The 56,821-nt window shown below is 69.1% G+C and carries 49 protein-coding genes and 3 pseudogenes (1 of these 52 cut by a window edge); 32 read left to right on the top strand and 20 right to left on the bottom strand.

Annotation, left to right across the window (positions count from 1 at the left end; genetic code table 11):
- Together E2F49_RS08745 and E2F49_RS08740 are read left to right on the top strand one after the other, a co-directional pair.
- Positions 1–219, top strand: partial view of a hypothetical protein gene (locus E2F49_RS08745; RefSeq protein WP_133393555.1) — the 3' portion only. 36 nt of this gene lie to the left of the window's left edge; the window shows 219 of its 255 coding nt (coding positions 37–255); its start codon lies off the left edge, out of view; its stop codon occupies positions 217–219.
- An 81-nt stretch (positions 220–300) separates the two neighbouring features.
- Positions 301–540, top strand: a complete 240-nt coding sequence (locus tag E2F49_RS08740; protein ID WP_055251794.1) for a hypothetical protein — start codon at positions 301–303, stop codon at positions 538–540.
- Positions 541–551: 11 nt separating this feature from the next.
- Here E2F49_RS08740 and E2F49_RS08735 read toward each other — a convergent pair whose 3' ends face one another.
- The gene (locus E2F49_RS08735) at positions 552–752 is read right to left on the bottom strand and encodes a hypothetical protein (protein ID WP_055251796.1); all 201 of its coding nucleotides are present in this window, start codon (positions 750–752) and stop codon (positions 552–554) included.
- A 145-nt stretch (positions 753–897) separates the two neighbouring features.
- Here E2F49_RS08735 and E2F49_RS08730 point away from each other — a divergent pair, with 145 nt between their 5' ends.
- Together E2F49_RS08730 and E2F49_RS08725 are read left to right on the top strand one after the other, a co-directional pair.
- Complete coding sequence (locus E2F49_RS08730; RefSeq protein ID WP_133393554.1) at positions 898–1,605, top strand: SOS response-associated peptidase; 708 nt, start codon at positions 898–900, stop codon at positions 1,603–1,605.
- 57 nt (positions 1,606–1,662) lie between these two features.
- Entirely contained in the window at positions 1,663–2,118 is a 456-nt protein-coding gene (locus E2F49_RS08725) for a hypothetical protein (RefSeq protein ID WP_055251799.1), read from the top strand.
- Between the two features lie 4 nt (positions 2,119–2,122).
- Here E2F49_RS08725 and E2F49_RS08720 read toward each other — a convergent pair whose 3' ends face one another.
- Positions 2,123–2,602 (bottom strand): cupin, encoded by a 480-nt coding sequence (locus E2F49_RS08720; RefSeq protein WP_133393553.1) that lies wholly within the window; start codon positions 2,600–2,602, stop codon positions 2,123–2,125.
- A 73-nt stretch (positions 2,603–2,675) separates the two neighbouring features.
- Positions 2,676–3,194: an adenine phosphoribosyltransferase gene (locus E2F49_RS08715; RefSeq protein WP_133393552.1), complete on the bottom strand. Its 519-nt coding sequence runs from the start codon at positions 3,192–3,194 to the stop codon at positions 2,676–2,678.
- Between the two features lie 103 nt (positions 3,195–3,297).
- Here E2F49_RS08715 and E2F49_RS08710 point away from each other — a divergent pair, with 103 nt between their 5' ends.
- Positions 3,298–4,095 carry a lytic transglycosylase domain-containing protein gene (locus E2F49_RS08710; protein ID WP_133393551.1) on the top strand — a complete coding sequence of 266 codons (798 nt, stop codon included), beginning with the start codon at positions 3,298–3,300 and terminating at the stop codon, positions 4,093–4,095.
- A 269-nt stretch (positions 4,096–4,364) separates the two neighbouring features.
- On the opposite strand, the gene E2F49_RS08705 is transcribed toward E2F49_RS08710, so the two are convergent.
- Complete coding sequence (locus E2F49_RS08705; RefSeq protein ID WP_133393550.1) at positions 4,365–5,561, bottom strand: PQQ-dependent sugar dehydrogenase; 1,197 nt, start codon at positions 5,559–5,561, stop codon at positions 4,365–4,367.
- Positions 5,562–5,942: 381 nt separating this feature from the next.
- On the opposite strand from E2F49_RS08705, the gene E2F49_RS08700 reads away from it, so the two are divergent.
- The 4 genes from E2F49_RS08700 (at position 5,943) to E2F49_RS08685 (ending at position 8,273) form a co-directional block, all read left to right on the top strand.
- Positions 5,943–6,311: an EF-hand domain-containing protein gene (locus E2F49_RS08700; protein ID WP_133393549.1), complete on the top strand. Its 369-nt coding sequence runs from the start codon at positions 5,943–5,945 to the stop codon at positions 6,309–6,311.
- Positions 6,312–6,434: 123 nt separating this feature from the next.
- Positions 6,435–7,160, top strand: a complete 726-nt coding sequence (locus tag E2F49_RS08695; protein WP_133393548.1) for an HAD family hydrolase — start codon at positions 6,435–6,437, stop codon at positions 7,158–7,160.
- Positions 7,161–7,338: 178 nt separating this feature from the next.
- Positions 7,339–7,758: a hypothetical protein gene (locus E2F49_RS08690; protein ID WP_133393547.1), complete on the top strand. Its 420-nt coding sequence runs from the start codon at positions 7,339–7,341 to the stop codon at positions 7,756–7,758.
- A gap of 155 nt (positions 7,759–7,913) precedes the next feature.
- Entirely contained in the window at positions 7,914–8,273 is a 360-nt protein-coding gene (locus E2F49_RS08685; RefSeq protein ID WP_133393546.1) for a hypothetical protein, read from the top strand.
- 41 nt (positions 8,274–8,314) lie between these two features.
- On the opposite strand, the gene E2F49_RS08680 is transcribed toward E2F49_RS08685, so the two are convergent.
- Positions 8,315–8,506, bottom strand: a complete 192-nt coding sequence (locus E2F49_RS08680) for a hypothetical protein (protein WP_133393545.1) — start codon at positions 8,504–8,506, stop codon at positions 8,315–8,317.
- Positions 8,507–8,636: 130 nt separating this feature from the next.
- Between E2F49_RS08680 and E2F49_RS08675 the strand changes: the two genes are divergently transcribed.
- Entirely contained in the window at positions 8,637–9,167 is a 531-nt protein-coding gene (locus E2F49_RS08675; RefSeq protein WP_133393544.1) for a hypothetical protein, read from the top strand.
- A gap of 44 nt (positions 9,168–9,211) precedes the next feature.
- Here the strand turns inward: E2F49_RS08675 and accC are convergent, their stop codons facing one another.
- The 7 genes from accC to cutA form a co-directional block, all read right to left on the bottom strand.
- Complete coding sequence (gene accC, locus E2F49_RS08670; protein ID WP_133393543.1) at positions 9,212–10,579, bottom strand: acetyl-CoA carboxylase biotin carboxylase subunit; 1,368 nt, start codon at positions 10,577–10,579, stop codon at positions 9,212–9,214.
- Complete coding sequence (locus E2F49_RS08665; RefSeq protein WP_133393542.1) at positions 10,572–11,015, bottom strand: four helix bundle protein; 444 nt, start codon at positions 11,013–11,015, stop codon at positions 10,572–10,574. Before E2F49_RS08665 ends, accC begins: the two co-directional genes overlap by 8 nt.
- Positions 11,016–11,039: 24 nt before the next feature.
- Positions 11,040–11,516: an acetyl-CoA carboxylase biotin carboxyl carrier protein gene (gene accB, locus E2F49_RS08660; RefSeq protein ID WP_055251820.1), complete on the bottom strand. Its 477-nt coding sequence runs from the start codon at positions 11,514–11,516 to the stop codon at positions 11,040–11,042.
- 72 nt (positions 11,517–11,588) lie between these two features.
- A complete protein-coding gene (gene aroQ / locus E2F49_RS08655) occupies positions 11,589–12,032 on the bottom strand; it encodes a type II 3-dehydroquinate dehydratase (RefSeq protein ID WP_133393541.1) in 444 nt (147 codons plus the stop codon).
- Positions 12,033–12,135: 103 nt separating this feature from the next.
- A complete protein-coding gene (locus E2F49_RS08650; protein ID WP_243713547.1) occupies positions 12,136–12,735 on the bottom strand; it encodes a TlpA disulfide reductase family protein in 600 nt (199 codons plus the stop codon).
- On the bottom strand, positions 12,732–15,134 hold the full coding sequence (locus E2F49_RS08645; RefSeq protein WP_243713546.1) for a protein-disulfide reductase DsbD family protein: 2,403 nt from the start codon (positions 15,132–15,134) through the stop codon (positions 12,732–12,734). Before E2F49_RS08645 ends, E2F49_RS08650 begins: the two co-directional genes overlap by 4 nt.
- Positions 15,135–15,178: 44 nt before the next feature.
- A complete protein-coding gene (gene cutA / locus E2F49_RS08640; protein WP_133393540.1) occupies positions 15,179–15,502 on the bottom strand; it encodes a divalent-cation tolerance protein CutA in 324 nt (107 codons plus the stop codon).
- Between the two features lie 184 nt (positions 15,503–15,686).
- On the opposite strand from cutA, the gene E2F49_RS08635 reads away from it, so the two are divergent.
- From E2F49_RS08635 to E2F49_RS08605, 7 genes are all read left to right on the top strand, one after another.
- Positions 15,687–16,172, top strand: a complete 486-nt coding sequence (locus E2F49_RS08635) for an acyloxyacyl hydrolase (RefSeq protein WP_165971168.1) — start codon at positions 15,687–15,689, stop codon at positions 16,170–16,172.
- Positions 16,173–16,359: 187 nt separating this feature from the next.
- Positions 16,360–16,650 carry a co-chaperone GroES gene (locus E2F49_RS08630; protein ID WP_055251830.1) on the top strand — a complete coding sequence of 97 codons (291 nt, stop codon included), beginning with the start codon at positions 16,360–16,362 and terminating at the stop codon, positions 16,648–16,650.
- A 93-nt stretch (positions 16,651–16,743) separates the two neighbouring features.
- Positions 16,744–18,384 (top strand): chaperonin GroEL, encoded by a 1,641-nt coding sequence (groL, locus tag E2F49_RS08625; RefSeq protein ID WP_133393538.1) that lies wholly within the window; start codon positions 16,744–16,746, stop codon positions 18,382–18,384.
- A gap of 222 nt (positions 18,385–18,606) precedes the next feature.
- Complete coding sequence (locus E2F49_RS08620) at positions 18,607–18,807, top strand: hypothetical protein (protein ID WP_133393537.1); 201 nt, start codon at positions 18,607–18,609, stop codon at positions 18,805–18,807.
- A 68-nt stretch (positions 18,808–18,875) separates the two neighbouring features.
- Entirely contained in the window at positions 18,876–19,487 is a 612-nt protein-coding gene (locus E2F49_RS08615) for a DUF6445 family protein (RefSeq protein ID WP_133393536.1), read from the top strand.
- A gap of 48 nt (positions 19,488–19,535) precedes the next feature.
- On the top strand, positions 19,536–21,725 hold the full coding sequence (locus tag E2F49_RS08610) for an AsmA family protein (protein WP_133393535.1): 2,190 nt from the start codon (positions 19,536–19,538) through the stop codon (positions 21,723–21,725).
- A 232-nt stretch (positions 21,726–21,957) separates the two neighbouring features.
- Complete coding sequence (locus E2F49_RS08605; protein ID WP_133393534.1) at positions 21,958–23,031, top strand: 3-deoxy-7-phosphoheptulonate synthase; 1,074 nt, start codon at positions 21,958–21,960, stop codon at positions 23,029–23,031.
- Positions 23,032–23,059: 28 nt separating this feature from the next.
- Here the strand turns inward: E2F49_RS08605 and E2F49_RS08600 are convergent, their stop codons facing one another.
- Entirely contained in the window at positions 23,060–24,277 is a 1,218-nt protein-coding gene (locus E2F49_RS08600) for a BaiN/RdsA family NAD(P)/FAD-dependent oxidoreductase (protein WP_133393533.1), read from the bottom strand.
- Positions 24,278–24,402: 125 nt separating this feature from the next.
- Between E2F49_RS08600 and E2F49_RS08595 the strand changes: the two genes are divergently transcribed.
- From E2F49_RS08595 to rpoH, 8 genes and pseudogenes are all read left to right on the top strand, one after another.
- Complete coding sequence (locus tag E2F49_RS08595; protein ID WP_133393532.1) at positions 24,403–25,617, top strand: NAD(P)/FAD-dependent oxidoreductase; 1,215 nt, start codon at positions 24,403–24,405, stop codon at positions 25,615–25,617.
- A gap of 31 nt (positions 25,618–25,648) precedes the next feature.
- Positions 25,649–25,930: pseudogene (locus E2F49_RS16555) on the top strand (GIY-YIG nuclease family protein); the annotation flags it as partial.
- Positions 25,931–25,987: 57 nt separating this feature from the next.
- Positions 25,988–26,380, top strand: a complete 393-nt coding sequence (locus tag E2F49_RS08590; protein WP_425481363.1) for a GNAT family N-acetyltransferase — start codon at positions 25,988–25,990, stop codon at positions 26,378–26,380.
- Between the two features lie 76 nt (positions 26,381–26,456).
- Complete coding sequence (locus E2F49_RS08585; protein ID WP_133393530.1) at positions 26,457–27,575, top strand: UDP-N-acetylglucosamine--N-acetylmuramyl-(pentapeptide) pyrophosphoryl-undecaprenol N-acetylglucosamine transferase; 1,119 nt, start codon at positions 26,457–26,459, stop codon at positions 27,573–27,575.
- Positions 27,572–29,200: a phytoene desaturase family protein gene (locus tag E2F49_RS08580; protein WP_133393529.1), complete on the top strand. Its 1,629-nt coding sequence runs from the start codon at positions 27,572–27,574 to the stop codon at positions 29,198–29,200. Before E2F49_RS08585 ends, E2F49_RS08580 begins: the two co-directional genes overlap by 4 nt.
- A gap of 212 nt (positions 29,201–29,412) precedes the next feature.
- Positions 29,413–32,187 carry a bifunctional [glutamate--ammonia ligase]-adenylyl-L-tyrosine phosphorylase/[glutamate--ammonia-ligase] adenylyltransferase gene (glnE, locus tag E2F49_RS08575; RefSeq protein ID WP_133393528.1) on the top strand — a complete coding sequence of 925 codons (2,775 nt, stop codon included), beginning with the start codon at positions 29,413–29,415 and terminating at the stop codon, positions 32,185–32,187.
- Between the two features lie 167 nt (positions 32,188–32,354).
- Positions 32,355–35,753, top strand: a complete 3,399-nt coding sequence (locus E2F49_RS08570; protein WP_133393527.1) for a GH92 family glycosyl hydrolase — start codon at positions 32,355–32,357, stop codon at positions 35,751–35,753.
- A gap of 227 nt (positions 35,754–35,980) precedes the next feature.
- Positions 35,981–36,859 carry an RNA polymerase sigma factor RpoH gene (gene rpoH / locus E2F49_RS08565; protein WP_055251852.1) on the top strand — a complete coding sequence of 293 codons (879 nt, stop codon included), beginning with the start codon at positions 35,981–35,983 and terminating at the stop codon, positions 36,857–36,859.
- A gap of 87 nt (positions 36,860–36,946) precedes the next feature.
- Here rpoH and E2F49_RS08560 read toward each other — a convergent pair whose 3' ends face one another.
- The 6 genes from E2F49_RS08560 to E2F49_RS08535 form a co-directional block, all read right to left on the bottom strand.
- Complete coding sequence (locus E2F49_RS08560) at positions 36,947–38,017, bottom strand: serine hydrolase domain-containing protein (protein WP_133393526.1); 1,071 nt, start codon at positions 38,015–38,017, stop codon at positions 36,947–36,949.
- A gap of 25 nt (positions 38,018–38,042) precedes the next feature.
- Positions 38,043–38,852, bottom strand: a complete 810-nt coding sequence (zupT, locus tag E2F49_RS08555) for a zinc transporter ZupT (protein ID WP_133393525.1) — start codon at positions 38,850–38,852, stop codon at positions 38,043–38,045.
- Between the two features lie 80 nt (positions 38,853–38,932).
- On the bottom strand, positions 38,933–40,246 hold the full coding sequence (locus E2F49_RS08550) for an NAD(P)/FAD-dependent oxidoreductase (RefSeq protein WP_133393524.1): 1,314 nt from the start codon (positions 40,244–40,246) through the stop codon (positions 38,933–38,935).
- An 83-nt stretch (positions 40,247–40,329) separates the two neighbouring features.
- The gene (locus tag E2F49_RS08545; RefSeq protein ID WP_133393523.1) at positions 40,330–43,269 is read right to left on the bottom strand and encodes a valine--tRNA ligase; all 2,940 of its coding nucleotides are present in this window, start codon (positions 43,267–43,269) and stop codon (positions 40,330–40,332) included.
- 111 nt (positions 43,270–43,380) lie between these two features.
- Entirely contained in the window at positions 43,381–43,806 is a 426-nt protein-coding gene (locus E2F49_RS08540) for a DNA polymerase III subunit chi (RefSeq protein WP_133393522.1), read from the bottom strand.
- Between the two features lie 67 nt (positions 43,807–43,873).
- Entirely contained in the window at positions 43,874–45,352 is a 1,479-nt protein-coding gene (locus tag E2F49_RS08535; protein WP_133393521.1) for a leucyl aminopeptidase, read from the bottom strand.
- A 135-nt stretch (positions 45,353–45,487) separates the two neighbouring features.
- Between E2F49_RS08535 and lptF the strand changes: the two genes are divergently transcribed.
- Both lptF and lptG read left to right on the top strand, forming a co-directional pair.
- Positions 45,488–46,573, top strand: a complete 1,086-nt coding sequence (gene lptF, locus E2F49_RS08530; RefSeq protein WP_133393520.1) for an LPS export ABC transporter permease LptF — start codon at positions 45,488–45,490, stop codon at positions 46,571–46,573.
- The gene (lptG, locus tag E2F49_RS08525) at positions 46,516–47,679 is read left to right on the top strand and encodes an LPS export ABC transporter permease LptG (protein WP_425481362.1); all 1,164 of its coding nucleotides are present in this window, start codon (positions 46,516–46,518) and stop codon (positions 47,677–47,679) included. The genes lptF and lptG overlap by 58 nt, the downstream gene beginning before the upstream one ends.
- 241 nt (positions 47,680–47,920) lie before the next feature.
- Here the strand turns inward: lptG and E2F49_RS08520 are convergent, their stop codons facing one another.
- Entirely contained in the window at positions 47,921–48,412 is a 492-nt protein-coding gene (locus E2F49_RS08520; protein ID WP_133393518.1) for an RDD family protein, read from the bottom strand.
- A 44-nt stretch (positions 48,413–48,456) separates the two neighbouring features.
- On the opposite strand from E2F49_RS08520, the gene xerD reads away from it, so the two are divergent.
- From xerD to E2F49_RS08500, 5 genes and pseudogenes are all read left to right on the top strand, one after another.
- Positions 48,457–49,431 (top strand): site-specific tyrosine recombinase XerD, encoded by a 975-nt coding sequence (xerD, locus tag E2F49_RS08515; protein ID WP_133393517.1) that lies wholly within the window; start codon positions 48,457–48,459, stop codon positions 49,429–49,431.
- Between the two features lie 122 nt (positions 49,432–49,553).
- The gene (locus tag E2F49_RS08510; RefSeq protein ID WP_133393628.1) at positions 49,554–50,366 is read left to right on the top strand and encodes a DsbC family protein; all 813 of its coding nucleotides are present in this window, start codon (positions 49,554–49,556) and stop codon (positions 50,364–50,366) included.
- A gap of 94 nt (positions 50,367–50,460) precedes the next feature.
- The gene (gene purL / locus E2F49_RS08505) at positions 50,461–54,363 is read left to right on the top strand and encodes a phosphoribosylformylglycinamidine synthase (protein WP_133393516.1); all 3,903 of its coding nucleotides are present in this window, start codon (positions 50,461–50,463) and stop codon (positions 54,361–54,363) included.
- Positions 54,364–54,773: 410 nt separating this feature from the next.
- Positions 54,774–54,905, top strand: a pseudogene (locus E2F49_RS16795) (ESPR domain-containing protein); the annotation flags it as partial.
- 87 nt (positions 54,906–54,992) lie between these two features.
- A pseudogene (locus E2F49_RS08500) lies at positions 54,993–56,821 on the top strand (ESPR-type extended signal peptide-containing protein); the annotation flags it as partial.

Below are 56,821 nucleotides of genomic sequence, written 5' to 3'. Positions count from 1 at the left end.
GCGACCTTCGACTGGGAACTCGCCGATGCGGGCGCCGGCGGCGCGCACTCGCGCCACGTCAGCCGGTCTTCGGCACTCGATATGCTGGCCGCGGATCCGCAGATCCTGCTGCGCGGCGCAACGGTGCGCGTCTTCGGTGCCGACGGCGGCTACGAACGCGAACGGACGTACGTGCCGTCGCCTGCGACGGACCCCGCGCCGGCGAGCATCGAGGCCTGAGGCCCGCAGCCCGGTTTTCACAGGGGTTTAATACCGCCTGCTCGAACGTCGGCGGTCCGGAGGAGAGGACGGACCGCTGCGATGACGACGTCACGTCATGAAGTGCTGATCGGCGCCATGGTGCGCCTGTGCCGGGACAAGTACCCGGACCTCGAATGGAGTGATGTAGAACCGGTCATGCGCCGCATCTGGACAGCGGCCGGCTATGCGCCGCGCTGGGACCGGGTGCGCGATCTCGCATGCCGGCTCTGGTGTCGCGCTGCGTGCGGATCCCGCGGCCAGCCGGTCGTGACCGCACCGCTGTCGCTCGCGGTGCACTGAATCACTGCAACTCAGTACGTTTGAGGCGGATCCTGCGGCGCGTTCGGCGGCGGCGGATCCTGGCTCGGCTGCGGATCGCGCTCGGGGTCGCCCGGCGTCGGCAACGGCGGATCGACCGGCTGATCCGGCATCGGGTCGTGCATCGGATGGGGAATGCTGCCCGGCACGTCTTCGGAGGGTGTCGGCGGGCGCGTGGGATTCGGCATCTGCATGACGGTCTTCCGGCGTTGGGAGAGTGCCCAAGGTGGGCGTGCGAACGGTACGTGGGTGTGAATTCCGCAGACGCTTCACGCCGCGCGCCGCAGGCTGGTGCCATGCCGGCGTCCGCACACGCAGTTCTTCGTTGCCGCACCTGCAATGCGTAGGTTCGTGCAGGCCATCGCCGATGAATCGGTGCCGGATGTCCTGTCACGGGATGTCGCGACCGCGCTGGCGGATGCGCCCCCGCGCTACAACATCGCATCCGATGGCGATGCGCTGGTGTTGCGGATGCAGGACGGCGAAGTGGTCGTCGACACGCTGCGCTGGGGGCTGGTGCCGCGCTGGTCGAAACTGCCGGAAACCGCGTACAGCACCATCACCGCGCGCCTCAAGCGCGCACCGACCAGCCGCATCTATGCGCGGCCCTGGGCGTCGCATAGATGCGTCGTGCCCATGAACGGGTATTACAAATGGGACCGCAGCGGCGACCGGCCGGTGCCGCATTTCATCCAGGCGCGCAGCGGCGGTCTGCTGTTCGCGGCAGGCCTTTGGGATCTGTGGGAACGCGAGCTGCCACCGCTGGCGTCGTTCGCGATGCTCACCATGGAGAACCCGGCGATCCCGGCGCCGCTGTCGCCGGACGGCCCGCTGTTCCTGGCCGCGGACGCGCTGCTCGACTGGATGGCCGGTCCCGCGCCCGATGCGCGTCGGCTGGCGCGCCTGCCACAACCCGCACTGGAAACCTGGCCGGTCTCCCGGCGGATCCGCAGCCGCGTGGTCGACGACTACACCCTGCTCGAGCCTGCCGAAGCCGGGGCCGAGGACACATCGCTGGACGACGAAGTACTGGATGAGGACGACTGACGGAAATCTCACACGGCTCCGATAGGGTGGCGCCGACCCCATCGTCCCGGAGCCCCCATGTCGATCCTCCGCACCGCCTGCATCGCGCTGTCCCTCGCCGCCGTTGGCACACCCGCATTCGCGCAGGACGCGCCGATCACCGATGCGCAGGCCGCCTACATGGGCGCCCATGTCTTCGACCGCCAGGTCGCGATCTTCCGCGAGTTCTGCGCAACGGACGCCGCTGGCGCGCAGGCGCTCGACACCGGCGTCGCGCAGTTCCGCATCAACAATCCCGACTACGTCGCCGCCAGCGCCGCCGAACCGGACACGCCGGCATTCGCCGCGGCGGTGAAGGCCTTCGACAGCCAGTTCGACCAGGTCGCCGGCACCATGCGCACGCAATTGCAGGGCCGCCCGGTGGGTCCGCAATGCACGCAGCTGGGCGACCAGCTGCGCCAGGCGCGCTTTGCCACGCTGCTGGAACAGGCCAAGCGTCGCTCGGCACCGGCAGCGGCACCGACAACGCCCTGACGCGTCAGAAGGCGGTGCCGTCGACGGGATCCCGCGGCGGCACCGGCAACCCGAGGATGCGCGCGCGTGTCGCCGCATCCGGCGCTTCGCGCAGCACGTCCCATTCCTGCCCGGTCGGGTAGGCGCCGACCACGCGGAAGGCGGAGTCGGCCTCGAGCCGGCAGTGACCGGTTCCGGCCGGCAGCATCAGCGCGTCGCCGGCCTCGACGCGAACCGCCTCTCCGCCCGGACCACCCAGCAGCAGTCGCGCGCTGCCCGCGTATACGCCCAGCACCTCGTGCGCGCTCGAGTGGTAGTGGTGGTAGTCGTAGACGCTGCCGCGCCAGTCCGGTGGCCAGCCATTCGCATCGAACATCGCCTCGAACGCGGTGGCGTCCGGCACGCTGCCATCGGCCAGACGCAGGCCGCGATAGACGCGGACGGGGATCGTCGGATTGTTCGGCACCCAGTCGCGGGGCGCCAGCAGCAGGCGTTCGATGTGCATCACGGTTGTCCGCAGGACGACTCCCGCCAGCCTGCGTCACATCGCGTCGGTGCGGCGGCAATGTCCGGTTGCGTCAGCCCTGGAGCGCGACGTGCAGCGGCGCGGCGACATCCCACAGCGCGCGTCCGCGCAGCGCAGGCAGCTCGACCAGTACGGCGGCGCCGGTCACGGTCGCCCCTTGCCGCTGCGCCAGCGACAGCGCAGCCCGCAGGGTGCCGCCGGTCGCCAGCACGTCATCCACCAGCACCACCCGCGCGCCGGGCCGCAGGGCATCGGCGTGCATCTCCAGGCGGTCGCGGCCGTATTCGAGCGCGTAGTCGTGCGCGATCACCTGCGCCGGCAGCTTGCCCGGCTTGCGCACCGGCACGAAGCCGGTCCCCAGGGCCTGCGCCAGCGCGGCGGCGAAGATGAAGCCGCGCGACTCGATGCCGATGAAGGCGTCGGGCACCGCGTCGCGCCATGGTGCCGCCATCGCATCGATCGCACCGGCGAACCCGCGCGCATCGGCGAGCACCGGCGTGATGTCCTTGAACACGATGCCGGGTTTGGGGAAGTCGGGGACTTCGCGGATCAGCGACGACCAGTGCGGCATCGGGGCGGGGCTCGTTCCGGGGGCGACGATGATGGCCGCACACCGGTTCGGACACAATGCGCGCCTGCGCGACGCCGTGTCGCGCGCTGCCGCCGGTGCCGCCATGCCCACAGTCCGTCGAGTGCCGTACCGGCCGCTGGCCATCGCGCTGCTGGCGTGCTGCGCGCTGGCGGCCGCATCCACGGTGCAGGCGCGCACGATCTGGCGCTGCGTCAAGGACGGCACGGTCAGCCTGTCGACCGCGCCCGAGCCCGGCTCGAAATGCGAGGCGCGCGAGATTCCCGACGATGCGGTGCAGACGCCGAATCTGTGGGGGGCGATGGGCGTCTTCAGCGGCGTGCTGTACGAGCGCGAGCAGGATGGCGTGCTGGTCTACGGCACGCGACGGTTGCCGGGCGCACGCGAGTACCTGCGCTTCACCGTGCAGACGCCGCCCGGCGAGCCGGCGCACGAGGGACTGGGCAACGTCGGCACGCCGCAGCTCGCGCCGCATTCGGTGCTGTTCACGGCGAACGCGAAGACCTATGGACTCGACGAAGCCTGGCTGCGCGCGATCGCGCATGCAGAAAGCGGCTTCGATGCCGATGCGGTGTCGTCGAAGGGCGCGCGCGGCGTCATGCAGTTGATGCCCGACGTGATCGCCGACTACGGCGTGAAGGATGCGGATGCGCCGGCCGAGTCCATCCGCGCGGGCGCGCAGCACCTGCGCGGCCTGCTGCGGCGCTACAAGGGCGACCGCACGCTGGCGCTGGCGGCCTACAACGCGGGCATCGGCACGGTGGACCGCTTCGACGGTGTGCCGCCCTATGCCGAGACGCGCGCCTACATCGCCAAGGTGCAGGCCCTGTACGTGCGCTACCGGGCGGCGATGGGCAATCCGGTCGAGCGCCCGGCCCTCTGAGAACCTGTTCAAACTCCTGCCGCGCTTGCCAGTTGGCGCGAGTGCGGTGCTCGAAGGTGTCGCCGCGAGGCGGCGCCTGGCAGCGTTTGTTGCTGGCCCAAAGGGTGGCCGCATGCGGCCACAAATACTCACGTATTCGCACATACGCTGCGCTTTCCGCGCTCCGCCACGCGCCATCCGACTGCACTCGCGACGGACTTTGAACAGGTTCTGAGTCGGCCATAAGAAAGGCCGCGGTCGCCCGCGGCCTTCGATTCCTGCGTGGGCGATCAGCCCTCGCGCGGTGCCAGCCGGATCAGGCGGCCGTCCTTGCCGTCCTCGATCACGTACAGCGCGCCGTCCGGTCCCTGCTGCACGTCACGGATGCGGCCGCCCATCGGGAAGCGCTCGGCTTCGCGTGCCGACTCGCCGTCGATTTCCACGCGCACCAGCGTCTGGCCCGAGAGGCCGCCGATGAAGGCGTTGCCGGTCCATTCGGGGAACAGCGTGCCGCTGTAGAACATCAGGCTCGACGGCGAGATGACCGGTGTCCAGGTGATCGCCGGCTTCTCGAATTCCGGGCGCGTGTCGTGGTCGGGGATCGGCTTGCCGTCGTAATGGTCGCCGTTGGAGACGATCGGATAGCCGTAGTTCGCGCCGCGCTTGACGAGGTTGAGTTCGTCGCCACCGGCCGGGCCCATCTCGCTGTTCCACAGGCGGCCCTGGGAATCGAAGGCGATGCCGAGCGGATTGCGGTGACCCAGCGACCAGACCTGCGAGGCGATCTCGCCCTTGCCGGCGAAGGGATTGTCGTCCGGCACGCTGCCGTCGTCGTTAAGGCGAACCATCTTGCCCATGTTCGACTGCATGTCCTGCGACGGGTCGAACTTCTGGCGTTCGCCCGACGAGATCCACAGCTTGCCGTCGCCGTCGAAAGCGATGCGATGACCGTAGTGGCCGTTGCCGCTGACCTTGGGCACCTGGCGCCAGACCACCGACACGTCCTGCAGCGTGCCCGCGTCGAGATCGAGGCGGCCACGCGCGACGGCCGCGCCGCGGCCGCCTTCGCCATCCTCGGCGTAGCTCAGATAGACGATGCCGTTCTGCGCGAACTGCGGATGCGGCTTGACGTCACCCAGGCCGCCCTGGCCCGCATAGGCAACGGTCGGCACGCCGGAAATCTCGCGGGTCTCGCCGCCGGGCATCGCCACATGCTTGAGCACGCCGTTCTTCTCGGTGACCAGCACGCTGCCGTCGGGCAGGAACCCGATCGCCCACGGCTCGTTGAACGTCGCGATGGCGCTGCTCGCGAACGGCAGGCCTTCGATCGCATCGCCGACGGGCACCGCGGCTTGCGCGGGCGCGTCGGCCTGCGCCTGCGGCGCAGCGGTCTGCGTGGCACCGTTGGCGGCATTGCCGTCGCAGCCCGACAGCCAGAGCAGCGAGGCGGCGAGTGTGGTGAGGACGAGCGGGCGGGCGTGCTTCATGCGTGGCTCCGTGGCGCAATCGGGGAAAACCCGAGTGTCGCACACGGACCCGGACAGACCGGTGTTTCGTGCGAAGGTCTCCACCCTGTAAACGTTGTGTTCGGTTCAGTCGTTCGGACGTGGATCGTCGCGATCACCGCGACACAACGTGAGCACGCGCATCGCCGCCATGGCGCGTTTCGCGCGCGCGTGCTCACGCCGGCTGAATCTTCGTCTATGCGCTTGCGCAGCTGATGTGGTTAAGCCCTCGTAAGTCGCCGGTTCCTTGGCCCGTGCGTCGTTCATTCGGGCGACTGCAAGCTGGGGCCGTGCGGTGATCCACGACGAGGATGCATCACCACCCCGCGCAAAACCCAAGTTTGGAAACTGGAGAAGACGCTCATGAAGAACGCACGCAAGCCGCTGATCGCCACCATCGCCCTGGGTGTTGCCATGGCCATGCCGTTGGCCTTTGCGCAGGACCCGACGTCCTCCACGCAGGACGCCACCCAGCCGCCGCCGACCACCACGCAGGATTATGCGCAGGACGCCACGGCAGAAGCGCCGCAGGCGCAGCAGGGTCAGGTGACGTGGGCCGACCTCGACACCGACGGTGACGGCAAGCTGAGCCAGGCCGAGGCGGCAGGCCTCGAGGGACTGGCGCAGGTCTTCAGTGAGGTCGACGCCGACGGCGATGGCTTCATCACCCCGGAAGAGTATCGCGACTACGTGAACCGTCAGGCCGCAGGTGCCGGCGCCGCGGAAGAGTGATTTGCGTGATCGCGTAAACCGACGCGATGTTCGAGAGGGCGGCCTTCGGGCCGCCCTTTTTCATGGAGGTCGCGAGATATGGCAAGCATGAGGATGCGGCGCCCCTGAAGGCATAATCCACGCATGACGCAGATCCGACTGGTCGGCTTCGACGCCGACGACACCCTCTGGCGCAGCCAGGATTATTTCGACGAGGCGCAGGCCGAGTTCGAACGCATCGTGGGCCATTACGTGGACCTCGCCGACGTGCGCGTGCTCGACGCGCTGTACGCGGTGGAGACGGCGAACATTGCCGTGTTCGGTTACGGCGTCAAAGGCATGACGCTGTCGATGATCGAGTCGGCCACCCAGATCACCGGCGGTCGCATCGCAGCGCTCGATCTGCATCGCATCGTCGAAATGGCCAAGGGGCTGCTGCGCCACCCGGTCGAACTGTTGCCGGGGATCCGTCGGGCGGTCGAGGCGGTCGCCTCGGAGTTCGAAGTAGTGCTGATCACCAAAGGCGATCTGTTCCATCAGGAAGCGAAGGTGCGCGATTCCGGCCTGTCGGATCTGTTCCGGCGCATCGAGATCGTCAGCGAGAAGGATGCGCCGACCTATGCGCGCGTGCTGGCGGAGTTCGATGCCGGCGCCGGCGAATTCCTGATGATCGGCAATTCCCTGCGTTCCGACATCGCGCCGGTCCTCGCGCTCGGCGGTTGGGGCGTGCACATGCCGTATCGCACGACCTGGGCGCACGAGACCGAAGCGGAAATCGTGTCGGGCGAAGAGCGCATGTGCGTCGTGGCCGAACCTGCCGAACTGCCGGCGGCGGTGGCGATGCTCGCCGCGCGTGCGGATGTGCGCTGATCGTCGTCCCACGGGCTGCAAACGCTTGCATCGCCGGTAAACGTTTACAGTTTGAACCGTTTATTTACGCGACCGGCTCGAAGCGGCTGCAGGCGCTGAAATTGCACACCTGTTCATCGCCGGAGCGCCATGTTCGATCCATCGGGCCGCCGCGGTGGCGGCCACTGGAGAGAACGCCATGACGACACATGCCCTGACCCGTTGGCTCGCCCCCGGTCTCCTTGCGGCAGGCCTGAGCGCCGCCGCGTTCGCGCCGGCCCCGGCGCATGCGCAGTCGAACGACGATCTGGTGCAGGTCATCGTCGACGTCGCGGACGTGGTGCTGCGCGGCAATCAGCCGTACTACCGCGGCAACTACGACGACCGTCTGCGTGTGTCCTACGACCATCGCGGTCGTCCGACCTACTACCGCATGGCGCCGCGTTACGACAACCGCTACAACGCGCGCCACTACCGCAACGGGCCGCCGCGTCACGCACCGGCGCACGGCTGGCGCGAGAAGCAGGTCCGCCGCGAGACCTGCGACCGCCGCGGCCGTTGCACGGTGCAGTACTACGACCCGCGCCAGGACCGGTCGCGCGATCGCCGCTGGCGCTGATCGACGCTCCATAGCTTGCGGATCCACCGGCGCGCCGCAGTCACTTGGCTGCGGCGCGTTTCTGTTAGCGTGGCCGCATGGATCGCCTGTCGCCTCGCCGCTTGCGCGTTCGTCTGCCCCGCGTCTGGGCGGGCGCCTTGCTGGTCGCGACATGCATGCTTGCGGTCGCCGCCGAGCCGATGACCTGCGAACTGAGCTTCACCGCCGGCAACTGGTCGGTGCAGCACCGGGCCGCGCGCGGCAGCGGCGAGTTGCGCTGTACCGACGGGCGCAGTCTGCCGGTGCGCGTCAGCGTCAAGGCGCGCGGCGGCGACGCGCTGCGGATCGACGCGGGCGCCGCGAGTTTCAGCAACGTCGAAGATCCGCGTGACGTGATCGGCGCCTACGTCGCCAGCGGCCGCGTCGGCGAGGATCTGGCGATGCGCAAGGGCGCGATCGCCTTGCGTGTGACCGGCACCGGCGACTGGTGGCAGCAGGGCGGGCGTCCGGGCACGCTGGTGATCGCCGCCCGCTGAGTCCGGGCAGTTGACCGCGACGTTGGAGCAACCGCGGATGCTCAGTCGCTGCGATGGTGGGTATCGGCCGCACGCGGCAAGGGCCGCAGCGTGTTTTCCGCGTCCAGTCCGACTTGCGTCGCGACGTGATCGAGCGCCATCCACCACGCGCCGAGCAGGGCCGCGACGATGGCCAGGCCGATGCCCCAGCGCCACAGGCGTGGCGATCGACGGCGTTCGTGTGGCGTGTGCATGGCGGCTGTTCCCCCGTGGTGGCGTTGCGATATGGTCGTGCGCCGCGTGTCGCGGGCGCGTCATCCCGCAAGGGCCTTCGCTGCATGCAACGCGCGCGGGTTCGTCATCCGGCCAGCCGAGGAACCTGCCATGACCGTCGTCCGATCCGTCGCCATCGTCCTGCTGCTGGCCGTGCCGGTCGGCGCTGCGAGCGCGCAGGCACAGGCGCCACAGGCCGACGCCACGACGCCCGAGGTCACGGCGCCGCCTGCAGTGTGGTCGGCCGACACCGGCGACGTCTGGCTCGACACCTGGCTGGCCGACACCAATACCTATGCCGCGCGCTATCGCGGTGCGTTCGTCGACGAGCTGGTGCGCTACCAGGGCGCGCCGCGGTCGTTCGTCGTCGAGCTGCTGGATGCGGGTGCGCGCCCGGCCGATGTCTATCTGGCCTGTGCCACGGCGCAGGCATTGGGCCGCACCTGCCGCGAAATCGTCGGGCAATGGCGCCTCGATCCCGCGGGCGGCTGGCGCGAAGTGCTCGCAGGGCTGGGTGCGGACGCCGGCAGCGAGCCGCTCACGCGGGTACGCCGGGGACTGGTGTCGAGCTTCGACCGCTGGGCGCGGCCGATCCGTCTGGACGCGGCCTTGCGCCGCGCATTTCCCGACCGGGAAGGTTGAGCGATCCGGATGCCGCATCGCGCGGCATCCGGACGACAGTGCGATCAGCCGATCGCCAGCGTCTTGTTCTTGCGTTCGGCCAGTCGCTTCTCGAGATAGTGGATGTTTTGTCCACCGGCCGCGAAGCCCTGGTCGCGCATGATCCGCTGCTGCAGCGGGATATTGGTCTTGATGCCGTCGACGACCATCTCGCTCAGCGCCACGCGCATGCGCGCGATCGCAGTCTCGCGATCCGGGCCGTGCACGATCAGCTTGCCGATCATCGAGTCGTAGTTCGGCGGGACCGCATAGCCTTCGTAGACGTGCGTATCGACGCGCACGCCCGGGCCGCCCGGTGCGTGGAAGTGACGGATCGCGCCGGGCGAGGGCAGGAAGGTTTCCGGATCCTCGGCGTTGATGCGGCATTCGATCGCGTGGCCGTTCAACACGACGTCTTCCTGCCTGATCGAGAGCTTGTGGCCCGAGGCGATCATCAGCTGCTCGCGGATCAGGTCGATGCCGGTCACCAGCTCGGTCACCGGATGCTCCACCTGGATGCGGGTGTTCATCTCGATGAAGTAGAAGCGGCCGTTCTCGTAGAGGAACTCGAACGTGCCCGCGCCGCGGTAGCCGATGCGGATGCAGGCATCCACGCAGACCTTGCCGATCTCCGCGCGCGCCTCGGGCGTGATGCCCGGGGCCGGCGCTTCCTCGACGACCTTCTGGTGGCGACGCTGCATCGAACAGTCGCGCTCGCCCAGATGGATCGCGTTGCCCTGGCCGTCGGCGAGGACCTGGATCTCCACATGGCGCGGGTTCTCGAGGAACTTCTCCATGTAGACCATGTCGTTGGAGAACGCGGCCTTGGCTTCCTGCTTGGTCGTGGCGATCGCGTTGACCAGCGCGGCCTCGGTATGGACCACGCGCATGCCGCGTCCGCCGCCGCCACCGGCCGCCTTGACGATGACCGGGTAGCCGATCTCGCGGGCGATCTTGACGTTGGTCGCCGCGTCGTCGCCGAGCGGACCGCCCGAGCCGGGCACGCAGGGCACGCCGGCGTCCTTCATCGCGCGGATCGCCTCGACCTTGTCGCCCATCAGGCGGATCGTCTCGGCCTTGGGCCCGATGAAGATGAAACCGGACTGCTCGACGCGCTCGGCAAAGTCGGCGTTCTCGCTCAGGAAGCCGTAGCCCGGATGGATCGCCTGGGCGTCGGTGACCTCGGCCGCGGCGATGATCGCCGGCATGTCGAGATAGCTCTGGCCCGACGGCGGCGGGCCGATGCACACCGACTCGTCGGCCATCGCCACGTGCTTGAGGTTGCGGTCGACGGTGGAATGCACCGCGACCGTGCGGATGCCGAGGGTGTGACACGCGCGCAGAATGCGCAGCGCGATCTCACCGCGGTTGGCGATGACGACTTTTTCAAGCATGGGATTGGGGCCGTGATTCGTGATTGGTGATTGGTGATTCGTAGAAAGCGGCATCTTCGCGGACGGAAGGCGCCGACTCCTTCGATCGGATCAAGGCATTGAGCCTGGCGAATGTACGGTCGAGCAGTTGCATCAGGCCGGGATCATGCCCAGCGAATCCGAGGCGATCCGCCAGCAGGATCTGGGTGTCCAACTCCGCAAGGGAGCCGCGGGCGATCGAGAGGAAATGGATCAGTTCGGCATTGGATCGGCGTGCGGCGCCCTCGGCGATGTTCGATGGCACGCTGACCGCGGCGCGTCGCATCTGTGCCGAAAGGCCGTAACGCTCTTCGGCGGGGAAGACCGAGGTGAGGCGATAGACGAGCGCGACCAGCTCCATCGCATCGCGCCAGACATCCAGGCGCTGATGGGGTCGTTCCTTCGAATCACCAATCACGAATCACCAATCCCGGCACTTCGCTCAGCCGATCACGAACAGCGGCTGGTCGAATTCGACCGGCTGGCCGCTCTCGACCAGGATCGCGACCACCGTGCCCGAGGTCTCGGCCTCGATCGGGTTGAACATCTTCATCGCCTCGATGATGCCGAGCGTCTCGCCGGCCTTGACCGACTGGCCGACCGACACGAAAGCCGGCTTGTCCGGTGCCGGCGAGGCGTAGAAGGTGCCGACCATCGGCGACTTGGTGACCTGGCCGGGCGGCAGTTCGTCGCCACCCTTGGCGCTGCCGCCGGTGGCGGCATCGACCGGCGAGCTCATCGGCATCACCGGCTCGGCGGCGCGCGGCGCGGCCATCGCGACCGGTGCGGGCGCGTAGGCGACCGGGGCGCCGGAGTTGCGCGACAGGCGGACGGATTCTTCGCCTTCCTTGATCTCGATCTCGGTCAGGTTGGACTCTTCGAGCAGGTCGATGAGCTTCTTGATCTTGCGCAGGTCCATACGGGCCTCTCTGTCTGCGTGGGTCGCGCGGGTGCGCGAATACGGAAAAATGGGAACGGACGGGTGTCGGGCTCAGCCGGCGTGCAGCCGGGCGATCGCGGCGTCGAGCGCGTAGCGGTAGCTGTCGGCGCCGAAACCGCAGACCACGCCGGTGGCGAGGTCGCTGAAATAGCTGTGGTGACGGAACGGCTCGCGGCGGTGCGGGTTCGACAGGTGGATCTCGTAGAACGGCAGGGCGACCGCGGCCAGCGCGTCGCGCAGGGCCACCGAAGTGTGGGTGAACGCGGCCGGGTTGATCAGGATCACCGCGGTGCCGTCGCCGCGCGCGGCCTGTACCCGGTCGACCAGGACGTGTTCGGCATTCGACTGCAGGCTCTCGAGCACGTGGCCGGCAGCCTGCGCCGTGGCCTGCAACGAAGCGTCAATGTCGGCCAGCGTCGCGTGCCCGTAGACCTCCGGCTCGCGCGTGCCGAGCAGGTTGAGGTTGGGACCATGCAGGACGAGGATCGAAGCCATCGGGGACGCAGGGCGGCGGGTGCGCGAAGTCTGCGGGATGTCCCCGATGGTGTCCAGTTCGCCGACGTTCGCTGATTTTAAACGAGCGTTTGATTTTTCGTGGTCAGTCCGCGACCCACCCGTCGATCTCGCCATGGGCGAAGGGGCCGATGCGCTGCTTCAGCAGCCGGCCGTCCGGCGACAGCAGCACGGTGTAGGGCAGCACGCCGCGCGGATTGCCGAGGCGCACGCCGGCGTCGGCCGGGCCGGGCGCGTCGAGGGCGATTGCGTAATCGACCGGAATGCGTTGCAGGAAGTCGCGCACCGCGGCGGCATCGTCGAGCGCGATCCCCAGCACCTGCACACCGTTGGCGCCCTGTTCGCCGGCGAAGCGGTCGAGCTCGGGCATTTCCTCGATGCAGGGGCCGCACCAGCTCGCCCAGATGTTCACCAGCACCCGCTGGCCGGCATGGGCGGTTGGCACCCGGATCGCATCGCCGTCGAGTCCGGCGACCTCGAACGGCGCGATGACGTCGCCACGCTTCGCGACCGACACGCCTTCGGGCGGAGCGGGCGCGGTGGCGCTGAGCGTGTCGGCGTACATACGCTGGCCGGCCTCGGTGCCCAGCAGCGGGCCGGGTCCGCCGACGAAGAGGCTGGCGACCACGCCGAGGCCGCCGGCGACGAGCGCGATCGCGACCACTGTCAGCGGACCGACCTTCAAGGCGCTGCGCCGCCGAGCGCGTCGACGACCACGGCGTCGCTCAACACAGCCGGCAGCACGCGACCTTCGCCACCGCCGGCCGGATAGACCACGTACAGCGGTACGCCGACGGCGCCGTGGGTTTCGAGGAAGGCGCTGATCTCGGGATCCACGTTGGTCCAGTCGCCGACCATGTAGGTCGCGCCGGCCTCGGCCAGTGCGCCCTTGAACACGTCGCCCGACAGGACGCGGCGCTCGTTGGCCTTGCAGGTCACGCACCAGTCGGCGGTCATGTTGACGAACACCGGCGTGCCGGCGGCGCGCAATGCTGCGAGACGCTCGGCCGAATAGGCGACATACGCGCCGCCTTCGGCCACGGCCGCACCTGCAGGCGCCGGCGCGGCCAGGCGTCCGACCGCGAGCACCGGCGCCAGTGCGACCAGCACCAGCATCAGCGCGAGCACGCGATGCAGCGCGTGACCGGTCCAGCGACGCCGCTCGAACCACCACAGGGCCAGCGCCAGCACGGTCATGCCGGCGACGAGCAACGCCATCGCATCGACGCCGCGCTGCTTGCCCAGCACCCACGCCAGCCACAGCGCGGTCAGGTACATGGGGAACGCCAGCACCTGCTTGAACGTCTCCATCCACGCGCCGGGCTTCGGCAGCCGGTCGGCCAGCGCCGGCACCAGCCCGATCAGCAGAAACGGCAGCGCCAGGCCCAGGCCCAGCATCAGGAACACCGCCAGCGCCATCGGCGTGGAGGCGATGAACGCGTAGGCCAGCGCGCCGCCCATGAAGGGCGCGATGCAGGGGCTGGCGACCACGCAGGCGAGCACGCCGGTGAAGAAATCGCCGACCGGTCCGGTGCGCCCGGCCAGCGCCTGGCCGACGTTGCCGATGCGCCCGCCGATGGTGAACACACCCGAAAGACTCAGGCCCACCGCGAACATCAGGTAAGCCAGTGCGGCCACGAACCACGGCTGCTGCAACTGGAAGCCCCAGCCCAGCGCCTGGCCGGCGGCGCGCAGCGCGATCACCAGCAATCCGACTGCGGCGAACGCGACCAGCACGCCGGCCGTGTACCAGAGCGCGTGCGATCGCGCCGCCGCACGGCTGCCACCGCTCTTCGCGATGCCCAGCACCTTCAGCGACAGGATCGGCAGCACGCAGGGCATCAGGTTGAGCAGCAGGCCGCCGAGCAGGGCGAGGCCGAGTGCGGCGAACAGGCCGATCGACGCGGTGCCCGGTGGGCGGGTGCGTTCGGCATTGTCGGCGCTGGCGTCCGGCCTGCCGGCGGTGGTCGCGTCAACGTCGTCACCATCGACTGCCGGTGCATCGGCCGCCATCGCGGGATCCGCGGATGCAGGCGTCGAAGTTGCTTCGGGCGCCGTCGGCGGCGCGGCACCCGCCAACGCCGCGGCCGCCTCGGCCACGCTCTGCACGCGGCCGGCCGGTAGCGACACGCGCACCGTGCGCGTCATCGGCGGGTAGCAGATGCCTTCGTCCTGGCAGCCCTGGAAGGTCGCGACGACGTCGATATCGGCCGCATCGGCGGTCGTGCGCACCAGCGGCAGCGGCACGTCGACCTGGTCGAAATAGACAGTGACATCCCCGAAGTGCGCATCGTGATGCGCCTGGCCCTTCGGCCAGCGCGGCGCGCCGGCGCGGATGCCGGCATGGCCGCGGACCTCGAAGCGGTTGCGGTCGCGATAGAGGTAGTAGCCCTTGGCCGGCGTGAAGCGCAGCAGGATCGTGTCGCCATCGCCCGCGATGGCCTCGAAGGTGAAGGCGCGCTCGGGCGGCAGCGCGTCATTGGCATTGGCGAGAGTCGGCGCCGCACCCGCGGCGGTGCCGCCAAGCGCCTGTCCGAACGCGGCAAAGCCGGAATCGGCGGCCGGCAGCGCCCCGGGCGCGGTCGCGCCTCCGCGCGGCAATGCCACCCGCAGCGTGCGCGTCTGCGGCGGATAGCAGATGCCGGCATCCGCGCAGCCCTGGTACTTCACCTCGACCTGCACTGCGTCGATGCCGTCGGCCGGCGCACCGGTCAGTACCGCGGTCACGCGATTGCGATAGGTCTCGACCTCGCCGAAAAACTCGTCGGTGTGCCGGCGGCCGTCGGGCAGCTGCAGCGGATTGGTCTTGAAGCCGTGTTCGACCCGCGCGCCCATGCGATGGCGATACAGGTAATAGCCGTCGGCGATCGCCCAGCGGATCTCGATGCGGTTCGGCGACACGGCCTCGGCGGAGACGCGCAGCGCTTCGTCGACCGGCAGCACGTCGTCGAAACCGATGCCCTGTGCCCAGGCCGGCAGGCCGGCGACCAGCAGCACGCAGGCCAGCAGCCAGCGGCCTGCGACGGATCTGAAGGAGACCCGGCGCTCGCGGCCGGTCATGGAATCGGGAGAGGGTGCACGCATCGGGCCAGTATCGCAGGCCGCCCGCGCCGATGCCGAACGCAGGTTCAGTGCGCGCCGGTCGAGTCGGCAACCCACTGCAGATACGCCGGCAGGCCGTCGGCCACGGGCAGCGCGACCAGCTCGGGCGTCTCGTAGGGATGCAGCGCGACCAGCCGCTCGCGCAGGGCCGGCAGTTGCGCCGGTGTCGTCTTGATCATCAGCAGCACTTCGTCGTCGACCACCACGTCGCCGTCCCAGCGATAGACCGAGCGGACGTCCGGCAGCAGGTTCACGCAGGCGGCGAGGCGGGCGTCGACGAGGGCGCGGGCGATACGCTCGGCGGTCGCGGCATCGGGGCAGGTGCTGAAACAGGTGAGGACGTTTTCCATGCCCCACGATACCCTCCGCCCTCCACGGCGCCTGCACGTCGCCGCGGCCACGCTGGCGCGCCGCAGGGCGGATGCAGCATCCCGCCGGTGGGAGAAACGAGGCACCCGCATTACTGAACCGGTCGGTATAATTACTGATCTCCTTTCGACCAGCCGAATCGCGTCGCGATTCCCACCGAGTTCAATGCGTCCGATCACATCCCTCATCGCCACGGCCCTGCTGGCCTGCGCCACCCTGCCTGCCGCCGCCCAGTCGGCACCTGTCGAAATCGGCCTGGGTGCCTCGGCCACCCGCGAGAACGAAACCACGCTCGTCGCCAGCGTGGCCTGGCTGCCGGAGTGGCGCCGGACCGAGCATGGCGTGCTGCGCTGGGACGTCGGTGCGGTCTACGTGCGCGGGCGCGACAACACGCGCTTCGACCTGTCCGAAGACGCCGGCGTGTTCCACGGCGGCGCCCGCTACGAGCGCGACAACGGTTTCGTCGCCGGCTTCGGCGTCGGCGTGCAGGCCGGCCGCACCAGCGCGCTGTCGGGCAATCCGCAGTTCGTTAGTTCGATCGGCTGGCGCTGGGACCGCTTCGCCCTGCTGGCGCGGCACATCTCCAATGCCAGCATCAAGCAGCCCAACGACGGCGAAACGATGCTGCTGGCGACCTGGCGCTTCCGCTAGCCACAGCCGCCGGCTCCGGCCGCAAAAAAATTTCGCGCCCGGCCCTTGCAATCCCGGCGCCCGCGCCCATTTCCCGATCCGTCCCGGCACTGCCGGGTGCGTGCGCCACGGTTTCTGGCAGTCGTCATATGCGAGTGCTAGAATCCGCGCCCGATTTCTTTTTTATCAATCACTTAGCGAGGGTGAAATGAGCAACCTGAAGCCGCTGTACGACCGTCTCGTGGTCAAGCCCGTCGAAGCCGAAGAAAAGAGCGCCGGCGGCATCCTGATTCCGGACAACGCCAAGGAAAAGCCGACCAAGGGTGAAGTCGTCGCCGTGGGCGAGGGCAAGGCGCTCGACAACGGCAGCGTGCGCGCGCCGAAGGTCAAGGTCGGCGACATCGTGATCTACGGCCAGTACGCCGGCAGCGCCTACAAGGCCGAAGGCGTCGAGTTCAAGATCATCAAGGAAGACGACGTCCTCGCGATCGTCGGTTGATCCGCTGCGGACTGCATGTCCGCGCGTCCTGCGATCGACTCCGGCGGGCCTCGCCCGCCACTCCAACGAATCCACTTCTGAGGTAACAAGACAATGGCTGCAAAGGAAATCCGCTTCGGCGAAGACGCGCGCTCCAAGATGGTGCGCGGCGTGAACGTGCTCGCCAACGCCGTCAAGGCGACCCTGGGCCCGAAGGGCCGCAACGTCGTGCTCGAGAAGAGCTTCGGCGCGCCGACGATCACAAAGGACGGCGTCTCCGTCGCCAAGGAAATCGAGCTGGCCGACAAGTTCGAGAACATGGGCGCGCAGATGGTCAAGGAAGTCGCGTCCAAGACCTCCGACAACGCCGGTGACGGCACCACCACCGCAACCGTGCTGGCCCAGGCCTTCATCCGCGAAGGTTCGAAGGCGGTTGCCGCCGGCATGAACCCGATGGATCTCAAGCGCGGCATCGACCAGGCCGTCAAGGCCGCCGTGACCGAGCTCAAGAACCTGTCCAAGCCGACGGCCGACGACAAGGCGATCGCGCAGGTCGGCACCATCTCGGCCAACTCGGACGAGTCGATCGGCAACATCATCGCCGACGCGATGAAGAAGGTCGGCAAGGAAGGCGTGATCACCGTCGAGGAAGGCTCGGGCCTGGACAACGAACTCGACGTCGTCGAGGGCATGCAGTTCGACCGCGGCTACCTGTCGCCGTACTTCGTCAACAACCAGCAGAGCCAGTCGGCCGAACTGGACGACCCGTTCATCCTGCTGCACGACAAGAAGATCTCGAACGTCCGTGACCTGCTGCCCGTTCTCGAAGGCGTGGCCAAGGCCGGCAAGCCGCTGCTGATCGTCGCCGAGGAAGTCGAGGGCGAAGCCCTGGCGACCCTCGTGGTCAACACCATCCGCGGCATCGTCAAGGTCTGCGCCGTCAAGGCCCCGGGCTTCGGCGACCGTCGCAAGGCGATGCTCGAAGACATGGCCACCCTGACCGGCGGCACCGTGATCTCCGAGGAAGTGGGCCTGTCGCTCGAGAAGGCGACCATCGCCGACCTCGGCCGCGCCAAGAAGGTGCAGGTCTCCAAGGAGAACACCACGATCATCGACGGCGCCGGCGAGACCGGTGGCATCGAGTCGCGCATCAAGCAGATCAAGGCGCAGATCGAAGAGACCTCGTCGGACTACGACCGCGAGAAGCTGCAGGAGCGCGTGGCCAAGCTGGCCGGCGGCGTTGCGGTGATCAAGGTCGGTGCGTCGACCGAAATCGAGATGAAGGAAAAGAAGGCCCGCGTCGAAGACGCCCTGCACGCCACGCGCGCAGCGGTCGAGGAAGGCGTGGTCCCGGGCGGCGGCGTGGCCCTGGTGCGTGCCCTGCAGGCCATCGGCCAGATCAAGGGTGCCAACGAAGACCAGAACCACGGCATCCAGATCGCCCTGCGCGCGATGGAAGCCCCGCTGCGCGAGATCGTCACCAACTGCGGTGAAGAGCCGAGCGTCGTGCTCAACGCCGTCAAGGACGGTTCGGGCAACTTCGGCTACAACGCCGCGACCGGCGAGTACGGCGACATGATCGCGTTCGGCATCCTGGACCCGACCAAGGTCACCCGTTCGGCCCTGCAGAATGCGGCCTCGATCGCCGGTCTGATGATCACGACCGAAGCGATGGTCGCCGAGCTGCCGAAGAAGGACGAGCCGGCGATGCCGGGCGCCGGTGGCATGGGCGGCATGGGCGGCATGGATTTCTGATCCAGCCCCACCCGCGTCACCTGCTCCACGAAAAACCCCGCCGCGAGGCGGGGTTTTTCTTTGCGCCCGTTCCGGGCCTGCGGGCCAATCCTGCGGGATTTAATTGTGTGACGTGAATCACTTTTATGGTGAGATAGTCAGGTCGGTGCGGGGGGAGGCGCGCCGGCCATCCGAGGGAACCGGATCTTCAGACAGGAGTGGTCGATAACAGGCAGGGGACGCATGCGCGGCGAAAGCGCAGGCAACGGGCGGGCAGAGCGCGGGCGGCTGTCCGACTTCCGCAAGGCGACGGACAAGGCGCGGTCGTGGGACTGTGCATGGCCGGTCGCGGTCTGGGTCGGCATGCGCTACACGCTGACCGGCAACAGCGGCCGCTTCCGCAGCCACGGCGGCTGGCGCGTGTCGCGCATCGTGCGGGATTGAGACTGCGTCCGGGCGCATCACGGTGCGGCGTTCTTGAGGCTGCGCTGTCGCGTCGTTAGGCTTTCGCGATGCGCACATCCCTGATGGTCATCGACGATTTTCTCGGCGAACGCGACGCGTGGGCGCTGCGAGAGGCGGGTCTACGGTTGGAGTATCCCGATCTGCAGGGCAACTTCCCCGGGCGCAACTCGCAGCAGCGCATCCAGATTCCAGGCTTGCCCCAGGCGATCTCGCATCTGGTCGGCGAACCGCTGCGGCCGATCGAGCCGCAGCACTCGCACGCCAAGTTCCGTATTACGCGTGCCAACGACGTGGGCCTGGGCCGGGTGCATATCGACGGCCCGGTCGAATGGTCGGGCATTCTCTACCTGAGCCGGCCGCAGGATTGCAGCGGCGGCACCGAGTTCTACCGCCATCTGCCGACCGGGACCGATCACGCGCCGACCAATGCGGCCGAACTCGCGTCGATGGGACTGGAGAGCTTTGCGCAGGTCCAGAGCGAGCTGATCGCACGCGACAGCAATGACGCGTCGAAGTGGGAAATGACGATGCGCGTCCCGATGCGATTCAACCGCCTCGTACTGCTGCGCCCCTGGATGTGGCACAGCGCCGGCGAGGCCTTCGGCAGTACGATGGACGACGCGCGCTTCGTCTATCTGATGTTCTTCACCCGCGCCTGAGCGCACGCGTGCAGGCGGCCGTCACCGGCCTTCGGTGAAGCTGTCGCCATGCCGACGACTTCCCCTGTTCCGTGGTGGCGTGCGCACCGCAAGGAACTGCGGCGTGCGGGTCTCGTGCTGGCCGCGCTGTACGTCCTGTACCTGATCGCGGCGAACGTGTTTCTCAACAGCGCGTTCGGCGCGGGCGTGATCAACGGCAAGCCCGAGCGCTATCACGCGCGCTGGGACTGGGCGATGAGCCTGTATCCCGGGCACATCCACGCGCGCGGGATCGTCATGGGCGGGCACGCCCGCACCAATCGCTGGACGATCGCCAGCCCGCGGGCGAACGGGCGCATCAAGCTGCTGCCGCTGCTGTGGCGCGAGGTCGCGTTCGGCACGATCCGCGCGCATGACGTGTCTGTGCACGTGGCGCGCACCACGCAGGATCTGCCCTCGACCGTACGGCCGGGCAAGACGCCATGGACGCTGCGCTTCGATGCGATCACCACCCCCAGCCTGCTGCGTCTGGATTTCTACGACACCCGCGTGACCGGCCACGGCGAGGCGCGCTTCGTCTTCGAGAAGACGCTGCAGGGCGGCGCGATGGAAGTCGGCCGGTCGACGCTGCACATGCCCGACGCGACCCTGCAGGTCGCCGACGTGCCGCTGCTGCGCGACGGGCTGCTGGAGTTCGAGATCGCGATTCCCGCGCACATCCGCGAGCAGGCGCAGGGCGAGGAGAAACTCGTGCTGCTCGATGCGCACATGCGCGTCGATGGCCCGGCGCCCGGCATCGATCTCGTCGCCCGCGACGACGACCCGCTGCCGATCGGCGCGGCCGGTTTCGTCGGGCGCCTGCGGGCCGACCTGACGCTCGAACGCGGCGTGCTGATGCCCGGCAGCCGGCTCGACTGGTCGGCGCCGGTGTTCTCGAGCACGCGCGAAGGCGCGCCCCTGCGGCATCCGCTCGGCGTCGCACTGCGCACCACGCGCGATGCGATTCACGTCGCGGCGCGCGTGCCGCCGCCGGGATCGGGCACGCCGCACCTGCGTGCCGACCTGCGCGTCGCCGATCGACGGCTTGGTCCCGACGACTGGCTGCGGCCGCTGCGCGCGCTGGGCGGCACCGTCGAAACGCGCTGGCCGGACGTGCCGTTGCGCTGGATCGACGTGATCCTCGACGACGTCGACTGGCTGGCCTTCAACGGGCGCGCCGACCTCGACGCGGACGTGCGCCTGGCCGATGGCGCGCTGCAGCCCGGCAGCCGCATCGACATCGACGATGCCGCGCTGGCGGCGCGCGTGCTCGACAACCGGTTCAGCGGTCAGGCCCACGCCCGCATGCGCATGCAGGGCGATGCGGCCTCGCCGCGCACGACGATCGCGATCGTCATGGACCGCTTCACGCTCGCGCCGGAGTCCGCGCCCAAGCGGATCGACCTGCGCGGCCGCGACCTGCGGCTCGATCTCGCCTCCACCGGTGCACTGGCCGAATTCCACGAACGCCTCGATGCGCACCTGCGCTTTGCCGATGCCGAAGTGCCGGACCTGCGCACGTACAACCGCTATCTGCCGGGCGACAGTGCGCGCCTGCTCGGGGGCAGCGGTCATGCAAGCGGCGACATCCGGCTCGACAACGCCGGCGAGATGGTCAGTGGCCACATGCGCGTGCGCGGACAGGGCGTGCGCGTCGCGCTGGGCCCGTCGCGGCTGTCGGGCGATGTCGATCTCGACAGCCGGCTGACGCGGATGCAGAAGGTCGGTCGGCGCTACGTCATCGATGCGCTCGCGTTGCAGCTCGACGGCGTGCGCCTGGACGGGGCCGAGAGCGGCGATGCACCGTGGTGGGCGCAGATGGCGCTTGAGGACGGCACGCTGACGTGGGGCCAGCCGTTCGAGGTCACGGGACGCGGTCGCCTGGACATGCGCGATGTCAGCGTGTTGCTGGGCCTGTTCGCCGAACGCAGCGTGTTTCCGCGCTGGATCGGCGACCTGATCGACTCGGGCGAGGCGCACGCGACCGGGCAGTTGCGCCTCCGCGAACGCGAGCTGGTGTTCGATCGCGTGCAGGCCAGCAATGACCGGATCGATCTGCAGGCGCGCCTGCGCATCAGCGACGGCACGCCCGACGGCGATCTGTACGCGCGCTGGGGCGTGCTCGGCATGGGCGTCGAACTGCAGGGCGGCGATCGCAAGCTGCACATCGCCGGCGCCCGCAACTGGTACGAATCGCGCCCGCCGCTGTTGCCCGAGTGAGTGCCCGCGGCGATGGTCGCGCCTGCAACCGTCGCGCGCCACGACATGCCGTGCTATCAAGGGCGCCATGACCGCCCGCCACGCCACGTTCTTCTACTGGTATGCGTTTCCGACGCCACCGGCGGCGGACGGTCCGCGCGCGCCCTGATCCCAGGCCGCACGCACACCCGACAAGCCGCCAGCGACCCTGGCGGCTTGTTTCGTTTTCGCCTCCCCGTTTTCGAGATCGACCATGCCCCCGCACACCGACGACCTGCGCATCCGTGACCTCACGCCGCTGACCCCGCCCGCCACACTGCTCGCCGAACTGCCCTGCAGCGATGCGATGTCGGCCACCGTCGCCGACGCGCGCAGTGCCTGCCACGCGATTCTCCACGGCGAGGACGACCGGATGATCGTCGTGGTCGGTCCATGCTCGATCCACGACCCGGTCGCGGCGATGGACTACGCGCAAAGGCTGCGTGCGTTGCGCGACACGCACGGCGACGCGCTGGAGCTGGTGATGCGCGTCTACTTCGAGAAGCCGCGCACGACGATCGGCTGGAAGGGCCTGATCAACGACCCCGATCTCGACGGCAGCTTCCGCATCGACAAGGGCCTGCGCCTGGCGCGCGGGCTGCTGCGTGAGATCAACGCGCTGGGCCTGCCGGCAGGCGTGGAGTTCCTCGACATCATCAGCCCGCAGTACCTCGCCGATCTGGTCGCCTGGGGCGCGATCGGTGCGCGCACGACCGAGAGCCAGGTGCATCGCGAGATGGCCTCGGGCCTGTCGTGCCCGGTCGGTTTCAAGAACGGCACGGGCGGCGACGTGCGCATCGCGGTCGACGCGGTCGGCGCGGCCTCGCATCCGCATCATTTCCTGGCGGTCGGCAAGGACGGACGTTGCGCGATCGCGACCACGGCCGGCAATCCCGATTGCCACGTGATCCTGCGCGGCGGCGCGGCGCCGAACTACGACCCCACGCACGTCGACGCCGCCGCGGGCGTGCTGCAGGCGCAGGGTCTGCGCGCGGCGCTGATGATCGACGCCAGCCACGCCAACAGCGGCAAGAATCCGGACAACCAGCCGACGGTGATCGAGGACATCGCACGGCAGATCGAAGGCGGCGAAGACCGCATCGTCGGCGCGATGATCGAGAGCCATCTGGTCGCGGGCAAGCAGGCGCTCGCGCCGGGCGTGCCGCTGGTCTACGGGCAGAGCATCACCGACGGCTGCATCGACTGGGCGACGACGGTGCGTACGCTCGATCGTCTTGCCGACGCGGTGCGCACGCGGCGCGCGAAGATGGCGTCGCGGGCGGCCTGAGCGCAAGCGCGCTCCCAAGGAGTAAGTTTCAGGCGACGCTGCCGGCCGCCATCCCCGACGCCCACGCCCACTGGAAGTTGTAGCCGCCGAGCCAGCCGGTGACGTCGAGCACCTCGCCGACGAAGTACAGCCCGGGCACGCGCTTCGATTCGAGCGTGCGCGAGGACACCTCGGCGGTGTCCACGCCGCCCAGCGTGACCTCGGCGGTGCGATAGCCTTCGGTGCCGCTGGCGACCAGGGGCCAGGCCTGCAGCAGGGCGGCGGTGTCCTGCAGCTGCGGCGGGGTGTACTGCTTCATCGGCCGGTTCGGCAGCCAGACCTCGCACAGACGCTGCGCGAAGCGGCGCGGCATCAGTTCGGCCAGCACGTTCTTCAGCTCGGTGCCGGGACGCTCGGCCTGCTGCGCCTGCAGCCAGGCCAGCGCGTCGCGGCCGGGCAGCAGGTCCAGCCGCAGATCGTCGCCGGGCTGCCAGTAGGACGAGATCTGCAGGATCGCCGGCCCACTGATGCCGCGGTGGGTGACCAGCATGCGGTTGCGGAAGAACGCGCCGTTGCAGCCAGCCTCGACGTCGAGTGCCACGCCCGACAGTTCCGCCAGCCGTTCCTGGTGCTTGCCGCTGAGCGTCAGCGGCACGAGACCGGCGCGGGTCGGCACCAGCGAATGACCGGATGCGGTGGCGATCTCGTAGCCGAAGCCGGTCGCGCCCATCGTCGGAATCGACAGCCCGCCGGTGGCGACTACCAGCGACGCGCAGTGCACGCGGCCTGCCGAGGTCGCCAGCAGGAAACCGCCGTCGACCTTGCGCGGCAGTTCGACCCTGCAGTGCGTGCGCACCTTGACGCCGACGGCGTCGGCTTCGTCGAGCAGCAGCTGCACGATCTGTTTCGACGATCCATCGCAGAACAGCTGGCCCAGCTCCTTCTCGTGCCAGGCGATGCCGTGGCGGTCGACCAGATCGATGAAATCCTGCGGCAGATAGCGCGCAAGCGCGGACTTGGCGAAGTGCGGGTTGTTCGACAGGTACTGCGCCGGCGACGTGCCGGTATTGGTGAAATTGCAGTGGCCGCCGCCCGACATCAGGATCTTCTTGCCGACCTTGTTCGCGTGGTCGAGCACCAGCACGCGGCGGCCGCGCTGGCCGGCGGCGATCGCCGCCATCAGGCCGGCCGCGCCGGCGCCCAGCACGATGACGTCCCACTCGGTGGACGGCGGGGCGGTGGAGGCGGGGGCTGGAACGACGGACATCGTGGCACGGGTGGGGCAGGGGCGCGCAGTCTAGCGGGCGCCGGCCGCGGCTGTCGTCGGACGCCGTCAGCGACGTGTTCACGCGCGCGCGTCCAGACTGCAGCACCTCCCATCGATGCGCATGCATGGACCTCAAGAGCGGTTATCCCTTCTGGGCCGTGCGCAACGGTCTGATGCACGCATTCCCGCGGCTCGAAGCGGACGTGGCCTGCGACGTGCTGGTCGTCGGCGGCGGCATCACCGGCGCGTTGATCGCCGACGAACTCGCTACGCACGGACATTCGGTCGTCGTCGTCGAGCAGCGCGACATCGCCTGGGGCAGCACGGCCGCGAGCACTGCGCTGCTGCAGTACGAGATCGACACCCATCTGGTGGATCTGACCAAGCGTTACGGCGAGGACGATGCCGCGCTCGCGTATCGCGCCTGCGGAGAATCGATCGACCTGCTGGGCGAGGTGGCGCGCGGCCTGCGCGATGTGGATTTCGAACGCGCCGACAGCCTGTACTACGCCAGCCGCAAGCGCGACGTCGCCAGCCTGCGCGAGGAATACGAGGCGCGTCGACGCCACGGCTTCGACATCGAGTATCTGGAATCGGAACCGCTGAAGGCCGAATACCTGATCGACGCGCCTGCTGCGCTGCGCAGCAAGCAGGCCGCGCAGGTCGATCCCTACCGCTTCGCGTCACAGCTGCTCGCGCGACTGGTGAAACGCGGCGCGCAGGTGTTCGACCGCACCGCGATCCTGCGGCTCGATGCGCGTCCGCGGGATGTCGTCGCGACGACCGGCAACGGCGCGCGCATCCGCGCCCGCCACGTCGTGATCGCCGCGGGCTATGCCAGCCAGCACTGGCTGCCCAGGCAGGTCGCGCGTAACCGCAGCAGCTATGCCTTCGTCACCGATCCGATCTCCGAAGCCGAGCTGGGTCCGCTCACCCACATCCTCGTCTGGGAAACCGCGCGGCCCTATCTCTACATGCGTACCACCGGCGACCGGCGCCTGCTGATCGGCGGCGAGGACGACGATGTCGACGTGCCCGCGCGACGCGACGCGCGGGTGGAGAAGAAGGCACGCGTGCTGATGAAACAGATCGCGAAGATCCGCCCGGATCTCGACCTGACGCCCACGTTCTCCTGGGCCGGCACCTTCGCCGAAACCGACGACGGCCTGCCGTTCTTCGGCCCGCATGCCGCGACCGGCACGCGCGTGCATTTCGCGATGGCCTACGGCGGCAACGGCATCACCTATTCGATGCTGGGCGCGGGTCTGCTGCGGGCGCTGATCGAGCGGCGCAAACATCCGCTGGCGGCGCTGTTCTCCTTCGATCGACTCGACCGCTGACAGCGCCGCGCACGTATGGATAATCGGTGCGATGACCGCACCGTCGCTCTGGCACCTCTACCTGCTCGAATGCCGCAACGGCAGCTGGTACGCCGGCATCACCAATGATCTCGACGCGCGGTTCAAGGCACACGCGGCAGGCCGCGGCGCGAAGTACACGCGGGGCAATCCGCCGCTGCGCATCCTCGCCAGTCGCGACTATCCCGATCGGGCCAGCGCCTCGCGCGCCGAGTACCAGCTCAAGCGCCAGCCGCGCGCACGCAAGCTTGCGTGGATGCAGGGGGCGGCGCAGCCGCCGGCGCTAGAGATCCGCGCAGGCGGTCTCGATGATCCCGCGGTCATCGCGCTGCTGCAGGCGCATCTGGACGACATGGCCCTGCATTCACCGGCCGGAAGCATCCACGCGCTCGACCTGTCCGGGCTGCAGGCGCCGGGCATGCTGTTCTTCAGCGCGTGGCGCGACGGCGCGCTGGCCGGCTGCGGCGCACTGCGCGACGGGGGCGACGGGCACGGCGAACTGAAGTCCATGCGCACCCACCCCGCGCACCTGCGGCAGGGCGTCGCCGCGGCATTGCTCGCGCACCTGATGGCGACCGCGCGTGCGCGTGGTCTGCGGCGCCTGAGCCTGGAGACCGGGACCGCCGCGGCGTTCGCACCGGCGCACGCGCTCTATGCCCGGCACGGCTTCGTGCCCTGCGGCCCGTTCGGCGACTACGTCGACGATCCCTTCAGCACCTTCATGACGCGCGCGCTCGACGACTGAACCGCAGGGCCCGGCGCGGGTGAAGGCGACCGGCGCTGTGGCTATAGTCGTGCGCTGTCGTTCTCGCAGGTCGTCCATGTCGCACGTGTCTCCCGCATCGCGCCCCACCATCGCCTGCGCCGCCGGTGGCACCGGCGGCCATCTGTTTCCGGCCGAAGCGCTGGCGCGCGAACTGCAACGGCGCGGGCACGGGGTGGTGATCTACACCGAGCGCCGCGGCGCGGCCTACACGCAGGCGCTGTCCGGGCTCGATCACGTGGTGCTGCCGGCGCGCAGTCTCGAAGGTGGACTGTCCGGCAAGCTCGCCGCGGGCCTGACCATCCTGCGCGCCACCGCGCAGGCGCGGGCCGACATGCGCCGACGCGACGTGCGTCTGCTGGTCGGCTTCGGCGGCTATCCGAGTTTCGCGCCGGCGTTGGCGGCCAAAAGCCGCGGGTTGCCGCTGCTGCTGCACGAGCAGGGTGCGCGCCTGAGCATGGCCAACCGCAAACTGCTGCGCTTCGCCGACGGCGTGGCGACATCGTTCCCAGGCACCGCGGGGCTCCATGGCTTCGACGCCGCGCGTATCGTCGACACCGGCAATCCGGTGCGCCAGGCGATCCTCGACGCGCGCGGCGACTATCCGGCGCTCGCTTCGAACGCGCCGCTGCGCGTGCTGATCGTCGGCGGCAGCCAGAGCGCGCGCGTGTTCGGCGAATTCGTACCGCCGGCGTTGCTGCAACTGCCCGAGTCGATCCGCCACCGCCTGCAGGTGTCGCTGCAGATGAAGGGCGAGGGCGTGGCCAGTGTCGAGACCGCGCTGCAGGCCGGCGGCATCGACGCGACCGTGCGGCCGTTCTTCGACGACATGGGCGCGCGCCTGCGCGATGCGCATCTGGTCATCACCCGCGCCGGCGCGACGACCGCCGCCGATCTGCTGACCGTGGGCCGGCCGGCGATCCTCGTGCCGATTCCGCAGGGCGGTTCGCGCGACGAGCAGCGTCGCAATGCCGAGACGCTGGCCGCAGCGGGCGTGGGCTGGTGCCTGCCAGAACCCGAGCTCACGCCGGCGCATCTGTCGGCGCTGCTTGCCGATGCCTTCAGTTCTCCGACCGTGCTTCCCGACGCCGCACGCGCGGCGGCGGCGCTCGGTCGGCCGCAGGCGGCATCGACGCTGGCGGACCTCGTGCAGTCCACGCTGGCGCGGCACGCATGAGCCCACGCCGCGACGACTGCGATGTGCTGATCGTTGGCGGCGGCCACAACGGGCTCGTCTGCGCGGCGTATCTCGCCGGCGCCGGCCTGCGCGTGCGCGTGCTCGAGCGCCGCGGCATCGTCGGCGGCGCCGCGGTCACCGAGGAATTCCATCCCGGCTTCCGCAATTCGCTGGCCAGCTACACCGTCAGCCTGCTCAATTCGCAGGTGATCGCCGATCTGCGTCTGGCCGCGCACGGCCTGCGCGTGGTCGAGCGGCCGTACTCGAACTTCCTGCCGTTGCCCGACGGCCGTGCGTTCCGGCTCGGTGGTCCCGATGGCCTGGCCGAACTTGCGCGCTGGTCGCCACGCGATGCCGCGCGGCTGCCCGACTACTACGCGATGCTCGATCGCATTGTCGTCGTGCTGCGCGCGCTGATGCACCAGACACCACCGAACGTCAGCGACCGGTTCGTCCTCGCCGACTGGCTCGGTTCGCTGACGGTGGCCAGACAGCTCAAGTCCCTGGACATGCGCGGCCGCCGCGATCTGCTGGACCTGTTCTCCAAATCCGCCGGCGAATTGCTCGACGACTGGTTCGAATGCGAACCGCTGAAAGCCGCGCTGGGCTGGGATTCGATCGTCGGCAATTTCGCCAGTCCCTACACGCCGGGCTCGGCCTACGTGCTGCTGCATCACGTGTTCGGCGAGGTCAACGGCAAGAGCGGCGTCTGGGGCCACGCGATCGGCGGCATGGGCGCGATCAGCGAGGCGATCGCGACCGAGTGCCGCGCGCGCGGCGTCGTGATCGACACCGGTGCGGAGGTCGCGCAGGTGCTGGTCGAGGACGGTCGCGCGGTCGGCGTCGCGTTGACCGATGGCCGTGAACTGCGCGCGGGCGTCGTCGCTTCCAACCTCAATCCGAAGCTGCTGTACACGCGTCTGATTGCGCCGGCGCATCTCGACGAGGACACGTCGAGCCGCATCCGCCGGTATCGCTGCGGCTCGGGCACCTTCCGCATGAACGTCGCGCTGTCGGAGCTGCCGGATTTCCGCGCAGCCCCGGGCACCACGCTGCAGCCGCACCATCAGAGCGGCATCCTGATCGGCGATTCGCTGGGCTATTTCGAGCGCGCGTACTTCGACGCGAAATCGCGCGAACACAATCCCGGCTGGGCGCGCGCACCGGTCGTGGAGCTGGTGATCTCCTCCACGCTCGATGACAGCCTCGCGCCGCCCGGCCAGCATGTCGCCAGCCTGTTCTGCCAGCACGTCAACCCGGTCATCGACGCGGCCGACGGCGGCTGGGACGCGCATCGCGAGACCGTCGCGCAGTTGATGATCGACACCTTGGACGCGCAGGCGCCGAACTTCGCGCGCAGCGTGCTGGGCTACGACGCGCTGACGCCGCTCGATCTCGAGCGTCGGCTCGGTCTCGTCGGCGGCGACATCTTCCACGGCGCCCTGGGCGTCGACCAGCTGTTCAGCGCGCGGCCGTTGCTGGGGCAGGGCCGGTATCGCGGCGCGCTCGACGGTCTGTATCTGTGCGGCTCGGGCACGCATCCCGGCGGCGGTGTTACCGGCCTGCCGGGCCGCAATGCCGCGCGCGAGATTCTGCGCGATCTCCGGCGCGACCCAAGACCCTGAATGCGCTAGGTTTTTGAACCGGCCGGTATCGTTTTGCACCGCAGCGTGCAAAGCGGTAACGACTCTTTCACTATCGCTCTGCACCCGACGTGGGGGAGGGAGCAAAGCCCGCAACCGGTTTACCGGCTGCGGGCTTTTTTATGTCCCGCGTTTTTGGTCCCGCGTTCCGGGCGTCCGCGTCGGACGCGCTGCATCCGGGCGACAATCGACCGATGCCTGACGACACCTTGCCGCCCGACCTCGACGCCCATCTCGACCGCCTGCTGAAGCGCCTGCCCGACGACGTGCAGAACGCCGACGCGCACGCACGCATCCGCCCGGTGGCACTGGCCAGCGATTTCGCGCTCGACGTGCTGCAGCGGCAGCCCGCGGTGCTCGCGCAGCTGCTGGCCGACGACGCGGCCGACGGAATCGCGCCGCCGGTGCTGACCGCGGACAATCGCGGCGAATGGCCGGCCCTGCTGCGTCGCTATCGCACCGCATGCTCGGCGCGGCTGGTCTGGCGCGATGTGCTCGGCGTCGACGATGTCGATGCGACGCTCGCCGGCGCGACTGCGCTGGCCGAGTCGTGTCTGACGCTCGCGCTCGATGCGCTGGAGGCCGAGTTCGCGCAGCGCTATGGCCGTGTCCGCGACGTGGACGGCAACGCGGTGCGGCTGGTCGTGTTCGGGCTGGGCAAGCTCGGTGGCGGCGAACTCAATTTCAGCTCCGACATCGACCTGATCTACGGGTTCGCAGCGGCGGGCGAGAGCGACGGCGCACGCGCGCTCGCGGCGGAGGACTACTTCACCCGGCTGGGCCAGCAGCTGGCGAAGCTACTCGACGAAACCACCGCCGACGGCTTCAGCCACCGCGTCGACCTGCGGCTGCGGCCCTTCGGCAGCGCCGGGCGCATCGCGCTGAGCTTCGCGGCGATGGAGCAGTACTTCCAGCACGAAGGCCGCGACTGGGAGCGCTACGCCTGGCAGAAGGCGCGCCCGGTGGCCGGTGACATCGCGGCCGGCGAGCGTTTTCTGGTGCAGCTGCGGCCCTTCGTCTATCGCCGCTATCTCGACTACGGCGCGCTCGACGGCCTGCGGCAGATGAAGGCGATGATCGCGGCCGAAGTCGCGCGCAAGGAACTGTCGGACGACATCAAGCGCGGCGATGGCGGCATCCGCGAGGTCGAATTCCTCACCCAGGCCCTGCAACTGATCCGCGGCGGTCGCGAGCCGGCGCTGCGCGACCGGCGCCTGCTGCCGGCCCTCGACGCCCTGCATGCGCATGGCCAGCTCGACGCCGACACGCGGACGCTGCTGCAGCACGCTTACCGCTTCCTGCGCCGGCTCGAGAATCGCCTGCAGATGCTGCGCGACGCGCAGACGCATGTACTGCCGGCCGATCCGCTCGATCGCCTGCGCATCGCGCGTGGGCTTGGGCACGACAGCTGGGATGCACTCGTGGCGGCGCTGCGGGTGCAGCGCGCGGCGGTGGCGGCGGAGTTCGATGCGCTGTTCGCGGTCCGCAGCCAGCAGCGCAGCGACGCGGTCGACGACGACCTCGCCGGCTACTGGCGCGCGTTGCCGGACGGCGGCGAGGGTGCGGTACTCGCCGTGGCCGGGTTTGCCGAAAGCACCGAGGTCGATGCCGCGCTGCGCGATTTCGCGCGCTCGCCCAGCGTGCGCGATCTGTCCGACGCCGCGCGCGCGCGGCTCGACCGCCTGATGCCGGTGCTGCTGCAGGCCTCCGCACCCGCGGACCGGCCGACGCAGGCGATCCGGCGTCTGCTGGCACTGCTGCACAACATCCTGCGGCGCGCGAGTTACCTGGCGCTGCTCGACGAGCGTCCCGCAGCGCTCGCGCGGCTGGTCGACGTGGTCACGCGCAGCGCGTTCCTCGCCGAGCGACTGGCCGCGCATCCGTTGCTGCTCGACGAATTGCTGGACATGCGCATCGAAGGCCCGCTGCCGCAGCGCGGCGACATGGCAAATGCCTGCGCACGCGCGTTGCAGCAGCCCGATCTCGAGGCGGCGCTGCTCGATCTCAACGAGACCCGGCAGCAGCTGAGCTTCCGCATCGCGCTGGCGACGCTGGATGGCCGCCAATCCGGGCAGGACGCGACGCGCCAGCTCGCGTGGCTGGCCGATGCCGTCGTCGACACCGTGCTCGCGCTGGCGATGCGCGATCTCGAATCGCAACACGGCGCGTTGCCGGATGCGCGGTTCGCGGTGATCGGTTACGGCAGTCTCGGCGGCGAAGAGCTCGGCTTCGGGTCCGATCTCGATCTGGTGTTCCTCTACGACGCGCCCGCCGACGCGCAGTCCACCGGTGCACGGCCGCTCGACGCGCAGCGCTGGGCGGCGCGCCTGGGCCAGAAGATCGTCGCGCTGCTGGGCACGGTGACCGGCGGTGGCCGGCTCTACGACGTCGATGTGCGCCTGCGCCCCGATGGCGGCAAGGGCCTGCTGGTGTCCTCGCTGGCGAGTTACGCCGAGTACCAGCGCGAACGTGCGTGGACCTGGGAACACCAGGCGCTGGTGCGCGCGCGCTTCGTCGCCGGCGACGACGGCATGGCCGCCGCATTCGAGGACGTGCGCCGCGACACGTTGTCGGTGCCGCGCGATCCCGACAGGCTGCACGAGGACGTGTTGTCGATGCGCCGACGCATGCGCGCCGAGCTCGACCGCAGTGGCGGCGACCGCTTCGACCTCAAGCAGGGCGAGGGCGGGCTGGTCGATCTGGAATTCCTGCTGCAGTACCTGGTGCTGCGCGAAGCGGCGACGCGCCCGTCGCTGCTCGCCCCACGCGCGACGCCGCTGCTGCTCGAAGCCGTCGCCGCCGAAGGGCTCTTGGCGCTGGAGGCCAGCGTCGAGTTGCGCGCCGCCCATGCCGCACTGCTGGAGGCCGGCCTCGTGTGCACGCTGGACCGGCGCGCGCGTATCGTCAGCGACGCGGACGTGCTGGCGACCGCGCGCGACGCGGTGCGTCGCAGCGCACGCTGGGTGTGAGATCGCGTTGACGCGCGCGCCGTGATGGGCGCGCAACGGAGACGATCACACCATGGGCCTGCATGATCTCCGGACCCGGAAGGTGGATTCCATGCGCACATCCAGCCGCCGGTAGGATGCCGGACAGGCCACGCGCGGCCGTCGATCGATCTCCGAGGATGTTTGCAATGCGAGAGCCCGTAGTGTCCCGACGTTCCGCGACGCAGCCGCGATGTGGTGACGGGTGCCTCCTCGCGTTGTTGTTGGCGAGCGGTTCCCTGCACGCCGCGACGCAGGTGCCGGGCTTCGCGACGTCATTCGAGCCCGGTCAACCGGCACCCGCGGCCTCCGCTGGCGAGGCCGTGCGTGTCGACATCGGTGCCGGTCCCGCGCAGCCCTATGCGGCCAAGGCGAACGTCGGCTACAGCGGCCTGCGTGCCTTGCGTTACGAAGCGGAAAGCGCAGGCGGGCGCAGGCGGTTGTTCGAGGTGGATGTGCTGGTCGGTCCCGGCACGCAGCTGTCGTGGCTGGTGTTGCCGGAGATCGTCGACGCGGACACGGTCGCGTCCACCGGCGTATCGCTGGACGTGGTGCTCGACGATGGACGTCGCCTGTCCGCGCTGCCGTTGCGCGACCGGCACGGCAGCGCGCTCGGCGCAGCGGCGCAGGCGGCCTCGAAGACGCTGTATCCGCAGCAGTGGGCGCGCAAGTCGGTCGCCTTCGATGACGTGCCCGCGCTGCAGGGGCGGCGCATCGTCGCCGTCGAACTCGAGGTCGTGCCGGTGAACGGCGCGCGGGCCGTGGGCTGGATCGACGACATCGTCATCGAGTCGGTGCCTGCGCAGGCCGCGCGTCGCCCCATCGACTACGTGTCGACGACGCGCGGCACCCAGTCCAACGGCACCTTCTCGCGCGGCAACAACATCCCCGCGACGGCGATGCCGCACGGCTTCAACTTCTGGGTGCCGGTCACCGATGCCGGCACGCTGTCCTGGCTGTACCGCTGGAGCGAGCACAACGGCGCGGACAATCGCCCGCGCCTGCAGGCGCTGTCGATCAGCCACCAGCCCAGCCCGTGGATGGGCGACCGCCAGACCTTCCAGATCATGCCGTCGATGGCGCGCGGCGTGCCCGAGGCGGATCACGAGCGTCGCGCGCTGTCGTTCTCGCGCGAGGACGAAACCGCCAGGCCGCATCTCTACGGCGTGACCTTCGACAACGGCATCCGCGCCGAGTTGACGCCGACCGAACGCGCGGCGCTGTTCCGCTTCCGCTTTCCCGAAGGCGGAGACGCGAACCTGCTGTTCGACAACGTCGATGCGCGCGGCGGGCTGACGCTGGATGCGGCCTCGCAGACGCTCAGCGGCTACACCGACACACGCAGCCGCCTGTCGAACGGCGCGACCCGCATGTTCGTCTATGCGCGCTTCGACCAGCCGTGGACCGGCAGCGGCATGATCGAGACCGGGCGTCCCACCGGTTACGTCAAGTTCGCATCCGGTGGCGAAGTGCGCATGCGCATCGCGACCTCGCTGGTGTCGGTGGAGCAGGCCAGGCGCAATCTGGCGCTGGAGATCGGCGATGCCGGTTTCGATGCGGTGCGCGACCGCGCGGATGCCGCGTGGAGCGCGCTGCTCGATCGCGTGCAGGTGCAGGGCGCCAGCGAAGACGCGCTGACCACGGTGTATTCCAGTCTCTACCGCCTGTTCCTGTATCCCAACGTCGCCCACGAAAATCTTGACACCGTGGCGCGACCCGACTGGCGGCATGCCGACCAGAACAGCTGGTCGGGCGACAACAGCGGGGGCGATGCGATGCGCACTTCGGCGGCGGTCCGCCCCGGCAAGGTCTACGTCAACAACGGATTCTGGGACACCTTCCGCACCACGTGGCCGGCCTACACGCTGTTCGCACCCGAACGCGCCGGCGAGATGATCGACGGTTTCCTGCAGCAGTACCGCGACGGTGGATGGGTCGCGCGCTGGTCTTCGCCCGGCTATGCCGATCTGATGGTCGGCACCAGTTCCGATGTCGCCTTCGCCGACGCGTGGCGCAAGGGCGTGCGCGGTTTCGACGGCGAGGAGGCCTACGAGGCCGCGCTGCGCAACGCGACCGTGGTGCCGCCGGTGTCGAATGTCGGGCGCAAGGGTCTGGCCACCTCGATGTACCGGGGCTTCGCCGACACCGGTGTGCACGAGGGCCTGTCGTGGACGCTGGAAGGCGCGCTCAACGATTTCGGTATCGCCAGCATGGGCGAAGCGCTGGCCGACGCGAGTCGGGACGCCGCACGCGCGCAGCGCTATCGCGACGAGGCCGCGTATTTCCGGGCGCGCGCCGCGTCCTACGCGAATCTGTTCGATGCGCAGACGCGGCACTTCCGGGGCCGCAAGGCCGACGGCACCTGGCGCGAACCAGCGGCCGGTTTCGACCCGCGGATCTGGGGCGGCGACTACACCGAAGCGAACGCGTGGACGTTCGCGTTCACCGCGGCCCACGACGGCGCCGGCCTCGCCACGCTGTATGGCGGCCGCGACGCACTTGCCGCGCGACTGGACGAATTTTTCGCGACGCCCGAAACCGCCGAAGCGCGTTTCGCCGGCAGCTACAAGCGCGTGATCCACGAGATGACCGAGGCGCGCGACGTGCGCTTGGGCATGTACGCGCACAGCAACCAGCCCGCGCATCACATTCCGTGGATGTACGTGTTCGCCGGCGAACCGTGGAAGACCCAGGCCATTACGCGCGAGGTGATGCAGCGGCTGTACCTCGGCAGCGACATCGGCCAGGGCTATCCGGGCGACGAGGACAACGGCGAGATGTCGGCCTGGTATCTGTTCGCGATGCTCGGGCTGTACCCGCTGCGCATGGGCAGCGACGAGTACGTGATCGGCTCGCCGGCCTTCGAGCGCGCCGAGGTGCGACTCGACAACGGCCGCACGCTGACGGTGATCGCCCACGGCAATGGGCCGGAGAACGTTTACGTGCAGTCGCTGACCATCGACGGCCAGCCTTGGAACAACGCCTGGCTGCGCCACGCCGACATCGCCGACGGCGCGACGCTGGAATTCACGATGGGCCCGTCGCCCGCGCAGTGGGCCAGCGGTGAGGCGGCCCTGCCGCCATCGCTGACCGCGGCGGGGCGCATACCCGTGCAACTGCGTGACCAGACCGGCCGGGCCACGGCGCGCACCTGCGACGGCGGCGCATTGGGACCGGCGATGCTCGACGACGATGCCACCACCGCCGAATCGCTTGCGGCGGACGCCTGCCTGCAGTTCGCGTTCGACGCGCCACTCGATGCGGGCTTCTACACGCTGACTGTCGGCGACGCGCCACAGGCCGCGCTGGGCTGGACGCTGGAGGGGCGGACCGGCGCCGACGGTGACTGGGTCGAGCTGGACCGGCGCACGGACGAGTCCTTCCAGTGGGCCCGCCAGCTGCGGCCGTTCCGGATCGCCCGGCCGGCGGCCTACCGCGAGTACCGCCTGCGCCTGCAGTCCGGGGCGCCGCTGTCGCTGGCCGAGTTCGAACTGTTGCGCGAAGGCGAGGCGACGCCGCGTCGCGCCCCGGCACGCCCGGGTTCCTGAAGGAATCCCGACGCGTCAGACCCAAGACATCGGGTCTTCAGGGACCGGTGACGTGAGCGGCCGCATCATGCGTCGGGTGGATTTTCAGATACCAGAATCGAATTTCTGAATAGACACATCCGCGGTTTCGAGTCGGTCGATTCATTACGTCTGTTCCATGAATGGAATTCTCGGGAACTCCCGCGCGTCTTAGCAGTCCTATAGATCGACTGCTAACATCCCTCCCCATGAGCACGCAGACCATGTCCCACGCCCTGGTTCCCAACAGCCTGCCGACCCTCAATCCCTTGGGGTCGCTGGATGCCTACATCGGTGCCGTGCACCAGATTCCGGTGCTGACGGTCGAGGAAGAGCAGGCACTGGCGCAACGTTATCGCGACGACGAGGACCTCGACGCCGCGCGCGAGCTGGTGCATTCGCACCTGCGTTTCGTCGTGCACGTGGCCCGCGGCTACAACGGCTACGGCCTGCCGCTGGGCGATCTGATCCAGGAAGGCAACATCGGCCTGATGAAGGCGGTCAAGCGCTTCGACCCCGATGTGGGCGTGCGCCTGGTCAGCTTCGCGGTGCACTGGATCCGTGCCGAGATGCACGAGTTCATCCTCAAGAACTGGCGCATCGTGAAGGTCGCCACGACCAAGGCGCAGCGCAAGCTGTTCTTCAACCTGCGCAAGTCCAAGACCCGTCTGGGCTGGCTCAACGCGAGCGAGGTCAAGGCGGTCGCCGCCGATCTCAACGTGTCCGAGCGCGAAGTGCTGGAGATGGAATCGCGCCTGTCCGGTCGCGACATCGGCTTCGACGCGCCGGCAGGCGAGGACGACGACAACGCGCCGCCGGCGCCGGTCGCCTATCTCGTCGCCCGCGACGAGGATCCGGCCCAGGCCTACGAGCGCAACGACAGCGAAGATAACCAGCTCAGCCTGCTGCGCGAAGGTCTGGCCACGCTCGACGCCCGCTCGCGCGACATCATCGCCCGCCGCTGGCTGGACGACGAGAACAAGGTGACGCTGCAGGAACTGGCCGACGAGTACGGCGTCTCGGCCGAGCGCATCCGCCAGGTCGAAGCCAACGCGCTGAAGAAGATGAAGGCGCTGTTCGCGGCCTGATCCGCCCCCCGCGCTTCAGATGAAACGGCCCGCGCAAGCGGGCCGTTTCCGTTGCAGGCGCTGTCAATGCGGCAAGGCTGCGCCCGGCTAGCGACTTTGGGATTGCAGCGCCGCCTCCAGTGCGTCGCTCATGAGGGTTGGGTCGGCGCGACCGTTCTGGTTGGTCAGCACGATCGTGGTCAGGCGCGCGGCGATATCGCGCCGGAACCAGCACGAGAAGCCGGCAGTCCCGCCCCCATGCGCGACCACGGGCCGCTCGCTGCTGCCTTCGATCTTCCAGCCCAGTCCCCAATCGATGGCGGTGCCATCGGCGAGCGAGGCCCGGCGCCACATCCGTGCGCGGGTCGACGCATCGACCAGCTGTCCCGCGTCCAGCGCGATCGCCCAGCGGGCCAGATCGCGCGCGGTGGACACCAGGCCGCCTGCAGAGAACGTCGCACCCGGTGCTGCAGGTGGCGGCGTGTCGTCCCAGTCCACGCCGGTCCAGAACCGTCCCGTCGCGACATCGTGGCCGGCCTGTACCTGCGTGCGCGGACCGGTACGCGTCATGCCCGCGGGCCGGAAGAAGCGCGTGTCCAGTTGCGTCCAGTAGGACGCCCCGCCGACCGCCTCGGCAGCCATGCCGAGCAACACATAGCCGGTGTTGCTGTAGACGTGTCGCGTCCCGGCAGCGAACGCGAGCGGCCGATCGGCCGCGATCGCGACGATCTCGCGCGGTGTCAGCGCCTGCGGCATCAGCGTGCGGAAATTCGTTGCGTCGAGGTACTCCGGCAGCCCGCCGGTGTGCGCGAGCAGCGAGGCGAGGCTGCGGTCCCGCCAGGTCGGCGGCAGGTCGTCGACATAAGCGGCGATGGGCGCGTCGATGTCGAGCAGACCGTCAGCCGCGAGTGCGAAGACCAGACATGCAGTGAAGGTCTTGGTCAGCGAACCGATCTCGAACGCGGTGTCGGCGCCCGGGGTCCGTGCATCGAACGGTCCGCGTCGGCCACGCCCGCCGAGCACCACGATCCTGCCCGCACGCACGACGCCGATCGCGGCGCCCGGTGCGCCATCGAGATCGATCGCGTCAAGCAGCGCGTCCTCATCGTGTCCGGCATACGCGTACGCAGGCGCGAGCGCCAAGGCACCGATCGCTCCCAGCACCGCGCGACGCCGCATGCAGCCTCCGTGACGGGGTCTCAGTTCACCACTTGAACAGCACCAGGCTGATCGCCAGCGCCGCCATGCCGGTGACCAGGCCGTACACCGTCTCGTGCCCCTTGGCGTAGCGCTTGGCGGCCGGCAGCAGTTCGTCCAGCGCGAGGAACACCATGACGCCGGCGATCAGGCCGAACACCACGCCGAACACCGGCTCGGACAGGAACGGCCGCAGCAACGCGTAGCCGATCAGCGCGCCGATCGGTTCGGCCAGGCCCGACAGCAGACAGGCAAAGAACGCGTAGGTCTTGTTGTTGGTGGCGAAGTAGACCGGCACCGCGATCGCGATGCCCTCGGGGATGTTGTGGATCGCGATGGCGAACGCCAGCGGCAGGCCGACGCCCGGGTTCTCCAGCGTGGCGAAGAACGTCGCCAGGCCTTCGGGAAAGTTGTGCGCGGTGATCGCGACGGCGGTCAGCAGGCCGACGCGCTTGATGTAGCTGGTGTTGTGCTCGCGGAAGTAGGGGTCGTCGACCTCCAGGCGCTCGTGCGGGTTCGGCACCAGCTTGTCGATGCCGACGATGAAGAGCAGGCCGCCCAGGAATGCGAACGTGCCCCAGGTGAAGCCGAGCTGCGGGCCGTAGGCATCGGTGAAGGCGAGAATCGACTTGTCGAGGATCTCGGTCAGCGACACGTAGACCATCGCACCGGCCGCGAATGCCAGGCCGAAGGCCAGCAGGCGCGCGTTCGGCTGCCTGGCGAAGATCACCAGCAGGCTGCCCAGGCCCGTCGCCAAGCCTGCGGCCGTTGTGACCGCGAGGGCGATCCAGAAATTGTGGGTCGAAACGTCGAACATGCGCGGACCGGTTGCGGGGGAGGGGAAGAGAACGCGACTCGGCCCGGCCTGGATCCGGTTCGGTGGGGCGCGCGGTCATGCTAGCCGATGCGTGAGGCGTCCTGTCCGGCGGCGTCGGGACGTGCGGGCAGATCGGCATCGAGTGGCGGACCGAAGATGATCCGCGCCGCACGCTGGTAGCTCCAGTACGCCAGGATCCAGTTGAGCAGCACGACCACGCGGTTGCGGAATCCGATCAGGAAGAACACGTGCGCTATCAGCCAGAACCACCAGGCCAGCGCGCCCGAAAGCTTCAGCCTGCCGAAATGCACGACCGCCGCCATGCGCCCGATCGTCGCGAGGTTGCCGAAATCGCGGTAGACGAACGGCGTCGTCGCCTGGCCGCGCAGACGCGCGCGGATGCTGGCGGCGACGTGGCGCCCCATCTGCTTGGCTGCCGGGGCGACACCGGGCACTTGCCGGCCGTTGCTGTGCACCGCGGCAAGATCGCCGGCGACGAAGATGTCGGGCTGCCCGGGCACACGCAGGTCCGGTTCGACCTGCACGCGGCCGGCGCGATCGCGCGGCGCATCAAGCAGCGCACCCAACCGTGAGGCCGCAACGCCCGCTGCCCAGACCACGGTCTTCGCCGCGACGCGCTGGTCGCCGAGGCGGTAGCCGTCGGCATCGATGTCGGCGACCGGCGTACCGGTCAGCACTTCGACGCCGAGCTTCTGCAGCTGGCGGCGTGCCTTGTCCGAGAGATCGTCGGGGAACGAGGACAGCACGCGCGGACCGGCCTCGACCAGACGCACGCGCGCCTCGGCCGGATCGATGTTGCGGAATTCACTGCGCAGGGTGTGACGTGCGATTTCGGCCAGCGTGCCGGCGAGTTCGACACCGGTCGGGCCGCCGCCGACCACGGCGAAGCTGAGCCAAGCAGCGCGCCTGTCCGGATCGGTTTCGGCCTCGGCGCGTTCGAAGGCCAGAAGCAGCTTGCGGCGCAGCAGCAGCGCATCGTCGAGCGTTTTCAGGCCCGGCGCGTGCGCCGCCCAATGGTCGTTGCCGAAGTAGGCGTGGGTGGCGCCGGAGGCGAGCACCAGCGTGTCGTAGGCGAGGGCGGCGCCGTCGGCAAGCGCGAGCGTTTTCGCGCGCGTGTCGATGCCGCGCACTTCGGCCAGTCGGACTTCGACATTGCGCTGGCCGCGCAGAATGTGGCGCAGCGGCGCGGCGATATCCGGCGCCGACAGGCCGGCGGTCGCCACCTGGTAGAGCAAGGGCTGGAACAGGTGATGGTTGCCGCGGTCGATCAGGGTGATACGCACCGGATCGCGTGCGAGCGCGCGCGTGGCCCAGAGGCCGGCGAAACCGCCGCCGACGATGACGATATGGGGCGGACGATCAGTGCTCGGCATGGGGGATGACGTGCATGGGGGACGCCCGATTGTAGGCGGGCGCCCCGGAGTGCAACGTCACGACCTGCCCTGATCCGGCGTGCTCAGAGCCGCGCGCGCTGCGCGCTCAGGGCCTCGACCTGCGCGGTCCAGTCGGCGAGGCGCTGGCGCTCCTGGTCGACGACCGCGGCCGGCACCTTGTCGCTGAACTTCTCCAGCTTCGCGGCGCTCTTGTCCTTCTCGGCGGTCACGCGGACGATCTCCTTGTCGAGACGTGCGCGCTCGGCGTCGAGATCCACCAGACCCTCGAGCGGCACGAACAGCTTGAGATCGCCGACGAGTCCGGCCGCGGCCGGAGGCGGGTCGCCGTCGATCGTCTCGATGCGCTCGAGGCGGTTGAGGAACTTCAACTGCGAATCGAAGCGCTGCAGGCGGCTGCGCGTCGTCTCGCTACCCGCCCGCACCAGCAGCGGCACCTGCTTGCCGGGCGAGACGCCCAGCTCGCTGCGCACGCGGCGCAGCGCGGTGACCATCTGCTTGAGCCACTCGATGTCGGCTTCGGCGCGCTCGAAATCGGCACCGCCGAAATCGGCGGCCTGCGGATAGCGCTGCAGCGAGATCGTGTCGCCCTCGATGCCGAGGCGCGGTGCGACCTGCTGCCACAGTTCCTCGGTGACGAAGGGAATCAGCGGATGCAGCAGACGCAGCACCGCTTCAAGCACCGACAGCAGGGTGCGACGGGTGCTGTCGGCAGCCGCCTTGTCGTCGCCCTGCAGCGCGGGCTTGGTCAGCTCGACGAACCAGTCGCAGTACTCGTTCCATGCGAACTCGTAGAGCGCCTGCGCCAGCAGGTCGAAGCGGTAAGCGGCGAAATGCGCCTGCGCTTCCCCGGTGACCTTGGCCAGGCGCGAGAGGATCCACTTCTCGGCGTCGGTCACCGGCGCGGTGTCGACCGATGCGTCGAAGCCTTCGGTGTTCATCAGCACGAAGCGCGTGGCGTTCCAGAGCTTGTTGCAGAAATTCTTGTAGCCCTCGGCGCGGCCGAGATCGAACTTGATGTCGCGGCCGGGGCCGGCCAGCGCGGCCATCGTGAAGCGCAGCGGGTCGGCGCCGTGCGAGGCGATGCCGTCCGGGAATTCCTTGCGCGTGGCCTTCTCGATCTTCGGCGCATCGGTCGGCTTCATCAGGCCGGTGGTGCGCTTGGCGACCAGCGCGTCGGCGCTGATGCCGTCGATGATGTCGAGCGGGTCGAGGATGTTGCCCTTCGACTTCGACATCTTCTGGCCGTCCTTGTCGCGGACGAGGCCCGTCATGTAGACGTCGTTGAAGGCCACCTTGCCGGTCAGCGCGTCGGTCAGCATGACCATGCGCGCGACCCAGAAGAAGATGATGTCGAAGCCGGTCACCAGCACGCTGGTCGGCAGGAAATCGTCGAAGCCGCGCTCGCGCATCGCGTCGGCGTCGGGCCAGCCGAGCGTGCTGAAGGGCCACAGGCCCGACGAGAACCAGGTCTCGAGCACGTCGCTGTCCTGGCGCAGTGCGACGTCGTCGCCGATGCCGCCGCGCGTGCGCGCCTCGGCCTCGTTACGGCCGACGTAGATGTTGCCGGCTTCGTCGAACCACGCCGGAATGCGGTGGCCCCACCAGAGCTGGCGGCTGATCGTCCAGTCCTGGATGTTCTCCATCCAGTGGCGGTAGGTGTTGATCCAGTTCGGCGGCACGAATTTCACCGCGCCGCTTTCGACGAGTTCCATACCGCGACGGCCCATCTCGTCCATCGCGACGAACCACTGGTCGGTCAGGAACGGCTCGATCACCGAGCCGGTGCGATCACCGAAGGGCTGCATGATCGGCTTTGAATCGACGACCGGATTGCCGTCGGCATCGGTGACGGCGAGCCCCTCGGCGGTGACCTGCTCGACGACCTGCTTGCGCGCCTCGTAGCGGTCGAGGCCGCGCAATGCGTCGGGCACCAGGTTGACCGTGCCGACATCGCCGGCTTCGCGCTCGCCGCGCGCGATCGCGCCTGCGATGTCCGCGCTCTCCTCGTAGGAGAGACCGTCGGTGCGCATGCGCGCATGGCTGTCCATCAGCGCGTACAGCGGAATGCCGTTGCGCGCGGCGACCTGGTAGTCGTTGAAGTCGTGGGCGCCGGTGATCTTGACCGCGCCCGAGCCGAAGGCCGGGTCCGGGTGGGTGTCGGTGATGATCGGCACCAGGCGGCGGTGCGCCTTCGGACCGACCGGGATTTCGCACAGCTTGCCGACGATCGGCGCATAGCGCGCGTCGTCGGGATGCACCGCGACCGCACCGTCGCCGAGCATGGTTTCCGGACGCGTGGTCGCGATCGAGATGTAGTCGCGCGTCTCGCGCAATGTGACGTTGCCGTCCGCGTCGCGCTCGATGTACTCGTAGGTTTCGCCGCCAGCCAGCGGATACTTGAAATGCCACATGTGGCCGGGCACTTCGCGGTTTTCCACTTCCAGATCGGAGATCGCCGTGTCGAGCACCGGATCCCAGTTCACCAGACGCTTGCCGCGGTAGATCAGGCCCTTATCGTGCAGCCGCACGAAGGCCTCGATGACAGCCTGCGAGGGCATGTCGTCCATCGTGAAGACGCTGCGCGTCCAGTCACCCGAGGTGCCGAGGCGACGCATCTGGCGTTCGATCGTGCCGCCCGACTGCGCCTTCCACTCCCACACCTTGTTGATGAAGCCTTCGCGGCCCAGCGAGTCACGGGTTTCGCCCTTGCCCTCGAGCGCGAGGTTGCGCGAGACCACCATCTCGGTCGCGATGCCGGCGTGGTCGGTGCCCATCTGCCACAGCGTGCGGTAGCCGCGCATGCGGTGGTAGCGGATCAGCGCGTCCTGCAGCGTGTGCTGGAAGGCGTGGCCCATGTGCAGCGTGCCGGTGACGTTCGGCGGCGGCAGCAGGATCGTGTAGGCCGGGCCGTCGCCGCGCGGCTGGAAGACGCCGCTCTTTTCCCATTCCGCGTACAGGCGGGCTTCGAAGGTACCGGGGTCGTAGCTGGGGGCGAGGGACATGGGAGGGCCGTAATGGGTGATTCGTGATTCGTAATTGGAAGAGCGGAGCGGCATAGCGATCGGACCAGTGCTCTTTCGAATCACCAATCACCAATCACAAATCGCCGCGCCTCACATATCGTGCTTCGACACCTCGAGCCCGGCCGCCTTGTACTGGCGCCAGCGCTCGCGCAGCGGCTCGCGTGCCGAGTCGTCGGCGGGCACGACTTCGAGCACGCGCTCGAAGCCGGCAGGCGCGACGGCGTCACGCAGGTTGATGACGAGCGCGCGTACCGGCGCATCGACATCGGGTGTGGCGATCAGCACCGGGGTCACGTCGTCCTCGTCGTCCATGCCGGCGATCTGGTGCGGGATGTAATCGTCCTCACCCATGTCCCACAGCAGGTCGTCGAGCGCTTCGGCCTGCGCGGTGTCGCGGGCGAGCACCAGCGTCCACAGCTCGGCGGCATAGGCCTTGCGGACGAGTTCGCAGACCAGGCGCAGCGGTTCCTCGCGGAACCGCGGCTTGGCGATCAGATAGAAATCGGCACGGGCCATGGCGGCAGCGGGCGGACCATGGCCGGGGACGCGACGTCGCGCCGGATCCCCGTCAGGCCCGGACCGGTCAGGCGACCTGGTCCATCAGCCACTGGCTGAGCAGACCGACCGGGCGGCCTGTGGCGTAGGCCATCTTGCCGCTGCCGCTGGCGCTGCCGGCGATGTCGAGATGCGCCCAGCGCTGACCTTCGGTGAAGCGCGACAGGAAGCAGCCCGCGGTGATCGCGCCGCCCCAGCGGCCGCCGATGTTGTAGACGTCGGCGAAGTTGGAATCGAGCATCGACTGGTACTCGTCCCACAGCGGCAGGCGCCACGCGCGGTCGAACACGTGCTCGCCGGCGGCCAGCAGTTCGGCGGCCAGATCGTCGTGCTTGCTCATCAGGCCGGTGGCCTGCGTGCCCAGCGCCACCATGCAGGCGCCGGTCAGCGTGGCCACGTCGACCAGCGCGGCCGGCTCGAAACGCTCGGCGTAGGTCAGCGCGTCGCACAGGATCAGGCGGCCCTCGGCGTCGGTGTTGCCGACTTCGATGGTCTTGCCGGACATGCTGGTGATGACGTCGGACGGGCGGTAGCTGTTGCCGTCGATCGCGTTCTCGACCGCCGGCACCACGACATGCAGGTTGACCGGCAGATCCAGGCCGACTGCGGACACGAAGGTGCCCATGACGGTCGCGGCGCCGCACATGTCGAACTTCATTTCCTCGATGCCGCCCTGCGTCTTGAGGTTGACGCCGCCGGTGTCGAAGGTGATGCCCTTGCCGACCAGCACGTAGGGCTTGGCGTCGCCGCCGTTGTTCCAGCTCAGCACGACCAGCTTCGGGCGGTTGGCCGAACCGCGCGCCACGGCGAGCAGCGAGCCCATGCCCAGCGCTTCCATCTGCTGCTCGTCGAGCACTTCGCAGGACGCCTTGTCGAAGCGCGCGGCGAAGGTCTGCGCCTGTTCGGCCAGATACGCCGGGTTGCAGATGTTCGGCGGCAGGTTGCCGAGCTCCCGGGCAAACTTGACGCCGGCGGCAATAGCTTTGCCCTGCGACAGCGCATCGGCATCCTCGGCGACGATGGCGATCGACTTCAGTGTGTCGGACTCGCGCTTCTTGTTCTTCGCGCCCAGCGTGGCGACGTAGCGGTAGGCGGCGTGATCGGCGGCAACGACGGCCTGGCGGACCTTCCACGCGGTGTCGCGACCGCCGACGTCGAGGTCGCTCAGGGCGATCGCGGCGCTGGCGCTGTTGCCGTCGCGCAGCGCGCGCACCGCGTCGGCAATGGCCTTGAGGTACTGCGGCACGCCGAACTTGGTGCGCTCGCCCAGGCCCAGTGCCAGCACGCGCGGTGCGGTGACGCCCGGCAGGTCGTGCAGCAGGGTGGTGCGACCGGCCTTGCCGGACAGATCGCCACGCGCGGCGAGTGCGGACAGGCGACCGCCACTGGCGGAGTCGAGGGCCTCGGCGGCGCCGGCCAGTGCGCCGTCCGCGAATACGCCCACGACCAGGCAATCGGTCGACAGGGCGGCGGGGGCTTCGTGGTTCAGGGAGAATTCGAGGGTCATCAACCAGATTCCAGAGGGTGATCGGTACACTTCACGGTCCAGTGCGCGGCGCCCGTGTCAGGCTTGCCGCCGCAGAAGCGCCGTGGTGGCGCGGCTGGACGAACCCCCAAGTCTAAAGCAAAGCCCCCACGCCCGATGTCGAAGCTCGACCGATACCTCTTCCGCGAGTTGGCCCAGTCCACGTTCGCTGCCCTCGTGGTGCTGCTGATCGTGAGTCTGGGCGGGGTGTTCGCGGACGTGCTGGGCGACATCGCCCGCGGCCGCGTGCCGGCCAAGCTGATGCTGGCCCAGCTGGGGCTGTCGGTCATCAGCTACATGCCGCTGATCCTGCCGCTGGGTCTGATGCTGGGCCTGATGCTCGGCTTCGGCCGTCTCTACCGCGATTCGGAAATGCCGGTGCTGACCTCGGTCGGCATCGGGCCGAAGCGTCTGCTGCGGCCGTTGATGCTGGTGGTCGGGCCGATGCTGCTGGTGATCGGTGCGTGCTCGCTGTGGCTGGGCCCGTGGGCGCGCGACTATTCGCAGCAGATGATCGAGGCCGGCCAGCGCAGCCTGCTGGTGACCGGTCTGGAGGCCGGCCGCTTCGTCGAGTTCCCGGGCGGTGGCGGTGTGGTCTACGTCAATGCGATGTCCGACGATGGCAGCAAGCTCGGCCGCGTGTTCGTCTACCGGCAGGACGAAGGCCGCATGGACGTGACCACCTCGCTGAGCGGCGCGCTGAGCATCGAGGGCACCGAGCGCTTCCTGCGTCTGGACGAAGGCTTCCGCGTCGAAGGCCCGATGGACGCCGGTCTCGACTATCGCCTGATGCGCTATGCGAGCAACGAATTGCGCCTGCCGGCGGTGGAATCGCGGGCCGACGGCGACGATCCCGAACTGCAGCCGACGCTGGCGTTGTTCGGTGACGCGCGCCCCGAAGCCCATGCCGAACTGCATTACCGCATGGCGCCGCTGTTCCTGACCCTGGCCTTCGCGCTGCTCGCGGTGCCGCTGGCGCGCAGCCCGCCGCGCCAGGCGCGCTACGGCCGGATGATGACCGGCTTTCTGGCCTACGTGCTGGGCATGAACTTCATGATGCTCGGCAAGGACTGGGTGGCCGACGGCAAGATTCCGGTGCTGCTGGGCATGTGGTGGCTGGCCCTGCCGCTGCTGGCGTTCGCCTGCTGGATGTATTTCAAGGATGGCCGGGTGACGGCGCCCAAGTGGAGGCGCGCGAAGTGAAGCCCCTGATCCGGATCCACGATCTGTACGTCGCGCGTGTCGTCACCGTAATGGTGCTGGCGACCTGGGTGGTGCTGGTCGGTCTCGATGCGCTGATGGCCGGCGTGAGCGAGATCGATGCGGTCGGCCAAGGCGACTACACCTACTTCAGCGCGATCACCTACATCCTGCAGACGCTGCCGCGCCGCGCCTACGTGATGTTTCCGACCGCGGCGGTCATCGGGTCGCTGATGGGACTGGGCCAGCTGGCGGCCACGTCGGAGCTGATCGCGATGCGCGCGCTGGGCCTGTCGCGGACGCGCCTGAGCGTGTCGGTCGCACTGCCGCTGCTGGTGCTGACCGCGGTGATGATCCTCAACGGCGAGACCCTGGGCCCGATGGCCCAGCGCAGCGCCGACAGCATGAAGTCGGCCGCGCGTTCAAGCGACATGATCGTCGGTCGCTACTCGGGCCTGTGGGCGCGCGAGGGCGACATTTTCCTCAATGCGCAGAACGGCAACGAGATCAGCGACGGCGCCGGCAGCCGCATCCAGCTGCAGGACGTGCGTCTGTTCGAATTCGCCAGCGACGGCCGGCTCGAGTCGGTGGCGCATGCGCAGACCGCCGAACACGGCCCGCAGGGCTGGCTGCTGCGCGACGTCAAACGCACCTGGTTCGAGCCGCGCGCGGTGACGCGGACCGAGGCCGACGAGGAACACTGGGAATCGCAGCTCGACGCGTCGACGCTCGCGGCCAGTGCCAGCAACATCTGGCGCCCGCGCTACATGCCGTCGAGCGAACTGCGCGCCGGCATCGAGTACCGCCATCGCAACCAGCTCGACGCCAGCGAGTTCGAAGAGCACTACTGGGGCCGCTGGTTCTACCCGCTCAACGTGCTGGCGCTGTGCCTGGCGGCGATCCCGTTTGCGTTCGGCTCGCTGCGCAGCGGCAACGCCGGCAAACGGCTCTTCATCGGCGTGGTGTTCGCACTGGGCTTCTGGCTGGGCCAGATGCAGATCGTCAAGCTCGCCGCGGTCTACCGCATCGACTACCGCCTGGCCTATCTGGTCCCGCCGGTGGTGATGCTGATCATCTCCTGGACCCTCTTCCGCAGACGGAGTGGGTGAGGCGTACCCGCGCGGCACTGCCGCGCGGGTACGCCGAACGCCTCGCGTGCTTCGCCGGGACGGATGAGCGATTGAACGAACAGCCTGTGCGCTACGAAGCGCTATCGCAGGACTTCGAAGAACGCATCCGTCGCCCCAGCGAACGCTGGGACCCATTTTGATCTTCGTTCCGACCACGCAGAGCAGGCTGGATCCCAACTTTCGCTGGAATGACGAGCGCCAGGTCCCGGCATGACGCGCGCTAGGCGCTCGGCCCACTCCGCTTCGGCTCCCGCACCATCCGCGTCCCGCTCGCGCGGTCATGCCAGGTCAAGCGCTCGCGATCCACCCACGCCCACCAGAACCCCAGTCCACCGGCGAGCAGCGACACCGTCGCCACGCCGAAGCGCAACCACAGCGCACGCGTCGACGCGTGCCCGCCATCACGGGCGCGAACCCGCAGGCGCCACGGCCGCATCCCGAGCGTCTGCCCGCCGGTCCGCCAGCTCAACACCGCGTACAGCCCGGTCAGCAGCCAGCAGCCGATCCACAGCACGATCTGCAACGCGCTCAGCGGCGCGATGTTCTCGTGCGGGTCGTGATGGCCCAGAAACGTGAAGGCCGCGGTGAACGCCGCCGACAGCAGCAGCCACAACGCCAGCACCGGCCACAGGTCGTAGACCAGCGCCAGGCACCGCCAGCCGATCCACGGGCGGGGTGGGCGGGCAGGGGGCGTCGTCGAATCCTGGGTCATCGCCAGAGCATAGCCGCAGCCGTGAGGCCGCTAAGCTGTGCGCGATGTCCGATCGCACGACCACGCCCGCCGAACGCCGCTCGCTCGTGATGGCGCTGCCGCCTTTGCGGGACGCGGACCGTCGCGACATCGACGGGTTTCTGGACGCGTTCTGGGCCGAGCACGGCATCTCGAAGCAGACGGCCGCATCCTACGGCGGCGACCTTGCGGCCTTCGCGCGCTGGCGCGACGGCGCCCCGATCGCCGACGCGGACCGCGCGACGATCTTCGGCTTTCTCGCCTGGCGGTCCGGTCACGGCTGGAGCGCGCGCAGCAATGCGCGACTGCTGTCGGCGCTGCGCGCGTTTTACGCACATCGCCAGCGTCGCCACGGACGTACGGACGATCCGACCGCGCTGCTCGAACCGCCCAAATTGCCGCGTTCGCTGCCCAAGGCGCTGGGCGAATCGCAGATCGATGCGCTATTGGGTGCGCCGGACATCGGCGATGTCGAAGGCCTGCGCGACCGCACGATGCTGGAGCTGATGTACGCCTGCGGCCTGCGCGTCAGCGAACTCGTCGGGTTGCCGGCCAATGGCGTCAATCTGCGACAGGGCGCCTTGCGGGTGACCGGCAAGGGCGAGCGCACGCGGATGGTGCCATTGGGCGAAGAGGCCCAGCACTGGCTGCAGCGCTATCTCGACGAGGCCCGTCCCGTGCTCGCCGGCGGCAAGGGGCCGGCGCGCGATGCGGCGGGGGGCACGCCGTTGTTCCTCACCAAACGGCACGCCGCGATGACACGGCAGCAGTTCTGGGGACTGGTGAAGCGTTACGCCGCCGCGGCGGGCATCGACCCGGCCCGGGTAAGTCCGCACGGCCTGCGCCACAGCTTCGCCACGCATCTGCTCAACCACGGGGCCGACCTGCGCGCGCTGCAGATGCTGCTCGGCCACAGCTCGCTGTCGACGACGCAGATCTACACGCTGGTCGCGCGGGAACAGCTCAAGCGGCTCCACACCACGCACCATCCGCGCGGCTGAGCGATCGGGTGACGGGATCCCATGAACCGCTGCTGCGGCGCGTCGCCGGCCCGGCGCCCGTCCGCGGCCGTCGTGACAGAATGGCCCCTTCCGGGAACCCCCGCTCTTGGTGGTCGATGTCGATGAAGCACTTCGTGTTCGCGCTGTTCGGCGCTTTCAGCCTGTCCGCCTGTGCCCAGAGCCCGGGCACGTCCGATGCCGCATCGGCAACCGCCGCGGACACGGCCACGCCGGCGCCCGCCGCGATCGAAGCGCCGGCCGGTTCGCCGGCCGCCGAAGCACGCGACGCGATCCTGTCGATCAATCCGCGCGTGTCGATCGAGAGCGTCGCCGACGCCCCGCTGCCGGGCTTCCAGGAAGTCATCGTGTCCGGCCAGGTGCTCTACGTCAGCAACGACGGCCGCTACGTGCTGCAGGGCAGCCTGTTCGATGCGCGCGAGAAGCGCGACATGAGCCAGGCGGGCCTGTCCAAGCTGCGCCAGCGGTTGCTCTCGGAGGTGCCCGAAGACCAGCGCATCATCTTCGCGCCCGCCAATCCGAAGTACACCGTCTCGGTGTTCACGGACGTGGAGTGCGGCTACTGCCGTCGCCTGCACGAGGACATCGCCGAGTACAACAAGCGCGGCATCGCCATCGAATACCTCGCCTATCCGCGCATGGGCCTGGGCACCGACGACTTCCGCCTGATGGAGTCGGTGTGGTGCGCCAGCGACCGCAAGCAGGCGCTGACCGCTGCCAAGAACGGGCAGCGCGTGGAATCGAAGTCCTGCGAGAACCCGGTTGCGGCGCATTACGCGCTGGGTCAGCGCGTCGGCCTGACCGGCACGCCGATGATCATCGCCGCCGACGGCACCACGATGCCGGGCTACATGCCGCCCGATCAGCTCCTCCAGGCCCTGCAGCGCCTCGACGGCGAGGCCGGCGGCAGCCGCTGAAGGCCCACGCACGCCCCGCCGCACAGGTGCGGTTGGGGCGGCCGGCGCGGCCATTGGCTACAATGGCCGGCCCTGAAATACGGTTTCCCCGGACATGATCGTCCTCGAGGGCCAGCAGGCCCTGTCGCCGTTCCGCCGCGAACGGCTTGAAGCACGTCTGCAGTCGGTGTCGCCCGCGCTCACAGTGGCCGGCGCCTGGCATGTCTACTTCGTCGAGGCCGAGGCCGGGCAGTCGCCCGACGACGCCACGCTGCGCCGGATCCTGGAGGTCGACGCCGGCCCCGCGCCGGTTCGCGCAGAGGGCGCCGTCTCGCGCTACGTCTCGCCGCGACTGGGCACCATTTCGCCCTGGGCCAGCAAGGCCACCGAACTGCTGCGCGGCGCCGGGCAGCCGGTGCATCGCGTCGAACGCGGCCTGCGCCTGGATCTGGCCGGCTGGCCGGACGATGCGGCCACGCAGGCGGCGGTGTCGAAGCTGCTGCACGACCCGATGACGCAGTCGCTGCTGGACGATGTCGATGCGGCTGATGCCCTGTTCGCCACGCCGTCGCGTGGCGCGCTCGAGCGCATCGCGCTCGACGATCTCGACGCCGCCAACAGGCGTCTCGGCCTGGCCCTCGCCGACGACGAGATCGCGTACCTGCGCGAGCGCTTCGGCGCACTGGGCCGCGATCCGGCCGACGTCGAGCTGATGATGTTCGCGCAGGCGAACTCCGAGCACTGCCGGCACAAGATCTTCAATGCGTCCTGGACCATCGACGGCGAGGAGATGACGCGCAACGGCCGCGCGCAATCGCTGTTCGGCATGATCCGCCACACGCACGCGACGACGCCCGAGCACACGCTGTCGGCCTACAGCGACAACGCGGCGGTCGTGGAAGGCTACCCGGCGCGCCGCTTCCGGCCCGATCCGGTGTCGTTCGAATACCGCAGCGAACCGCTGGTCGACAGCGCGTTCTGCATCAAGGTCGAAACGCACAACCATCCGACCGCGATCTCGCCGTTCGCGGGCGCCAGCACCGGCGCCGGTGGCGAGATTCGCGACGAGGGCGCGACCGGCCGCGGCGGCAAGCCCAAGGCCGGCCTGACCGGCTTCTCGGTCTCGCACCTGCGCATCCCCACGCTGCCGCAGCCTTGGGAAGCGCCGCGCGCGCTGAACCCGCGCATGGCGCCGGCGCTCGAGATCATGCTCGACGGCCCGCTGGGCGGCGCCGCGTTCAACAACGAGTTCGGTCGTCCGAACCTGCTCGGCTATTTCCGCAGCTTCGAGCTGGCCGAAGGCGACAACGGCCTGGTGCGCGGCTACGACAAGCCCATCATGCTGGCCGGTGGCCTCGGTGCGATCGACCGCACGATGGTCGAGAAGCGGACGCTGTCGCCGGGTGACGCGGTCGTCGTGCTCGGTGGTCCGGCGATGCTGATCGGCCTGGGCGGCGGCGCGGCGAGTTCGGTGGCCTCGGGCGAGAGCGCCGAGGATCTCGATTTCGCCTCCGTGCAGCGCGACAACCCGGAGATGGAACGCCGCGTGCAGGAGGTCATCGACCGCTGCGTGGCGCTGGCCGAGCGCAATCCGATCCTGTGGTTCCACGACGTCGGCGCCGGCGGCCTGTCGAACGCGATTCCCGAACTGCTGCACGACTCCAACGTCGGCGGCATCATCGATCTGGACCGCGTGCCCAGCGACGACCCGTCGCTGTCGCCGATGCAGCTGTGGTGCAACGAATCGCAGGAACGCTACGTCCTCGGCATTCCGCAGGACCGCGTCGAGGAGTTCAAGGCGATCTGCGCGCGCGAGCGTTGCCCGGTTGCGATCGTCGGTGTCGCGACGTCGAAGGAACATCTGACCGTGGGTTATGGCGCCACGCCCGACACGATCGGCGGCGACCATGACTGGCCCATCGATTTGCCGATGGATCTGCTGTTCGGCAAGCCGCCGAAGATGCATCGCGACACGTCGCGCACCTCGCCGCATCGCTGGCCCGCGCTCAACAGCGGCCTGGTCGATCTGCACACAGCCGGCCTGCGCGTGCTTGCGCATCCGACGGTCGCGTCCAAGTCCTTCCTCGTCACGATCGGCGACCGCAGCGTCGGCGGCCTGACCGCGCGTGACCAGATGGTCGGCCCGTGGCAGCTGCCGGTCGCCGATTGCGCGATCACGCTGTCGGGTTTCGAAGGCTTCACCGGCGAGGCGATGGCGATCGGCGAGCGCACGCCGCTGGCGCTGATCGACTCGGCCGCCGCCGCGCGCATGGCCGTGGGCGAGGCGATCACCAATCTCTGCGCCGCGCCGGTCGAGACCCTGCACCGGGTCAAGCTGTCGGCGAACTGGATGGCCGCCTGCGGCCATGCCGGTGAAGACGCGCGCCTGTTCGATGCGGTCCGCGCGGTCGCGATGGAACTGTGCCCCGAGATCGATCTGGCGATCCCGGTCGGCAAGGACTCGCTGTCGATGCAGGCGCAGTGGCAGGCCGATGGCGGGACGCAGAAGGTCGTCTCGCCGGTCTCGCTGATCATCACCGCGTTCGCGCCAGTGCCCGACGTGCGCACCCAGCTCACACCGCTGCTCATCCGCGAGGCCGACACCGAGCTGTGGCTGATCGGTCTGGGCGCGGGCAAGCAGCGTCTGGGCGGATCGGTGCTATCGCAGGTGTTCGACGGCTTCGGTGGTCCGTGCCCCGACGTCGACGAGCCTGAGCGCCTGAAGGCCTTCTTCGAGCTGATCTGCGAGGCACGCGAAGCGGGCCTGCTGATGGCCTATCACGACCGTTCCGACGGCGGCGCCTTTGCCGCGCTGTGCGAGATGGCGTTCACCGCCCACGTCGGCCTCGACATCGATCTGGAAGGCTGGGGCGACGACCGCAACCGCGACGCGCTGCGCACGCTGTTCTCAGAAGAACTCGGCGCCGTGGTGCAGATCTCGGCCGAAGACCGCGCCGAATTCGCCGATCTCGTCGCGCGTCACGGCCTGATCGAATGCGCCCAGCGCATCGCCCGTCCGACGACCGCCAATGCGATCCGCGTGCTCGATGGCGACGACGTGCTGGCCGAATGGAAGTGGGACGCGCTGTTCGACGCCTGGTGGTCGGTCACGCACGCCATGCAGGCGCTGCGCGACAACCCCGAATGCGCCGACGAAGAACGCGCGTCCGCGCGTCGCTTCGACGCGCCGGGCCTCCGCCCGGTGTTGACCTTCGATCCGTCCGATGATGTCGCGGCCCCATACATCGCCAAGGGCGCACGCCCGAAGGTGGCCGTGCTGCGCGAGCAGGGCGTCAACGGCCAGATCGAAATGGCCTCGGCCTTCGACCGCGCCGGCTTCGCCGCGGTCGACGTGCACATGAGCGATCTCATCGCCGGCCGCGTGGATCTCGCGACGATGCAGGGCCTGGTCGCCTGCGGCGGCTTCAGCTACGGCGACGTGCTCGGCGCGGGCCGCGGCTGGGCGACCTCGATCCTCGAGACCGCCGAACTGCGTGCCGCGTTCGAGCGCTTCTTCGCGCGTGGCGACACTTTCTCGCTCGGTGTCTGCAACGGCTGCCAGATGCTCTCGCAGCTCAAGCCGATCATCCCCGGCGCGCGGCACTGGCCGCGTCTGCTGCGCAACCGCAGCGAGCAGTTCGAGGCGCGTTTCGGCCTGCTGGAAGTCGAGGACTCACCCTCGCTGTTCTTCGCCGGCATGGCTGGATCGAGGATCCCGGTGGCGATCGCCCACGGCGAAGGTCGCGTCCAGTTCGACGACGATGCGGACCGCAGGGCCGCATCGGTGGTCCTGCGCTACGTCGACGGCGACGGCCCGGCCATGCGCTACCCGGCGAATCCGAACGGCTCGCAGGACGCGATCGCGGGCCTGACCTCGACCGACGGCCGCGCGACCATCCTGATGCCGCACCCCGAGCGCACCCCGCGCACGGCAAACCTCAGCTGGGCCCCGGCCGACTGGCCGGAGGACAGCCCTTGGTTACGGATGTTCCGCAACGCGCGCAGGCACGTCGGCTGAGCCTCCGCGCCCACCCTCCGGTGGGCGCTTTCATCTGTTTTAAACCCCGCGTTCACACCGTGACGAACGACATGCGTGTCGCGCGTCGCATCGCTGTGTCAAAAAATTGACGCTCGTCACATAAATGACGATCCATGTCATTAATTTGGTGTTCAAGTCATTGATTGATTGAATTTTGTCAATTACTGACCTTGACGGGCAGTTTTGAGAGGCGCAAGTATCGACTCCGAACAGGCGTTGGGGGACCGTTCAACTTGCGCACCATCGAGGACATTTCCGGACGGATTCGGCTCGGCGCCGCTGTCGTCCCCGCATTCCAGAAGTAGGACTCCCGAACCCACGGTCGCGCGCGGCCGTGGGTTTTTCGTTTTTCAAATCACTTCCAAATCAGCGACTTGCAGAGGACCGAGATGAACCGAATCTATCGAAAGGTGTGGAGCCACGCGCTCAAGCAACTGGTCGTGGCATCCGAGCTCGCCTCGGGAGATTCGGCACCCGGATCCGCAACGCGGACTGCAGGGGCAGGCCGCCGTGCCACGCTTTGCGCGGCCGTGCTGGTTGCGCTGTCCGGCGCCGCATTCCCGCTTTCCGCGCAATCGGTCGGGGTCGGTGGGTCGGGCACGTGCGCCGTGCTCAACGGTGCTCGCCTGGTGGTGACCCAGTGCGCGATCCCCGGCACCGCCAACGCCTCGGGCACCAATGCCACCGCGTTCGGCGCCCAGGCTGTAGCCAGCGGGCCGCAGTCCACGGCGCTGGGCTACACCGCCCAGGCCACCGGTCCGAACTCGACCGCGAGCGGTGCCAACGCACGTGCCACGGCCAACAGCGCGACCGCGACGGGCGCCAACGCCCGTGCGAGCGCCGCGAACGCATCGGCCATCGGTGCAGGCTCGAGCGCGCTCGCCACCGGCGCGACCGCGCTGGGCTCGAATGCGCAGGCCTCGCAGGCGCAATCCACCGCCGTCGGTTTCACCGCTCAGGCGCTCGCCGCCGGCGGCACCGCGGTCGGCCGCACCGCAACGGTCCGTGCAGGCGCGACCGACGCGGTCGCCATCGGACATGGCGCGGTCGCGACGGAAGCCGACACGGTGTCGTTCGGCGACGGCAGCGGGACGAGCGCGGCCGGTGCGCCCGCTACGCGGCGACTGGTCAACGTCTCCGACGGCATTGCCGACAGCGACGCGGCGACGGTCGGACAGGTCGATGATGCGATCGCCGATTCGACCCGCCACTTCCAGGCGTCCGGAGATGCGGACGCCCTCGTCGAAGGTGAGGAGTCCGTCGCCGCAGGCGCGGGCGCCGCGACCGGCGGCGACTACACCACGGCTGTCGGTTCGACCAGCAGCGCCTACGGCTCGGGTGCCTCGGCATTCGGCAGCGGCGCCTACGCGGGCGCAGCGCAATCGACAGCGGTCGGCTTCAACGCCAGCGCCAGCCAGGACAACGGCACCGCGGTCGGCGCAGGCGCTGATGCCAATGGCGTCGCGAGCACCGCGGTGGGCGGGCAGGGTGAGGCCTTCGATCAATTCGGTTGGCCGATCGAGGATGAGGACGGCAATCCCGTGCTCGTCGGAGCCGCCGCTGCGGACTATTCGACTGCCGTCGGCGCAGGTGCGCAGGCGACGGGCGTACGATCGGCCGCGCTCGGTTATGGCGCGCGCGCAGAGGGCGAGTCCTCGCTGGCCGCCGGCAACAAGGCACATGCGCAGTCCGACTACGCCGTCGCGCTGGGTGACAACAGTCGCGCCAATGGCGAGCAGAGCACCGCGACCGGCACTTACGCCTGGGCGACGGCCGACGGCGCGACCGCCTACGGCAGCTTCGCTTGGGCGACCGGCGTCGAGTCGACAGCGCTCGGTCTCGACTCCTACGCAGCCGGACGCCGCTCGGTATCGATCGGCTACGGCAGCTGGTCGCCGGGCGAAAGCGCCGTGGCGATCGGCAAGGGCGCATTCGCCTACGACAACTACACCGTCGCGATCGGCCATCAGGCATTCGCCGACGACATCCACGCCATCGCGATGGGCACCAATTCCTACGTCGATGCCGAGAGCGGCATCGCGATCGGTGCCGGATCGTCCGTGGAGACCGGCGCGACCAACGCGGTCGCGCTGGGGTCGGGCTCGGTCGCCGATCGTGCGGACACGGTGTCGGTCGGCGCGGATGGCAACGAACGTCAGATCACAAACGTCGCAGCCGGCACCGAAGCGACCGATGCGGTGAATCTGGAGCAGCTGGACGAAGCTACGGCGCGCTTTACTGCCAGCGGCGAAGGCGAGGCCTACGCCGATGGCGAAGAAGCCACCGCCTCGGGGTCCAATGCGACGGCGGCTGCCGATTATTCGACGGCGATCGGTTCGGGGACGAACGCGACCGGCGTCGGGTCTTCGGCCTTCGGCAGCGGCAGCAACGCCTGGGGCCAGTACGCCACGGCGTCGGGCTACAACGCATTGGCCGA

Source organism: Luteimonas terrae (assembly GCF_004358165.1).
GTDB classification, from domain to species: Bacteria; Pseudomonadota; Gammaproteobacteria; order Xanthomonadales; family Xanthomonadaceae; genus Luteimonas; species Luteimonas terrae.
The sequence above is the reverse complement of the archived record's forward strand: the minus strand, read 5'-3'. Positions and strand labels throughout refer to the sequence as shown.

What these genes read in the sequence shown, in the direction of transcription:
- E2F49_RS08740 (WP_055251794.1), top strand. Translation starts at nt 301, where the DNA reads ATGACGACGTCACGTCATGAAGTGCTGATCGGCGCCATGGTGCGCCTG.
- E2F49_RS08735 (WP_055251796.1), bottom strand. Translation starts at nt 752, where the DNA reads ATGCAGATGCCGAATCCCACGCGCCCGCCGACACCCTCCGAAGACGTG.
- E2F49_RS08730 (WP_133393554.1), top strand. Translation starts at nt 898, where the DNA reads ATGCGTAGGTTCGTGCAGGCCATCGCCGATGAATCGGTGCCGGATGTC.
- E2F49_RS08725 (WP_055251799.1), top strand. Translation starts at nt 1,663, where the DNA reads ATGTCGATCCTCCGCACCGCCTGCATCGCGCTGTCCCTCGCCGCCGTT.
- E2F49_RS08720 (WP_133393553.1), bottom strand. Translation starts at nt 2,602, where the DNA reads ATGCACATCGAACGCCTGCTGCTGGCGCCCCGCGACTGGGTGCCGAAC.
- E2F49_RS08715 (WP_133393552.1), bottom strand. Translation starts at nt 3,194, where the DNA reads ATGCCGCACTGGTCGTCGCTGATCCGCGAAGTCCCCGACTTCCCCAAA.
- E2F49_RS08710 (WP_133393551.1), top strand. Translation starts at nt 3,298, where the DNA reads ATGCCCACAGTCCGTCGAGTGCCGTACCGGCCGCTGGCCATCGCGCTG.
- E2F49_RS08705 (WP_133393550.1), bottom strand. Translation starts at nt 5,561, where the DNA reads ATGAAGCACGCCCGCCCGCTCGTCCTCACCACACTCGCCGCCTCGCTG.
- E2F49_RS08700 (WP_133393549.1), top strand. Translation starts at nt 5,943, where the DNA reads ATGAAGAACGCACGCAAGCCGCTGATCGCCACCATCGCCCTGGGTGTT.
- E2F49_RS08695 (WP_133393548.1), top strand. Translation starts at nt 6,435, where the DNA reads ATGACGCAGATCCGACTGGTCGGCTTCGACGCCGACGACACCCTCTGG.
- E2F49_RS08690 (WP_133393547.1), top strand. Translation starts at nt 7,339, where the DNA reads ATGACGACACATGCCCTGACCCGTTGGCTCGCCCCCGGTCTCCTTGCG.
- E2F49_RS08685 (WP_133393546.1), top strand. Translation starts at nt 7,914, where the DNA reads ATGCTTGCGGTCGCCGCCGAGCCGATGACCTGCGAACTGAGCTTCACC.
- E2F49_RS08680 (WP_133393545.1), bottom strand. Translation starts at nt 8,506, where the DNA reads ATGCACACGCCACACGAACGCCGTCGATCGCCACGCCTGTGGCGCTGG.
- E2F49_RS08675 (WP_133393544.1), top strand. Translation starts at nt 8,637, where the DNA reads ATGACCGTCGTCCGATCCGTCGCCATCGTCCTGCTGCTGGCCGTGCCG.
- accC (WP_133393543.1), bottom strand. Translation starts at nt 10,579, where the DNA reads ATGCTTGAAAAAGTCGTCATCGCCAACCGCGGTGAGATCGCGCTGCGC.
- accB (WP_055251820.1), bottom strand. Translation starts at nt 11,516, where the DNA reads ATGGACCTGCGCAAGATCAAGAAGCTCATCGACCTGCTCGAAGAGTCC.
- aroQ (WP_133393541.1), bottom strand. Translation starts at nt 12,032, where the DNA reads ATGGCTTCGATCCTCGTCCTGCATGGTCCCAACCTCAACCTGCTCGGC.
- E2F49_RS08645 (WP_243713546.1), bottom strand. Translation starts at nt 15,134, where the DNA reads ATGCGTGCACCCTCTCCCGATTCCATGACCGGCCGCGAGCGCCGGGTC.
- cutA (WP_133393540.1), bottom strand. Translation starts at nt 15,502, where the DNA reads ATGGAAAACGTCCTCACCTGTTTCAGCACCTGCCCCGATGCCGCGACC.
- E2F49_RS08635 (WP_165971168.1), top strand. Translation starts at nt 15,687, where the DNA reads ATGCGTCCGATCACATCCCTCATCGCCACGGCCCTGCTGGCCTGCGCC.
- E2F49_RS08630 (WP_055251830.1), top strand. Translation starts at nt 16,360, where the DNA reads ATGAGCAACCTGAAGCCGCTGTACGACCGTCTCGTGGTCAAGCCCGTC.
- groL (WP_133393538.1), top strand. Translation starts at nt 16,744, where the DNA reads ATGGCTGCAAAGGAAATCCGCTTCGGCGAAGACGCGCGCTCCAAGATG.
- E2F49_RS08620 (WP_133393537.1), top strand. Translation starts at nt 18,607, where the DNA reads ATGCGCGGCGAAAGCGCAGGCAACGGGCGGGCAGAGCGCGGGCGGCTG.
- E2F49_RS08615 (WP_133393536.1), top strand. Translation starts at nt 18,876, where the DNA reads ATGCGCACATCCCTGATGGTCATCGACGATTTTCTCGGCGAACGCGAC.
- E2F49_RS08610 (WP_133393535.1), top strand. Translation starts at nt 19,536, where the DNA reads ATGCCGACGACTTCCCCTGTTCCGTGGTGGCGTGCGCACCGCAAGGAA.
- E2F49_RS08605 (WP_133393534.1), top strand. Translation starts at nt 21,958, where the DNA reads ATGCCCCCGCACACCGACGACCTGCGCATCCGTGACCTCACGCCGCTG.
- E2F49_RS08600 (WP_133393533.1), bottom strand. Translation starts at nt 24,277, where the DNA reads ATGTCCGTCGTTCCAGCCCCCGCCTCCACCGCCCCGCCGTCCACCGAG.
- E2F49_RS08595 (WP_133393532.1), top strand. Translation starts at nt 24,403, where the DNA reads ATGGACCTCAAGAGCGGTTATCCCTTCTGGGCCGTGCGCAACGGTCTG.
- E2F49_RS08590 (WP_425481363.1), top strand. Translation starts at nt 25,988, where the DNA reads ATGGCCCTGCATTCACCGGCCGGAAGCATCCACGCGCTCGACCTGTCC.
- E2F49_RS08585 (WP_133393530.1), top strand. Translation starts at nt 26,457, where the DNA reads ATGTCGCACGTGTCTCCCGCATCGCGCCCCACCATCGCCTGCGCCGCC.
- E2F49_RS08580 (WP_133393529.1), top strand. Translation starts at nt 27,572, where the DNA reads ATGAGCCCACGCCGCGACGACTGCGATGTGCTGATCGTTGGCGGCGGC.
- glnE (WP_133393528.1), top strand. Translation starts at nt 29,413, where the DNA reads ATGCCTGACGACACCTTGCCGCCCGACCTCGACGCCCATCTCGACCGC.
- E2F49_RS08570 (WP_133393527.1), top strand. Translation starts at nt 32,355, where the DNA reads ATGCGAGAGCCCGTAGTGTCCCGACGTTCCGCGACGCAGCCGCGATGT.
- rpoH (WP_055251852.1), top strand. Translation starts at nt 35,981, where the DNA reads ATGAGCACGCAGACCATGTCCCACGCCCTGGTTCCCAACAGCCTGCCG.
- E2F49_RS08560 (WP_133393526.1), bottom strand. Translation starts at nt 38,017, where the DNA reads ATGCGGCGTCGCGCGGTGCTGGGAGCGATCGGTGCCTTGGCGCTCGCG.
- zupT (WP_133393525.1), bottom strand. Translation starts at nt 38,852, where the DNA reads ATGTTCGACGTTTCGACCCACAATTTCTGGATCGCCCTCGCGGTCACA.
- E2F49_RS08550 (WP_133393524.1), bottom strand. Translation starts at nt 40,246, where the DNA reads ATGCCGAGCACTGATCGTCCGCCCCATATCGTCATCGTCGGCGGCGGT.
- E2F49_RS08545 (WP_133393523.1), bottom strand. Translation starts at nt 43,269, where the DNA reads ATGTCCCTCGCCCCCAGCTACGACCCCGGTACCTTCGAAGCCCGCCTG.
- E2F49_RS08540 (WP_133393522.1), bottom strand. Translation starts at nt 43,806, where the DNA reads ATGGCCCGTGCCGATTTCTATCTGATCGCCAAGCCGCGGTTCCGCGAG.
- E2F49_RS08535 (WP_133393521.1), bottom strand. Translation starts at nt 45,352, where the DNA reads ATGACCCTCGAATTCTCCCTGAACCACGAAGCCCCCGCCGCCCTGTCG.
- lptF (WP_133393520.1), top strand. Translation starts at nt 45,488, where the DNA reads ATGTCGAAGCTCGACCGATACCTCTTCCGCGAGTTGGCCCAGTCCACG.
- E2F49_RS08520 (WP_133393518.1), bottom strand. Translation starts at nt 48,412, where the DNA reads ATGACCCAGGATTCGACGACGCCCCCTGCCCGCCCACCCCGCCCGTGG.
- xerD (WP_133393517.1), top strand. Translation starts at nt 48,457, where the DNA reads ATGTCCGATCGCACGACCACGCCCGCCGAACGCCGCTCGCTCGTGATG.
- E2F49_RS08510 (WP_133393628.1), top strand. Translation starts at nt 49,554, where the DNA reads ATGAAGCACTTCGTGTTCGCGCTGTTCGGCGCTTTCAGCCTGTCCGCC.
- purL (WP_133393516.1), top strand. Translation starts at nt 50,461, where the DNA reads ATGATCGTCCTCGAGGGCCAGCAGGCCCTGTCGCCGTTCCGCCGCGAA.